The following is a 57671-nucleotide window of genomic DNA, read 5'->3' on the forward strand; positions in this document are numbered from 1 at the left end:
AGACGCGTTCGACTTGCATGTATTAGGCACGCCGCCAGCGTTCGTCCTGAGCCAGGATCAAACTCTCATCTTAAAATACTTTTTAAAATGATAAGCCTGTTGTAGCTCATGATTATATTTATTACTTGTTTTACGAATTGACTTCGCAAATGTTTGGTTCCGAAATGAATCGGAACGTCCTGCACATTTGTTTGTCGAAAATTTTGTTCAGTTTTCAAAGGTCTACAATGTTGTTTTGAAAACTCATATGTCCTTCGCGACAACTATTTAAATATACCACGCTGTCTTTTTTGTGTCAATAACTTTTTTAAACGAAATCGCTTATCATGGATGACACATGTCCGAAACAGCATCTATAAATATACCGAAAAATTGACTACACGTCAAGAGGAAATATAAAAAACACCCGTTAAAAAACGGATGTTCATAATTTAAGCTAAATTATTCAGTTGTTGTGTTGTCTTCCGGCCTCATAGTTGGGAATAAAATGACGTCTCGAATCGAAGGTGCATCGGTAAGCAACATCACCAAACGATCAATCCCAATTCCAAGTCCACCTGTAGGCGGCATACCATACTCCAAGGCTTCTACATAATCCTCGTCAATACCTTCTGCCTCATCATTACCCTCTTGACGCTCTTTAACTTGAGCTTCAAAACGTTGCTTTTGGTCAATTGGATCATTTAATTCAGAAAAGGCATTGGCAAACTCACTACCAACAGCATACAATTCAAATCGGTCCGTAAAGCGAGGGTCGTCGTGATTCTTCTTAGCCAGTGGAGAAATCTCGACTGGGTGACCATAGATGAAAGTTGGTTGCTCCAAAGTATTCTGAACTTTTTCTTCAAAGAAAGCGTTGATAATATGGCCAGTCTTCCACCACTTCTCATAATGGACATGATTTTCATCGGCAAGCTTTTTAGCATCATCATCAGACATTGGCTTCCAAAAATCAATTCCCGTTACATGCTTAATGGCGTCTACCATGTGCTCACGTTTAAAAGTTTGATTCAAATCGATCGTATGGCCTTGGTAAGTAATTACATTGTCATTCGTCACAGCCGCTGCCGCCGCCTTCACAATGCCTTCTGTTTCATCCATAACATCATGAAAATCATAATAGGCAACATATGACTCAAGCATGGTAAATTCAGGATTATGACGGGTATCCATTCCTTCATTTCTGAAAACACGGCCAATTTCATAAACCCGTTCCATGCCACCAACAATAAGCCGCTTCAGATGCAATTCCAAAGCGATTCTCAAATAAAGGTCAATATCGAGCGCATTATGATGCGTGATAAATGGCCGGGCATTCGCACCACCTGCTTGATTATGTAAAACAGGCGTTTCAACCTCTAAATAATCATTAGAATCCAAATAATGGCGGATTGCGGAAATAATTTTAGTCCGCTTTTGGAACCGATCAAAGCTATCCTGATTGGAAATCAGATCAAGATAACGTTGACGATAACGCTGTTCCTTGTCTTTAAGACCATGATACTTATCAGGAAGTGGTCGAAGTGCCTTTGACAAAAATGTCACAGATTCGGCACGAACGGTCAATTCACCCATGTCAGTCTTGATGATTTGACCAGAGATACCTAAGTGATCACCAATATCAGATCGCTTAAAGATGTGGTAAATATCTTCGCCTACAATATCTTTTCGAACGTAGATCTGGATCTTGCCAGTTCGGTCCTTTAAGTCAGCAAAGCCAACTTTACCTTTACCTCGCTTAGCAATCATCCGACCGGCAACAGTCACTTTTTTGTCTTGGACCATCAGGTCGTCTTTATCAAAGCCATCAAATTCATCATGCAGTTGTTCTGCAAGATGAGACCGAACGAATCGGTGGCCGAAAGGATCAATTCCTTCCTCTCTTAATTCATCCATCTTCTGTCGACGAACAATCATTTGATCGTTCATTTCTTTATCTTTCGCCAATGTGAAACCTCCTAGGTGGTATTAAGCTATTAATAATCATAACACAAAATTATTGGGCAATTTGGTGATGGCGGGCATTTCGCTCAGCATTTTTCTCTAAAAATTCGTTAAAAATATCATCCATCGCTTGCTCACCGTCAGCGTTGACAAGGGCAACCTTAGTTCGTGCAGAGTGAGAGATTCCCTTCAAGTAATAGCTGGATTGACCCCTAAATTCATGGGAACCGGCATAATCGCCCTTGAGTTCAACCAATCGATGAAGATGCTCTTTTGCAGTTGCAATTTTTTCAGCAGGAGTTGGTTCAGGCAACATTTCACCAGTTTCCAAATAGTACTTAGTTTGCTTCAAAATCCAGGGATTGCCTTCAACTGCCCGACCCATCATGACAGCGTCAGCACCGACTTCATCCAACATCTTTTTGGCATCCTGAGGGGTCCTCACATCCCCATTGCCCATGAACGGAATCGTCAACTCATTTGCAACTTGCTTGAGAATATCCCAGTTAGCATGGCCCATATACATTTGTTTGCGAGTCCGACCATGCATCGCCAAAGCAGCCGCCCCAGCTTTTTGAGCGGCAAGAGCATTCTCAACTGCAAAAATATGGTCTTCGTCCCAACCAGTTCGCATTTTGACCGTAACCGGCTTCTTAACAGCGTCTGTGACGTAAGAAACCATTTCGTAGACCTTCTTAGGATCCAGCAACCAGCGAGCGCCTGCATCGGTTTTAACCACCTTATTCACTGGGCAGCCCATGTTAATATCAATAATGTCGGCAGCGGTATTCTGATCAACAAATTTGGCAGCTTGAACCAGGGTTTCTTTAGTCCCGCCAAAAATTTGGATACTCATTGGATGTTCCTTAGGATCAACAAACATCATATCCAATGTCTTCTGATTCTTATACATAATTCCACGATCAGAAATCATTTCGCAAACAACCAGTCCAGCACCAAACTCTTTACAAATAATTCTAAATGCAGAATTGGTCACCCCAGCCATTGGGGCAACAACCAAACGATTAGGAATCGTCACATCGCCAATTTTCCATTCCATAATTTCACCTCAAAATTCTAATGTCATTCGTCATAAAATCCGTTTGCTATCTTATCACAAATTGAGTGGGATGAGTAGCTATTCCGATTTTTGGGATCGGGATTTTGCAGCGGCAATTATCGTTGCCAGTTCATCTTCATTGTAGTGATATTTGGATTGACAGAAATTGCAGGTGACATCAGTTCCCTTGTCTTCTTTGAGCATGGTTTCAAGTTGAGGCACCGGGAGCCCCTCAAGATCGCGGCCAAATTTAACTTTTGAACAATTACAATAAAATTCAACTGGCATCTTGTTCAAGAAATGAAGATTCCCCTTACCAAAGATGTGTTCCAAGATAGATTCAGGCAATTCATCTGTCTTTAATATTTCAGAAATTGCTGGTAATGCATTGATCCGATTAACAATCTTTGTGATAGCTTCATCCTTGGCACCCGGAAGTACTTGAATGAGATAACCACCAGCTGTCTCAATTCCACCCTTTTGATCAATCGTCACTGAAACGCCAACTGCAGAGGGGACTTGTTCGGATTGTGCCAGGTAATACGTAAAATCATCACCAATTTCCCCAGAAGTTAACGTTACTGAGCTGGTATAGGGATCTTCACCTTCAGAAGTACGGGTAACTTCCACAAAGCCGTCCGTTCCAACGGCCTCGCCGATAGTCATTGCCTGACCAGCATCATTGGTGACCGGAACCTGTGGATTGTGCATGAAGCCCTTTACATGACCATCGGCATCTGAATCTGCAACAATCTCACCTGTCATTCCCTTACCATTAATCTTTGCGGTGATCGCTTCATCATTTTTGTTGACCGAGGTTGCCAACATGGTTGTGGCAATCAATACCCTCCCTAAGACAACTGAGGAAACCGCAGAGGTATGATGATCCTTTTGGGCCGTTGCGACCGTTTGCTTGGCATTTACAGCATATGCTCTAAAAAGGCCATCCGTTGATGTTGCCTTAACTAAATAATCGTCCAATAAAATACACTCCCGTCATAATAAAAACGAGCTTAGAGATGTCAACCATCCTAAACTCATTTTGATATTTAATTATTCGTTATTGTCATCATGGTGTTGACTATCGCTTTGGCTTGAACTGTCTGGCTGAGAAGCATTACTGGTGTCATTTGGTTGAGTGCCATCAGAAGATGATGATTCACCTTGAGTATGATCCTTTTCCATTTGAGCTTGACGTTCTGCTTCCTTACGTTCCAATTCTCGTTTAGCTTCTTCAAAAGTAGCTGCTCGTTCGCTTGGGAAATCATTGGTCTTAGAACTTTCAGGCATTTTACCAGTGTTCCAGAGAGACAAAATCTGTTTCTCATCCAACGTTTCGTACTTCAAAAGAGCTTCAGCAATAATCTTATGCTTATCACGATGTTCATCAATAATCTTAGTAGCCGTTTCATGGGCTTCATTAGTCAATCGACGAACTTCATCATCAACGGCCGCAGCGGTTGCTTGAGAATAACGAGGGCCATAGGTATCCTGTGCAGGATTTTCCAATTGAACTGGCCCTAATCGTTTACTCATCCCATACTGGGTCACCATTGCCCGAGCAATATTAGTCGCTTGTTCAAAGTCATTAGAAGCACCAGATGATTGTGATTTGAAGATAATTTCTTCAGCAGCACGACCACCCATTAAACCAGCCATCTGTTCCATGGCATCCTTCTTAGACATCAACTGTTGATCTTCTCGAGGCAGCATGATGGCATAACCGCCAGCACGACCACGAGGGACAATTGTTACTTTATGAACAACCCGTGCGTCATTCAAGACTAAGCCAACAACTGTATGACCAGCCTCATGATAAGCAACGGTTTCTCGTTCTTCTTTCGAAATGACTCGATTCCGCTTGGCAGGACCGGCAATGACCCGATCCTCGGCTTCATCGATATCACTGGCATCAATTTGCGACTTATTACGACGAGCGGCAAGCAGCGCAGCTTCGTTCAATAAGTTAGCCAAATCGGCACCAACGAATCCGGGAGTTTGTTTAGCGATCTCATGGAGATCAACATCATTTGCCAAAGGTTTGTTATTAGAATGGACCTTCAAAATAGCTTCACGGCCATTAATATCAGGTCGACCAACCAGAATCTTCCGATCAAAACGACCAGGACGGGTTAAAGCTGGATCCAAAACATCGGCACGGTTGGTAGCGGCAATAACAATAACTCCTTCGTTACCGCTAAAACCATCCATTTCAACCAGTAATTGGTTAAGGGTTTGTTCACGTTCATCGTGACCACCACCCATACCGGCACCACGACGTCGGCCTACGGCATCAATTTCATCAATGAAGATGATGGCTGGAGCAGCTTTCTTGGCTTGATCGAACAAGTCACGAACACGGCTGGCACCAACACCAACAAACATTTCAACGAAATCAGAACCAGAGATTGAGTAGAACGGCACGCCGGCTTCACCAGCAACGGCTTTGGCCAGCAATGTTTTACCAGTACCAGGAGGCCCCTCAAGTAACACACCATGAGGAATGGTAGCTCCCAAAGTTGTGAATTTACGTGGATCTTTTAAGAATTCAACAACTTCGACAAGCTCTTGTTTCTCTTCCTCTTCACCTGCAACATCCGAGAAACGAACCTTGTTTTGCTTACTATCGGCAGGTTTGGCCTTAGACTTGCCAAACTTCATCACACCGTTGTTGCCACCGCCTTGGCCACCTGCTCGGCCCATCATCATGTAGAAGAACCAAACAAACAATAGTAGTGGTAAAACGTAAACTAAAAGATTAACCCAGAAACCGCTGGATTCCTCTGGCTTAGCGTTCATTTTGACATTGTTAGCCTGTGATGCCTTGGTAATTTCAGCAATTGAGGAGTTATTCTCGAGAACTGTTGTGGAAAACTTCGTAACTTCTTTCGATTGACTTTGGTTACCACCAATCAAAAATCCAGTGGCGACCTTTGCCTTTTGGCCTTGTCTATAAGTTCCTGTAATCTTATAGACGCCACCTGAAGGCTGAATTGAAAAGCTTTTTACTTTGTCATCTTTTAAATTCTTAACAAATTGGCTGGATTGAATCTCTTGTGACTGAGTATTGTTGTTATTACTGCCACTAAAGAAGTAAAAGACACCCATTACCAATAAGAATATGACAATGTAAAACAGGCTATTTCGGAAAAGCCCATTTTTATTCGAGTTCATCAACGTCCTCCTCAAAAATATTATTTCATGTTGATAGTCAAGATACTACCACAATTGACCTTTTTTGACCATTAATTGTTTGTATAAATTTCTGGCTTCAAGACACCAATGTATGGAAGGTTACGATACTTCTCATCATAATCCAAACCATAACCCACCACGAATTCATTTGGAACCTCAAAACCAATGTAATCGGCATGGGCGTCAACTGTTCGTCTGGCAGGCTTATCCAACAACGAACAGACCTTAATGGTACTTGCCCCGCGAGCTTTTAGTGTGTCCAAAAGGAACTTAAGTGTCTGCCCTGTATCAACGATATCTTCAACGATCACAACGTCTCGGCCTGAAACATCCGTGTTGATATCCGTAATCAGCTCGACATCCCCAGATGATTCCGTTCCGCCATGATAACTGGATACATCGATAAAATCAATTTGCATGTATGTATCGGCTGCTCGGACTATGTCAGTCATAAAGAACGTGGCACCCTTCAACACGCCAATGACAACTGGAAATTTACCCTGATATTCTTGTTGAATCTGCTTGCCAAGTCGATGACAGGCTTCGCTAATCTGTTCCTGACTGTATAAAACTTTTAAGATATCGTTATCCATTTTTAATTCCTTTTCCCTTTAAAAAGTTAATTTGACCTTTTTCAACTAAGTATAATGTTTGTCCATTTTCGATGGATTGGGTAATTGAAACACTTTTGACGCCAAGGACAGCTAAAGTTTGGTGTTGTGAAGTTTGTAATAACCTGACACGTTCACGCACTTCATTGGGCACCTTGGCATTAATCAAAACTCTGCTCACTTTTTGGCTGCCGCCACCCTTCAGCTGAAGCCTATCACCGGGCCTCGGAGAAGCGATATTCAGTGGTAAATCGATCCGAGACAATCGAAACTCGGTGATTTTTTGTTGCTGATTCTCAGGGCGACTAGAGAAGATGCCAAATTGATAACCGGTTCCAATTGAATACCAACGATCTAATATTACCATAAATCCAGTTTTGTTTTCACAATTTGTCGCTGGATTTAGGCTTTTTTTAGTAATTATTAACTGTTGATACCGCTTGACTGCCCGCCACTGATTTGCGAGATCAATCTCGCCCTGGGGCTTCTTAGGATTATCAATCAACTTCAAAATATTTTGAAGCTGTTTGACCGAAACATCCTCAATCTGAAGTCGGTCCAACAGGATCATTTTGATCACCGAAATTCTAACATTGTCAGAATCGTTTCTCAACTTTTGAAGTGCAATGCTTACTTGTTGATCACCAAATACGCAAACCTGGTCAACTTGTCGGCTCAGTAATTCATTGAGTGACTGAATCGTCGTTTGCAGCTGATTTGAATAATCCAACACGTGCATCAACAATTGTGGATTCTCTTTTTTTAACAGCGGCACAACCTGATGGCGGATCCGATTTCTTTGTACAGTCAACTGACTATTGGTTTTGTCTTCAAACCATTGGATGTGGTGGGCAACAGCAAAATCTCGGATAGTCATTTTGCTAAACGGCAACAGTGGCCGAATAATCATCCCCGTAGCAAAAGGCCGGGTGGAAGAGATACCAATCAGGGATTCCAATTGCCCACCTCGGATCAGCTTCATGATGACTGTTTCGACTAAGTCATCGCCATGATGTGCGGTTAACAAAACGTTGGCGTGGTATTCTTTCAAGACCCGTTTAAAAAAATGATACCGAAACGTTCTGGCTGCGGCCTCAATTCCATTATTTGGGTGCTCAGACATTGGCCATTTAGTGGCGGCCAACGCGATACCATGTGCTTTGCAAAACTGATGAATAAAGGCTGTTTCCCGTTTACTGGCGGGCCGCAGTTGGTGATCAACATAAGCAACAATTATTTTCGGCTGGCCATTCGTTAACCCCGCAATCAAATGAAGTAAAGTCATGGAATCGACACCCGTTGATACGGCAATGACCACCGGTTGCCCCGGCTGCCACCAGTGGTTTTGAGAAACTATTCGACTAAACTTTTCTTGCAGATCCACAAAAACCTCCTGTCAATAACAAAGGAACTGGACCACACTTTCGTCTGGATTCCAGTCCCCTTTGTTATTCAACGATCAATTACTGGTCAATCTTCATCATTCGGGAAATTCGATCATGATTGACCGCTCAACTCTTAAATAACTTAGCTGCGACGGCCACCACGGCCACCACGCTTACCTTCAGTGTTCTTTCGAAGAGTTGACAGACGATCTTCACTTTCCTTAAGGAATCCAGACATCATATCGTCAAAACTTTCTGGATGATTGCTCGAATGGGCATTATGATTTGAATTATTATGTGAATGACCACCACGGCGCTCGTGATTGTCATGGCTTTCATGTGATTCGTGACGTTGATGTTCACCGTGAGATGGCTCTGCATGATGTGATTCAGAAGCTTTACGAATTGAAAGGCTGATCTTATTGCCATCAATTTTAAGGACTTTAACAGTTACCTCATCGCCAACTTTTAATACATCATGAATATCTTTAACAAATCCGTCGGAAACCTCACTAATATGGACTAATCCAGTTCGATGGTCACCTAAATCAATAAATGCACCAAAATTTGTAATTCCTGAAACTTTTCCAGTTACTTTTTCCCCAACTTCAATTGCCATGTAAAAATATGTTCCTCCTACTGTGATAGTGTTTCAAGTATAGCATATTTTGCTTTCAGTCGTGCAAACAATTTAGGCCTGCCTGCTCAAAGCAATTCATCAAAATTACCAAAGACACAACAAACCGGCTGTGATCAAAACAATGGTTTTGTTCAGCCGGTTAAAGGTCATTCTGCATCGTCATCGTTAACATCTTTAGGCGCTTGATTGGGGAAACTGTATACCGTTTCCCCAGGTTTAGTGTAATAATAGCGATCGCGAATAATTTTTTCCACGTAACTCTTATCATTTAACTGAGCGACCTTAGCATGCAACACTTTGCTAATCGCCTTTTGATGTTGATATTTCTTTTCTTGGCGAGTGATTTGAACATTGACATCAGCGTAATTCACTTTGGCACGAACAATTTGCACGGCAAAAACAATTACGAATAAAGAAAAAATTCCAATAATCATCAATGCCCGTTTCTTACGTCGATTGCTCAACATTGTCACGGCCTGATTTTGACTCATTTCAATTTCGCGGCGTTTGGTGAAGTCGTTTTCCAACTTTTTAATTTTGCCATGTTCTGATGTCATACTAAATCCCCCGATTTAATCACACATTCTATGAATAAATTATACCAACAATATACAATTTGTCCATGCAATTCCGGAGGTTTATTAATTTAATTATTCGTTTTTGTAATCGCGTTCATACTTTTCTGAGGTAATCTCATACATTCGTTGAGCATCATCTTTTTTAGTTGTATCAAGTAACTCTTTAACTAAAATCGTTAATGTTTTGTTACCAAACTTAATGGTGACTTCGTCGTTAGACTTCACATCAGAGGATGATTTAGCGACTTTACCGTTGATCAAGATCCGACCCTTGTCAGCAATCTCTTTGGCGACAGAACGGCGCTTGATGATTCTGGAAACTTTCAGAAATTTATCAATTCTCATTAGAATTTGCTCCTTTAATTTTGATGAATCGGCTAACCATTGGGATTGTCAGCCATTCACGTAATGTAAAAACATTCAGCCATTTGCAACCGATGAAAAAGATTCCTATTCCAAGCGGCACACAGATCACCGTAATTACAAACGATTCCAGACGACTATTCTTAACCAGATCCGCCAAATTGACCCCGGTTGCAACCAGCCAAACGCTGGCAGCCATTACAATTAAGATCAGGACCAATTTTCCAAACTGTTGTTCAGAAAATAATTTCCGCAATTCATGACTGGTCATCGTCATCAGAACAACCAACATGATTATCAGGCTCGCGACAGTTGAATAACTCGACCCAATGATGCCAAAGTGGTCCACCGCTAACCGGTTGGTCAGAATCTTGAAGAGAAACCCAATGATAATTGCTACCATGACCGGGGTATAAATATTCTTGCTCTGGAGAATCGTATTGGCAACAAACAACATGCTCGCAAACACAATACTTAGGCAATAGACGCTGATTGTCAAATTAAGTTTCCCACTTGAAAATAGCAGTGTGTTAATTTGGGGCATTAACACAAATAACCCCACACTCATCGCAAGCGATAACGCAAAATTAACGCGAAAACTAGTCGTTGCAATGTGCCCAAAAGTTACATCCTGGGTCTTCTTGTTGGCGACTGCCAAGCTAGGCATTACCGCAGTCACAGAAGCAGTACTGACTACCAGCCCCATTTGAACCAATGTCTGAGAACGATCATAAATCCCTTTCAAATTCTGTGCATGCGCCAGCGAATAGCCAATATCCCGCAACCCTGACACCAGGGTAAACGAATCGACCAATTGGAGCAGTAACATCACGGCCGTGACTAGGCAAATCGTACCGCCTTCCAACAATATTCGATGTAATAAATGAGCTGTCTGATCTGGTTTGATCGGCCTGGGAACATCGATTTTTTTCACCCAGCTCCTCACAATCATCAGGGCAGCCAACCCGGCAATCGGTGCTGAAAGCATTGCAATCGTCCCCATTTTATATGGGTTAACTAAACTTCGGGCGGCCCAAAATGCCACGGCCAAAATGACTGTTACTCGGATGACTTGTTCAACAACTTGAGAATACGCGGTCGGCTTCATATTCAATTTACCCTGGAAATAACCCCGCCAGCTAGAAAGAAATGGAATTAACAGAAACATCCAACTAACCGCCCGAATAACGGGCTGTAATTGATTATCAGCCATGGCATGGGACACAATTCCAGCCCCAAATTGTAGGATACAAAAGATAAATCCACAAATCACCACTAAAACAGTCTGAATACGCTGCACGAGCGCAATTTGATCATTTGGATCGGGGGTATCCGCCACTAATTTAGATATAAAAACCGGCAACCCCGTCAGTGCAAACGTCATCCCAATTCCATAAATCGGGTAAATTTGTTGGTAGACATAAAAACCAATGTTTCCAACCATATTTTGAAAGGGGATTCGATACACGGCACTTAATAACTTGGCGACGAAGGAAGCAACGGTAAGCAGTAGCGTTCCTGCCAATACTTGTTTTCTCTTGGATTTATTTTTCATCCGCTTTTACCTTCGCCGCATAATGTGCATGGCGGGTTTCGGTGAGCTGCTTCACCAGCGAAATCATTTGCGCCAACCAATTCTTCATGTTCGGCTGGACTATCAATTGAATCACATATTGATCATTCTCTGTATTGATCGTTGCTCGGAACTTAGTTTTGGAAATTGCTTCCAGTAATTCCTTACTTTCAAATGCCGCATTCGCCCGTGGAGAAAAGGTGATCGTCACTTTTGGCGCAGCCTGATGAATCTTCTTAACTAAGGCATAATCTGCATACATCTTCAGCTCTGCGATATCTAATAGGTTGCCAACGACTTCGTTGTAGTCACCAAAACGATCCACTAAGTCATCCTTCACTTCGTTCAATTGATCCTGGTTTTCGATTTGGCGAATCCGCTTATAGATTTCAATTTTTTGCTGATTATCTTCAATATAATCACTTGGAAGATAAGCTTCGAGGTCCAGCTCAATTGTGGCATCGGTTTTATATTCAAAATTCTTGCCTCGTTTTTTGGCAACCGCGTCAGACAACATTTGGGTATATAAATCATAACCAACAGAGTCAACGAACCCGTGCTGTTGCTTTCCAAGCAAGTTGCCTGCTCCACGAATGGACAGATCTCGCATCGCAATTTTGAAGCCGGACCCCAACTCAGTGAAGTCCCGAATGGCTTCAAGCCGCTTCTCACCAATCTCTGTTAACACTTTATTGGGCTTGTACATAAAGTATGCATAAGCCCCCCGGCTGCTCCGGCCAATTCTGCCCCGCAGTTGATAAAGCTGAGATAAGCCCATTCGATCGGCGTTTTCCACGAACAAGGTGTTGACATTAGGAATATCGACTCCCGTTTCAATAATTGTTGTCGTAACCAGGACGTCGTACTCATCATTAATGAAGTCATACAAAATATCTTCCATTTGGTTTTCAGACATTTGACCATGAATATAGCCAACCCTGGCTTCAGGCACCAACGCACTGATTTGTTCAACCGTTCGTTCAATATCCTCCACTCGATTGTGAAGGTAAAAGACCTGACCGCCCCGAGACATTTCCCGTTCGATTGCTTCACGAATGGTTCCGGCATTCTGCTCAATGACATATGTTTGAATCGGATAACGGTTAGACGGGGGCGTTTCAATGACCGACAAATCCCGAACGCCCATCATCGACATGTTCAAAGTTCTCGGAATTGGCGTAGCAGTGAGTGTCAAAACGTCAACATCAGAACGCATCTCTTTGATCCGTTCCTTATGTTTAACGCCAAACCGTTGTTCCTCATCAATAATTAATAACCCCAGATCATTAAAATGGACATCCTTAGACAGCAGTCGGTGGGTGCCGACAACCACATCAACGGTACCATTCTTTAAACCAGCCAAAGTTTCTTTCACTTGGGCCGTCGTCTGAAATCGAGACAGCACCCGCACTGTAATCGGATAGTCCCCAAAGCGGTCAAGCATGGTCTCGTAATGTTGCTGAGCCAAAATTGTCGTTGGCACTAAAAAAGCAACTTGTTTGCCGACTTCGATCGCTTTAAAGGCAGCTCGTAATGCCACTTCGGTTTTCCCATAACCAACATCGCCAACTAACAATCGATCCATCGGGTGTTGACGCTCCATATCACGCTTGATTTCAGTTGCACTCCGCAGTTGGTCAGGGGTTTCGGTATACGGAAAGCTTGCCTCAAATTCAGCTTGAAGCGAATCGTCGGGCGGGTAAGCATAACCCTTTTCCGATCCCCGTTTGGCATACAGTTCAATTAGGTCATCAGCGATATCTTCAATTTTTGAAGCAACTTTACGCTTGGTCTTGGCCCATTCACCGCCACCCAACTTATTAATTCGAGGATGCTTGTCCTCAGATGAGACGTATTTTTGAATTAAGTTTAGTTGCGTTACCGGAATAAAGAGTTTTGCGCTGTCCCGATAAGAAATGGTCATGTAATCCTGGTGCTTGCCATCGACCTCCATGGTTTTCATACCCTCATAGCGGCCAATCCCGTGGTTCACATGAACAACATAGTCGCCAGGCTTGAGGTCCGTATAGCTTTTAATTCGTTCGGCATTATTAAACGTCGTTTGCCGCGGCCGCTTTTTGACGACCGTACCGAACATCTCTTTTTCAGTAATAATCACCAGATTTGAAATCGGTAATTCAAACCCGTTATCTAAGTTGCCTGAAATCAATTGAACTTTGTGGGCCAATAAGTGGTCCTGATCGGTTTCGGTGGCTTGGATTTCGAAATCTGAAAGTGTTTGGGCAACTTTTTGCAGCCGCTTTTCTTCTTGAACCATGATAATGACGGTTGTGTCTTGTTTCTGCCAACGTTTAATTTCGGTACGTAACATCGGCATTTGAGAAAAGAACTGTTGCATTGGCCGGACAGTAATATCTTCAATCGTGCTTAACCGCATGTGGCCCAAGCCCTTTTGAAACAATGACAAAATGAGCGTCGCATGTTGGTTCTTTTTGAACACATTTTTAAAATCATTGGTGTAGCTGGTCCCTTTTAGAACCTCAGCGTGTTTAATCTTATCTGCCAACCATTCGTCATCATCACTGCCAAGTTGCGCAACGGCATCTGTAATCCTAGAATAATCATCAAACACGACGATCCCGTTATCATCCAAGTAGTCAATCAATGAATAATTATGATCGTAAATCGTATCCGCAAATAATAATAACCGGGGATCTCTGAGCCCATTTTCCAAATCCACAATCTGCGGCTCCAAATGATCGGCCAGCTTTTTTGCCTGGGCTTCATCTAATTTCTTCTGCTCGGTGGCCAGCCGCTGCCGTAACTGCGTAACGACTTGCTGCCGCTGTTCATTGTCCATCAACAAGTCTGTCGCCGGTAATATCTCAATTCGCTTGATGGTCTTGATACTCCGCTGATTGGACACATCAAAGGTTCTCATCGAGTCAACTTCGGTATCGAAAAAGTCGATTCGAACAGGATCCTGATGGTTAAGTGGGAAGATATCTAAAATTGATCCCCGAATCGAAAAGTCACCCGGAGCGGCAACCAATTTTTGAAAAACATAACCCATTTGATGAAGTTGCAATTTAATCTTTTCAAGGTCATATTCAGAATCCATGTCAATCGTTAAATTAGCTTTCAGAAATTGTGACTTGGATGGCACCAATCTGCGAATTCCAGAGACCGACGTCACGATGATTGCTGGTTCGCCACTTGCCAGTTTATTTAATGCCAGCACGCGTTGTGATTTATATTCAGGAGAACTGGTGGCAAGTTCGGCAGCTCCCATTTCTTCAACCGGGAATTCGAACAATTGATCATCATCAATAATATTTGCTAAATCATTCACCAATTGGTCAGCATGAAAAAGCGTGTCGACGACCACTATGATCGGCCGCTGCGTTGAGTTAATTAAATTGTTCATTAAAATTGTCCGGGCAGATCCGCCAATTCCAGTGACCAGCTGCCGACTCTCCGGTTTTAGGCCCGAGATAATCTCAGCGTACTGGGGAATCTTCGTTAATAATTGATCTAATCGCAAATCAATCGTCCTTTCACTAGTTATAACGATTTTCGAGTTCAGAAATCGAAAGGCCGTCTACCCAGTCGTCTAATGCATTTACTGCATGATCAGCGGCCTGTTTGAATACAGGGACTTGATCCTTATTAAAGCGCCCCAAAACGTAGTTAACAACACTATTGGCTTTGTCAGGATGCCCAGTTCCAACCCGCACGCGAGTAAAATTCTCGGTTCCCAAATTGGCAATGATACTCTTAATTCCGTTATGACCGCCAGCGGACCCCTTATCTTTAACGCGGATCTTTCCAACCGGCAAATCCATATCATCATGCACGATTGCAACGTTCTCGACTGGGATATCAAAATAGTCCATCAACGGTTTCACGGCAATTCCGGAATCATTCATAAAAGTCGTTGGTTCAACGACAATCACCTTTTCACTGTTAATGAAGCCAGATCCGTACTTGGCATTCATTTTCCTGGTTTTAATGTTAATATCATGGCTTTGGGCAAATTGTTCAACCACCATGAATCCTGTATTGTGTCTGGTCCGATCATACTGAGGGCCAATGTTGCCTAAGCCGACGATCATTTTCATTCTTTTTTCCTCACATTTCTTCCAACACAAAAGGCTGAACAAGATCCGTTCAGCTGTTGTTAGATTTAACTTAACGCGACAATTATATCATATTCAGCCTTGCAAATGCTCAAAACCTATTTTCTGAAAAAACATTTCAAAATGTGAAAAAATGTCTGAACGAATAAACTTTTGCATGGTATACTTTTGTAGTATGAAAAAATAAATTTTGGAGATGATTTGTTTGGCTCAGAACCGTCAAAAAGTTGCATTAATTGGTGATGGCGCTGTTGGTTCATCATACGCATTTGCAATGATGCAACAGGGACTTGCCGAAGATTTTGTAATCGTTGATGTTATCAAGAAACGTACTGAAGGCGACGCACTTGATCTTGAAGATGCTCAAGTGTTCACTGCCCCAAAGAATATCTATTCAGGTGATTACAAGGACTGTGCCGATGCCGACTTAGCAGTTATTACTGCCGGTGCCCCACAGAAGCCGGGTGAGACTCGTTTGGATCTTGTTAACAAGAACTTAAAGATCATGCAAGCCATCATCAAGCCATTGGTTGATTCAGGATTTAAGGGAATCATTTTGGTTGCCGCAAACCCAGTTGACATTTTGACTTATGCCGCTCAACAGTTCTCTGGCTTTCCAAAGGACCGCGTATTCGGAAGTGGAACTTCATTGGATACGACCCGTCTTCAAGTTGCGTTGGCTAAAAAGCTCAACCTTAACCCCCAATCAGTTGATGCCTACATTATGGGTGAACATGGTGATTCAGAATTTGCCGCTTATTCTGCAGCCCGAGTTGGTGGCGAACCATTCTTAACTGCTGCCAAGCGTGCTGGATTATCAACCGATGATTTAACGAAGATCGAAGACGATGTTCGTAACAAGGCATACGAAATCATCAACCGCAAAGGTGCTACTTTCTACGGTGTTGCGACTGCTTTGATGCGAATCTCCAAAGCCATCTTACACGACGAAAACACGGTCCTTCCTGTCGGTGCACCTGTTGATGGCGAATATGGCCTTCATGACTTGTATATTGGTTCACCTGCCGTTGTTAACGGTTCAGGCATCGCCAGCGTCGTTGAAGTCCCACTAAACGATGACGAAGAAGCCAAGATGCAAGCATCCGCAAAGACTTTGAAAGAAACCCTTACTAGTGGTATGGCTAACTTGAAAAAGTAACCACCATTGAGATGACTTCAATTCCAAGTCTTCATTAACTTATATTCAAACAAATGACTAGGGTAATTCATTTTGCCTTGGTCATTTTTTATTACTTTTCTCATTATTTTAAATATTGGTGAGAATGATCGTTGGTAAAGGTACTTTTCTAAAAGCGCGTATGTTATTATGAACGTATACAGGTTAAGTTGGAGGAATAAAAATGTTATTAAAAACACTTGTGAAGCCCAAGGAACGATTAGTAACTGTTAAAGAGGACGCAACCTTGGAGGAAGCGCTCAAAACGCTTGAAGATTCTGGTTATCGTTGTGTGCCAATCTTGGATGAAACGGGTACAATCTTCCGTGGCAACATTTATAAAATGCATATTTACCGTCATAAATCACGCGGTGGTGACATGTCACTACCCGTTACAACGTTATTAAAGAATGCAACAAAATTTGTTAACGTTAATTCGGCCTTTTTCCAAGTCTTCTTCTCAATCAAAGATTTACCATACATCGCGGTTTTAGATGATCGAAATAACTTTTACGGTATTTTGACTCATACCCGGCTTCTCGATATGCTTTCTCAATCTTGGAATGTCAATATTGGGAGCTATGTCTTAACCGTCGTTTCCAGTGGTGAACGGGGTGATTTGGAAGAAATTGCCAAAATTATCACTAAATACACCAACATTGCCAGTGTCATTTCATTGGATGCCCAAGAAGGCGAACTCGTTCATCGAATTATGTTCACCCTCCCCGCAGAAGTTGATCAAGATCGACTTAATCGGATTATTGCAGCATTGGAACGGAAAGAATTCCGTGTTCCAGAAGTTGAAAACTTGAAGGAAGAAAATAAATAATTTCCTGATATGACCTGATAATTCATTCAGATCCAAAGACTGAGATAGATGCTTTGAACTTAAGTGAAAAAGCAGTGCATTCTGATTTTGAAATGCACTGCTTTTTGCTTATCTGGTGGATCAACTGTTTGAGCCTTTTTTTAAATGATGAATGTAATTTACACTCACAATTACTGATTGAGAAAAATTATAAGAGCTCTCGTCTAGCATCCAAGATTAGGATCCTAAACGGAAGCTCTTATAGAAACACCATAAATTATTGCGTTTCCTTACGTTTTATTCTATGTATCGATCTCTCACTAATTCTTAATCATTCCGAGACTGATTTTGATTGCTTTATCGACCTTATTCATCTTCGCATTATCGAGGTGTGTTACCTTGTCTCTCAACCGTTGCTTATCAATTGTTCTGATTTGCTCCAGTAAGATAACAGAGTCTCGCTCAATGCCATCGCTCACCGTAATCCCAACATGGGTTGGCATCTTTGGTTTTGAAATTCTGGCAGTAATTGCGGCAACAATGACGGTTGGACTGTAATGATTACCAATGTCATTTTGAATAATCAGGACAGGTCGCATGCCTCCCTGCTCGGAACCAATTACAGGTGAAAGATCTGCGTAGAAAATGTCTCCACGCTTAAATATCGTGTCACTCACCCTTGCACCTCCCATCGTCATCAATCAAACTAATGGAAATTTTGCAATCCTTGACGATACTGAGTCAAATGAACATCAGCGTCTTCTTCACAACAAGAAAAATCATGACTAATTTCCCGGTTCAAACTAGCCATTTCACGATAACCTTTCATTAATCCGTTGATGACTTGCGGGTCGTCAAAAAAGTAATTGATTGCAACCTCAACGACTGCACTCTCGGATAGGCCAACTGTTGAACAAAATTGCTCCAAACGATTTGCAATTCGATCATTGATCATAACTGAAAAATGCCTTTGATTAGTTGCTTTATCCATCGTAATTTCCCCTATATCTCAGATTACTTCACGTTCTAATATACCATGAAACTCATCAGAAAACAGTAACGTTACACATATTTTCTCTTAAGACGGTTACTAAAGCCACAAATCACTTCGTAACTGATCGTCCCAAGATACTTGGCAACATCGTCGACAGTAATTTGCTTGTCGCCGGAATAACCAATGATTGTGACTGGTGTTCCATATTCATAAGACTTTGGTAACTTAATCATAAATTGATCCATGCAAACCCGGCCAACAATTGGGCACCACTGGCCATCAACTAAAACGGAAAAGCCCTGCAGCTTTCTAGGGATACCATCCGCATAACCCACTGGCACTGTGCCAATCCATTCGTCATCTTGTGCAGTATAAGTGGCACCATACCCAATTGACCGGCCCTTTTTGACAAGCTTCACATAAATTAAACCAGCTTGCAATGATAAGGCTGGGTGAATCTGATAAGGAAGTTGAGTAATATCAGTTCCAGATGGGTTCAAGCCATAGGTCGTTATCCCAAACCGGATCATATTCCCGTCACAGGCTTTATGCCACAAACTAGTTGCAGAATTAGCAACATGAACGTACTTGGGACGTTTAGCCACAACGGCCATCAACTTATTGAAATTATCGTACTGATAATTAAAGTAATCGTTATCCAGACTGTCAGCAGTCGCAAAGTGCGTAAAGATCCCTTCAAAATTCATCACATCATGCAAATCCGTTAACACCCGAATGGCTGCTTTTAGTTCGTCAGCGGATTGAAATCCGAGTCGACCCATTCCGGTATCCAACGCCAAGTGAACATTCAGCAGCACTTCACTTGGCACTTGTTCTAAAGTAATTGCTGCTGATTTTAACCACTCCGTAGAACTGACTGTCAACGAAATGTGATAGTCACGAGCAATCGCTGCAAATTCTGGATCCGTAATACCTAATACGAGGATTGGCTCGTTGAAACCGGCATTTCGAAGCGCAAGGGCTTCATCTAGTAAGGCAACACAGAAACCAGCGGCACCGGCTTTTTCTGCGATTCTAGCTACTTGAATTGCGCCATGGCCGTATCCGTTCGCCTTTAGAACAACAAATAGATCCGTTCCCTTGTCCGTATGCTGCCTAGCATTATTAACATTCTCAAATATAGCTTGTTGATTAATCACCAGTTGCGCGTTTCTTAAAGTCCCGACTACCATGACCTCATCACCTATTCTCTAAAATAACTTGGGTTATTACCATACTGTCGGTATGAGATATCGACACAAACGCATTTCCGTCAAATGGATGAGTATAAACGATTGGTTTACCGTCTTGATTGTTGAGAATTGCTAAGTCTTGAAACCGAACTTTTTTGCCCAGACCGGAACCATATGCTTTGGAATATGATTCTTTTGCAGAAAAGCGACCAGCGATATACTCATAACGTCGCTTTTCAGACAACAAATCCAATTGCTGAATTTCAGCCTCCGTCAATACCCGGTTAATGAAATGATGATTTTTCTCAACTGCACCCTTGATTCTATCCATTTCAGTAATATCAATTCCAATTCCAGCAATCATCAAAAATCCCTCACATATCAAGAAAGTTACACTACATAATACCACAAAAAGGGCATGATTAAAACGAGATTCCACCGTGAACAGCCGATTTGATATTAAAAAAAAGCAGCTGGAAAGGTTCTCCAACTGCTTTAGTTCATTCAATTATGAATTTTTAATTGTGAAGCGCCGTTTGCTACCGCCGCTTGAACGTTTACTGCTATTCTTGCTTCCGCCATGATTGCGATCTCGATCACGATTACCGCTACCATTTCTGCTACGGTTACGGCCTGAGTTACGATCATTATTTCGGTGATTGTTACGTGAACCGCCCCAATGACCACCACCGCGATGGCTATTACGGCCATGACCACCATGATGCCGTGATAATGGGCGTTCAGGGGTAATCTTAACTTTCACATTATCCCGTGTCACATCATTTAATAAGGCAGCAACTAAATCACTGGCTTCGTACTCATCAAGAAGCTTGTCAGCCATCTTCTGATACTTATCAGTATTCGTCTTTTGAATCAAATCAGCAATGTCAGATTCTGCTGAATTTAATTGACCAACAAACGCTTCTTGTTCTGTTGGTGGCTTCAAAGGCAACATGCGCACTTTGGTTAACTTTTCGATTTCTCGTAAGTATTCCATTTCATTTGGTGTTGCAAATGTAATTGAAACACCATGCTTCCCGGCACGACCAGTACGGCCAACCCGATGAACATAGCTATCTGGATCCTGCGGAATATCATAGTTGTAAACGTGGGTAACACCAGAAATATCAATTCCACGAGCAGCCACATCAGTCGCAACTAAAATATCAATTTTGCCACGCTTAAATTCTTGCATGATCTGAGAACGGCGAGCTTGAGTTAAGTCACCATGAAGTCCAGCAGCTTTATAGCCACGCGCTTCCAATCCTTTTGATACTTCGTCAACCCGACGCTTTGTCCGACAGAAGACAAGGATAACTTCAGGATCTTGGACGTCAAAGAAACGCGTCATTGTGTCAAACTTTTCGTATTCTTTCAATCGAACATAGTATTGATCAATTAAGTCCGTAGTTAATTCTTTAGCCTTAATCTTAACTTGTTGGGGATCCTTCATAAACTGAACCCCAACCCGCTTAATTTGAGCAGGCATTGTTGCAGAGAACAAAAGTGTTTGTCTCTCTTCAGGGGTTTGTTTGATGATACTTTCAATATCGTCTAAGAATCCCATATCTAACATTTCGTCGGCTTCATCAAGAACCAAAGTCTTAATGTGCTCTAACTTCAATGTATGACGACGGATATGATCAAGGAGTCGTCCAGGAGTTCCCACAATAATCTGTGGATGGTCTTTTAAAGCGTTGATTTGGCGGCGAATATCTGCCCCACCATAAACGACCTGAACGCGAGCCTTTTCGTCTTTACCGAGTCGATAAATTTCTTCTTGGGTCTGAATTGCAAGCTCTCTAGTTGGTGAAATAATTAGAGCTTGGACATTGGGATTGTCAAAATCAATCTTCTGCAAGATTGGTAATCCAAATGCAGCCGTCTTACCCGTTCCAGTTTGTGCCTGACCAATAACATCCTGACCCTTAAGAACCATCGGAATGGTTTCTGCTTGGATGGGAGTTGCTTCTTCAAAACCACTACTGGAAATTGCTGAGAGTAAGCGGTCTGATAATCCTAATTCACTAAACTTCAAATATGTTTCCTCCTAATTATTGAAACAATTAAGGTTCCGCCAATGACTAGAGAAAAATCCGTTTCTCATGTTCGGTCATTAGCCTGACCATAAATCATTTATTACAAAATAACTTTTTTAGTTTACACCGTTTGTAGGGAATACGCAAGGGAAAAGGGCGTGGCGAAAGCGGTTAAACTTAGAACTTCCAACTTCTTTTGCAAAATATTGGGTCGGGGGCTTTGACTAAGCGCACCTGTTTTTCGATGACGATTATATGCACTACTCTTTCTTCACTAACCCATCCACGACATTCTCTAGATGAAGCCCATGACTCGCCTTCAACATAACCTCATCATCGGCGGTTAATTGGGCCGTTAGATCGGCAGTTAACTTATCGAGTTGATCTGCTGAATAATGATGTAAATTTTCCGGTGCAAATACCGGCTTTAATCGATCATATAATGCAGCCATATCATCACCGACTAAATAAACCATCGCAATTTGGCTGGGATCGATACTGCTGGCTAACGATGCATGCATCCGCTTTGACTGACTGCCAAGTTCCAACATATCACCCAGTACCGCAACTCGCCGGCCTTTTGTTGGTGTTTCCTGGAAAGCCGTCAGCACTTCTTTAGCTGCAGTTGGATTGGAATTATAGACATCGCTTAGAATTTTCTCCCCTGCTTTGCCAACCAGCCACTGGGTTCGATTCTTCGTCAGATCAAATTTTGTTAAACTCTTTTGAATCACTGATGGATAAATTTGGAACACCCGACCGACCGCCATTGCTGCCAGCGCGTTATTGACGTTATAATCACCAATCATGGGAATTTCAAACGTCATATCCGGCCATAAATTGACTTTAAAGGATGTGCTGTACTGACTATCTTGAGTTTCTGTCGCGTAAATATCATCATTAGATTCGCGGCCAAACGTATTCTGAGCCGTCGAAACTGCCTTGGCCCGTTCCACCAGCAATGGTTCGTCGCCATCATAAATGAATAAACCGTCTGATTTCAATCCGTGGGTGATTTCCATTTTGGCATCAGCAATCTTAGCGCGGGTCCCAAAGAATTCGATATGGGCCTCGCCAATCATCGTAATGATCGCGACATCCGGCTGCACCAACTTTGATAGGAAATCCAGCTGACCTGGGCGATCCATCCCCATTTCAACCACCAAGAACTCCGTATTGGACTCCATCTGCAAAATTGTGTATGGAACCCCGATTTCATTATTGAAATTATCGTGGGTCTTGGTCACATGAAACGTGCTTGAAAGGATGGCAGCGATCATGTCTTTTGTGGTTGTTTTACCATTGCTGCCGGTAATCGCAATGACCCGTGGGTTGATCTTGGTAAGATAATATCGGCTTAAGGTTTGAAACGCCGTCAATGGATCATTAACCACCAATGCTGGGATTGAAAGCGGCAGCCGGTCGGCTTTGTCAGCAGCCCATAACGTTGCAACTGCGCCGTTATGAATCGCTGAGTCTATGTAGTCGTGGCCATCATGATCGCCGGCCAGTGGGATAAATAATTGGCCGGGTTCAAGCTTGCGGCTATCAAAGCACACACCTTCAACATCTTGTTTTAAGGAACTATCTGGAAAGTTATCGGTCTTGGCATTGATCGCTGAAGCAATTTCGCCAATTGTCATTTTCATTATTTAACGCTCCAATTTTGAATAGTTACTGTCAATTATAACAAAAAATCAACCAGCTAAACACCCGCCGCTTGATCTTGCCATTCTAACTTCCATGTGGAATTTTGTAAATTGTAACTCAAATCACCAACATAATTTGTATTCTCAATAATCGTCTTGGTTCTTAAAATAATTGAGACTTGATCCGGATTTTTCAAAATTCTAATTGGAATATGATACGTGCGATTTCGTTCCCTAATTGAACCAAATAGAATGAACAAGCCATCATTGGCCTTGGTAATCAGCTCAATGAGAATGGAATTATCGATGTCCTTGATTGCCAACGGCCGCAAAAATACCCGCAATGTATTATGGGTTTCGCGAAGATTTCGTTTGACGGCAATTTCCAGTACATGATTGAAATCTGAAAATCGTCGATAGTAGGATCGAATCGTCCGATCATCTTGGGTGAGATAAATATAGTGGTTCAATAACTTGGAAGAAAATGGGCGACCCATCGGGGTTCCAAAGTGCGCAAGATACAAGAGTTCAGCGATCTCGTATGGTGACAAATTATTGACACTATCTTCATCATCGAAATCGATGAACTTCTTCGGCCCACTTGGATTTTTGAGCAGGTATTGCCGGATTTCAGACGAGCCAAATATTAAATTGAACTTAGAGTGAGAATTATACCCATTTGCATCTTCTTCATCATTGTTCAACAAAATAATATTATCTGGCAGTTGGTCCAATCCATTAATAAAATCAGCGGCAGTAATCCCCGATGACAGAATCATGTTGGAAATCGGATTTGTATTGATAAAAATAAAATTGCCCTTCATTGTGTCATTACCCCATATAAAAGTCTAATTTAATTGTACTACCCTTTGACAAAGATGTCTGTAAATACCTTTCAAAAATGAATTTGTTTGCCCTTTTGCTCAATAGTTGGTAACATTATTGTTAATATAAAAATGGTGACGAGGTTAAAGTAATGACTAACGTTTTATTTGTTTGTCTGGGAAATATCTGCCGTTCGCCAATGGCAGAAGCAATTTTTAAGAAAATGGTCAAGGATGCGGGACTTGCTGACAAAATTGCCATTGATTCAGCGGGAATCAGTAGCGAAGAACAGGGAAATCCCCCTCATCCAGGCGCACAAGCCGAACTTGAAATGCATGGTATCGATTGGACCGGAATGACTTCTCGGCCGATTGAGACAAAAGATTTTGAGTGGGCTGACCTGATTATCGGGATGGATAGCCAGAACATTTACTATCTGAAGCAAATGGCTCCTGAAAGTGATAAGGCTAAAATTCATCTGTGCTTGGATATTCTTCCAAATGAAATGGGAAAAGACATTCCAGATCCGTGGTACGACCATAAATTTGGTCGAACCTATGCACAGTTATCCGAGTCGTTGCCGAAATGGCTGGATTACATCAAAGCGAACTTGCTTTAATGATTGGCGGGCCTCAAAAGGGCTCGTTTTAATTTTGGCGTCGCTTGACTCAAAGAGTACTGATTAACGAGCTTACCGCGGATCATTAAGCGCCCCGCTCCCGTTGCATCACACGTAATCAATGTTACAATTGCCTTCTTAGTCTGCTTGACCACATCTACCCGGGTCGCAGCAATGAAAACTCGTCGGTAAACCCGGTAATGGTACACTTTTTTCAAATCAGTCAGATAAATATTGTCGCCAACTTTAGTTTTGAAGTACAGTGGGCCAAATAACACATGGCGATTTACCATATGGTGGCCGGCTAATGGATAGTTACCCTGCCCCATTTTTTGATCCTGACGCATCGTCCCAGCTGCCAGAGCTAATGTCGTATTGGCAACTCCAAGACCAATTGGCAGGTGGATTGAGGACTTGGGCACTAAAATTTCACCGACAACTTCCAATCGGTTGGTGTTCATCCTGGAACGTAAGGCTGTTTCAAAATCAAGCGATTTGACCTTTTTGAAATCATAACTCACATTCTTGGAATGACGCTTGGTTTGCTGTTTTTGCCTGGTTTCAGATTTTTCAACCATTTGGCGGGTCACTTTGGGCTGATACGATTTAATCACTTCATTTTTGATGGGGCGGTTAAAGATCAGTACCAGTGCAATCAGAAACACAAGCACAAAGAACAGGTTAATAATGATTCGTTTGAAACGACTTTTTTTCATGTTTGCCTCCAATGGCGAACTTTATTTTGATAAATAGGAGTGATCAACTCATTGGCTGAAAATAATCTAGCACCGAATTCTTGGCAGCGAAATCTGCGAGTGTTATGGTTTGGCACGTTCATGGCTGGAATTGGTTTCAGTGAAGTCATGCCATTCCTGTCACTTTACGTCGACTCGCTGGGAAAATTTACGCACAATGAACTCAGTTTGTACAGTGGCTTGGCATTTGCAGCCAGCTACTTTGTAACCGCGTTGGCTTCTCCATTCTGGGGGAAGCTGGCTGACCGAACCGGTCGAAAGTTGATGCTGATTAGAGCATCTGCAGGAATGGCCATTGTCTTCATCTTCATGGGCCTCGTGATAAACGTCTGGCAATTAATTGGTCTTCGACTGCTTCAAGGCGTGTTCTCAGGTTATATCAGTAATGCGAATGCCCTAATTGCCACCCAAGTCCCGAAGAGACGTAGTGGCCAAGCGCTAGGCATGTTAGTTACTGGAAATGTTTCCGGCGCACTTTTTGGTCCCCTATTAGGTGGAACCCTTGCTTCCATTTTTAGCACCGGGTCACCTTTTTCATCACGGGATTCTTATTTGTAATGGTATTCCTGGTCACAACCATTTTTGTAAAAGAAGACTTCAAACCAACCGCAAAATCAGAAATGCTTAACACTCGCGGGGTTGTGGGCGAATTATCAAATGCCAAATTAGTGTTTGGCATGTTTGTCACGACCATGATCATTCAGGCTGCAAACAATTCTATTGTACCAATTTTATCATTATATGTTCGGCAAATCATGGATAACAGCTCGGCCACAACCTTTTACAGCGGAATTGTCGCCGCGGTTCCAGGAATTGCGACACTGTTTGCTGCTCCTTTGTTAGGGAGAGTCGGTGACCGGATTGGAACCGATCGAATTCTAATCATCGGATTTGTTTTAGCAATTAGTGTTTATGTCCCAATGGCCTTTGTCACCAATGTTTGGCAGCTGATTGGTCTACGCTTTATCATTGGTGTTGCCAACGCCGCAATGTTACCTGCCGTGCAAGCCATTTTAGCCAAAAACACCCCTCCTCAAGTGACTGGTCGGGTATTCAGTTGGAACCAGTCGTTTCAAGCGATGGGCAACGTTGCCGGTCCAATGATTGGCTCAGTTGTTGCAACGTCTTTTGATTATTTTGGCGTTTTTCTTTCAACTGCAATTCTAGTGGTAATCAATTTAGCACTGGTCTATCATAATACGCGAGAAATGCGGCAAGCTCGCAAAATATAAACAAAATTCCCTAATTTTTGACATTCAAGGGAAAAATGCCCAAACAAAAAGACAGGCCACATAACGTGTCCCGCCTTTTTGTTTGGGTCTAGTTGTTTGTAAGACCGTATTTCTTGTTGAAACGATCCACAGCACCATCTGCTTGGGTAAACTTTTGCTTACCAGTGTAGAATGGGTGAGAGTCGGATGAAATTTCAACCCGGATCAATGGGTATGTTTTGCCATCTTCCCATTCAATGGTTTCGTCAGAAGTCTTAGTTGATCCTGACATAAACTTGAATCCGGTACTTGAATCTTGAAATACAACTTGGTGGTAATCTGGATGAATTCCTTTTTTCATAATATATCGCTCCTTTGCCCTGAATCAATCTGATGACCCAGAGATTATCGATTAGTCAACCTTGTTAGTTTATCATAAAATAATTCGGGTTTCAATAACCTTTCGCCTAAACTTTTTCTTCAACTTCCAGTTTGACATCTGCACCGATTGACGTCAATTTATCGACTATACTCCCATATCCCCGCAAGATGTACTCGGCGTGGGAGATTTCAGTTGTGCCATTTGCCATGAGACCAGCAATAACCAATGATGCACCAGCGCGAATTTCACCAGCATCAACGTGGGCTCCCGTCAAGTGTGGCGAAGGATCCACAACGATTACACCCTCATCAGTATCTTCTGATTTGATATGACCGCCTAATTTGTTAAGTTCGTGAATGTGCTTGATTCGCTTAGGATAAATGGTATCGATGATGATACTCCTGCCACTCGCCTTAAATAATAGTGGGGTCACCGGCTGCTGCAAATCAGTCGCAAATCCCGGAAATGGCATCACTTTAACTTGAATCGGCTTCAGGTCGTGTGAAGGTCCAACATAGATGCTGTCTTCATAAACTGTTAAATCACAACCCATTTCCTCCAATTTTGCCACAAATGCTTCCAAATGTTCTGGAATAATATTCGTAATCAAAACACCATCCCCAACTGCTGCGGCCAAGGAAAGATATGTACCAGCTTCAATTCGATCAGGAATAATTGTGTGGGTGTTACGAGCTTGGAGGGTTGGCACCCCTTCAATTCGAATGACATCGGTACCGGCACCTCTGATATTTGCGCCCATGTTATTTAAAAATGTCGCAATATCAATGATTTCCGGTTCTTTAGCAGCGTTACCAATCACCGTCGTCCCCGGTGCTTTAACAGATGCAAGAATTGTATTAATGGTTGCTCCAACAGAAACCACATCTAAAAAGACCTGCGCACCATGCAGACCATTTGGACCCGTTTGAATGGTCACAGTCCCATCATGATCGCTCACCTCAGCCCCCAGTGCCTTAAAGGCCTTAATATGCTGGTCAATCGGTCGCGGGCCAATATTATCGCCACCAGGAAAGCTGACCGTTGCACGTTGAAAACGCCCCAACAATGCACCCATGAAATAGTAAGAAGCTCGCAAGCTCTTAATCGCCTTACTTGGGAGCGGTGCTTCGACAATATTTGTCGGATCAATTGACAAAACATCGCCCTTAAATTGAGACGATACATTCATTGATTTTAAAATCAACATTAAATTGTGAACATCTAAAATGTCTGGAACCGAATCGAATTTAACTGGTGTGTCGGCTAAAATGGCGGCCGGAATAAGCGCAACTGTGCTGTTCTTAGCACCGCCAATGGACACCTCACCAGAAAGACGATTCCCGCCATTTATTATTAATTTAGTCATCAAACTTTCCTCACTTTTACAATCGAACATTTTTAATGCTATGAAACATCTTAAAGAAAAAGCTTGCAAAATACAATCCCTTTAGTTGAATTATACAATGTGTGACAGGAAACACAATGATAGTGTGTGGTGTTCATGGATTAAATCAAAGAAGCCAAAGCCATTCTCTTTGAACACCCGCACTTTACGAAAAAGGGTCAGGGCATTACGCCCCAACCCCTTGCCCAAAAATGGACTTATTACTTATTTTTCTCAAGATAAACGTCGTTGGCTGCTGCCACAAAGTCCTTGAATAATCCTTCTGGCCGGTTTGGTCGAGAAATGAATTCTGGATGATATTGAGAACCAACGAAGAACTTGTTTGCAGGAATTTCAACAACTTCAACCAAATGATTGTCAGGTGATGTTCCTGAAATCACCATGCCATTTTTCTCCATTGCCTCACGATAAGCATTGTTAAACTCATAACGGTGACGATGGCGTTCTGAAATCACGTCGGCATTATCATAAGCTTTGGCAGCCACTGTACCTGGCTTCAACTTACATGGATAAGCACCCAATCGTTGAGTCCCACCCATATCATGAACGTCCTCTTGGTCGGCCATCAAATCGATCACATTATGTTTGGTTCTCGGATTCATTTCAGTTGAATTGGCATCTTTGTACCCAAGAACATCGCGGGCAAATTCAACGCAAGCCATTTGCATCCCCAAACAGACACCGAGATATGGCACGTCTTTCTCCCGAGCATAGCGAATCGCAGTAATCATGCCTTCAATCCCACGATCACCGAAACCGCCGGGAACAATAATACCATCGGCTGATGAGAGTAATTCTTCAACATTGTCATCGTTAATCTTTTCGGAATCCAACATTTCCAAATCAATGTCTGCATCTACTCGGTAACCAGCATGCTTCAATGCCTCGGCAACGGAAATGTAAGCGTCGTGAAGGCCAACATACTTACCTACCAGGGTAATATGGATCGTTCGCTTCAAATGCTGTACATGCTGCTCTAATTCACGCCAGTCAGACATGTCGGCAGCTGGCTTCTCAATTCCGAAATGTTCCAAAATCTGTTGGTCCATTCCCTGCTTCTGCAAGTTCAGCGGAATCGTGTAGAGAGTTGGCACATCTAAAGATTCAACAACCGCCTGTGGCTTAACGTCACAGAACAAAGAAATCTTCTTACGCATCGAATCAGTAATTGGCTTTTCCGAACGGACAACCAGTAAGTTTGGCTGAATTCCCAGACTGCGCAATTCCTTCACACTATGCTGAGTTGGCTTTGTCTTCATTTCACCAGCTGCCCGCAAGTATGGAATCAAGGTTGTATGAACATAAAAGACGTTTTCGTCACCAACCTCCGTCTTCATTTGACGAATGGCTTCCAAAAATGGCAGCCCTTCAATATCACCAACAGTTCCACCAATTTCAGTGATCACAATTTCTGCATCAGTCACTTTGGCGGCCCGCATAATTTTTTCTTTAATCATTCCCGTGATGTGAGGAATCACTTGAACGGTTGCGCCAAGATAATCTCCATGACGTTCCTTACGTAAAACTTCATCATAAATTTTACCGGTCGTCACGTTTGAATACTTATTGAGGTTATTGTCGATAAATCGTTCATAATGGCCAAGATCAAGATCAGTTTCGGTTCCATCATCGGTAACGAAAACTTCACCATGTTGGTAAGGGTTCATCGTACCAGGGTCGACGTTAATGTATGGATCGAATTTTTGAATTGTGACGTTTAATCCGCGATTTTTTAACAATCGACCTAGTGAAGCTGCAACAATCCCTTTTCCTAAGGAAGAAACAACGCCACCAGTTACAAAAATATATTTGGTCATTATATAATCCTCTCCTCTTACTAGTTCAACGGGGAATCACAAATAAAAAAATCCCTATCCATAAGTGAATAGGGAACAATTAATCATCGTTCAGATGTCCTTGAAAACTCAAGGAGCCCAAAAAATATAATACATACTTTTTGGAAATTAGTCAAGAATTATTGATTATCTTTTGAATTGTAATCATCGTCGTCACCATCATCACCGAACGAATCATCATCATCGTCATCATTCAATTCATTCAGCTGACCCTCGATGCCATCTGGTAAGTCCTCATCACTAGCATCATCGGTACTGTCGTCGATGTCTGCCAGATCCTTATTGTACTTACCGAGATCTTCACTGCTATCGTCATCGTCGGTGCCATCGTCGTCTTCTACGAAATCGTCATCGTCTTGATCTTCTGGGTCGTCGTCATCGTAATCAATGACGTCATCATCGTCAGAAGCATCAGCAAGGAAGGCATTAACCTTCCGACGCTTTTTGCGCTTCGGTCGATCTTCATCCTCTTCAGCGTGGACAGTCGCTTCATCAATTGATTCGTATGGGTACCATGTTCGTAGTCCCCAAAGATTGTCACCAAGTGAAATAAAGCTACCATCAATGTTGAGATCTGTATAAAATTGTGACAAACGATCACGGATCTCTTTGTTACTATCGCCCAAGTATGACTGCACCTCATTAGCTAAATCCACAAATGGCATTGTGTCACCGTGTTTTGCTAAGATTGCGTGAGCTACTTCAATCATCGATAGTTCGTTTTTGTTTTGGCCTTTAAAGACTTCTAATTCCAAACTGGTACACGTCCTTTCAACAGTCTAACAACAGTCTAAAAATTACTATACTCGATTAAATTGTAAATTGCAATCGAATATTGTATTTGCCCAACAGTTCATTACCAGCATATAGTAAATAATCAATTCCAACTTTACCACGCAATGGTTGATCCAGGATTTCTGCATCCAACGCAGATGTTACTGTCTGAACGTCCAAAAGTCCATAGGGTGTCCGATAACGCGCAGCAACCCGTTTACCCTGACTGAATAACAATTGCAAACGGTTAGTGGCCGAACGGGTTAATTTGATGTCACCGTTATCCATGATCTTAATGGTGACTGGTACCGGTCCTTCTTCAGCGTCCTCAGTGTATCTAATGTAGATGCTGGTCCCAACTTGAACAAGTTGACCAGTGACATCAAAGACAAAGTTCGATTCCTCGCCACTTTGCACAATATTCGTCTCTAAATGAATTTGAACTGGAACGCCAGTTGCCAAATTATCCATAATACACCTTCTTTAACTCTACTACTTGCCTAACTAATACATTATATAACCTCAACCCGAATTTAGCACCCATTTTATCTTTAAATGATCAGTTTGGCTGCAAGCCTTTAACGGATCTTATTCAATATTGGTAGCGGATTCTGTTATAATTAATTAAGTTGCTATTTTGAATGGAGGACATGAGATGAAGCTTGCAAACGTTCCAATCACCGTGATTAATCAAACATATTCAAGTGAAGAGAAGTTAACAAGCTTTGCAGACACGAATGCCCTACTTGAAATTTGTGATAAATTTCAGCGGCCCTTTCTTCATTTTTGGACAACCGAACAGCCCACTCTCATCTTGGGCATTAATGATCGTCACTTACCAAAGCTGAGTTTGGGACTCAAATCGTTAAAAAGCAATCATTTTGATTATTTTCTGAGAAATTCCGGTGGCTTGGCTGTGGTCAGTGATCCTGACGTCTTGAATATTTCGTTATTTATCCCGTTGGCCCGAACCACTTATTCGGTTGATGAAGCCTATGAAGAAATCGCTGGATTAATTCAGCTGTGTTGGCCAAGTCTTCCAATCAAAACCTATGAAATTGTTCATTCATACTGTCCCGGGAAATTTGACTTGAGCGTCGACGATCTAAAGTTTGCTGGAATTGCCCAGCGGCGAACGCCGAATGCCTTGGTGTTAATGTTGTATATGAGCGTCAGTGGCAATCAGGATTTCCGAAGCCAAACAGTGGCAGACTTCTACACTCAGAGTGGCGCCTACACCCAGGATCGTTGGCAATTCCCAACCGTCGACAAAACAACGATGACGACTTTAGCGGCACTTGGCTTACCAACCATCACCATCCCGAAAGTCAAACAACAACTCCTGACAACTTTAACCCAGCAAGGTGAGTCGGTTGATTTATCATCCGCTCCTGAATTTCTGCGTTCCAGCCAATTCACTACGGAACAAGCAACCCAACTAAAAAAAATTCAATTGCGAAATGATCAGTTACCAATTGTCTAAGGAGGCAATTTTTTGGATTACGCACATCAACTACTTGAGAGAGAAAAGGTCTTCCGCGACCCGGTTCATAACTATGTCCACGTCAAATATCAAGTCATCCTTGACCTAATTAATACCAGTGAGTTCCAACGATTACGCCGAATTCATCAACTGGGCACGACCTCTTTGATTTTTCATGGCGCAGAACACACCCGCTTTGCCCATTCACTTGGCGTTTACGAAATTGCTCGCCGGATCATCGAATCATTTGAAGAAAACTGGCTGTCTACTCAACCAGGGGATGGCCTCTGGAATGATTCCGAAAAAGTGGTGACCCTATGTGCTGCGCTTCTTCACGATATTGGTCATGGCGCTTATTCCCACACCTTTGAGCATATCTTCGGAACAGACCACGAAAAGATCACCCGAGATATTATCACTTCTCATACGACCGAAATTAATCACGTCCTCGAACGGGTCAGTCCCGACTTCCCGGAGAAGGTTGCCAGTGTCATCGGTAAGACCTATCCAAATCGCCAAGTTGTCGAGATGATTTCCAGTCAACTTGACGCTGATCGAATGGACTACCTACTGCGAGATGCCTATAACACCGGCGTTAAGTATGGGACATTTGACCTTTCAAGGATTTTGGAAGTGATGCGGCCTTACAAAGACGGTATCTGTTTCGAAATGAGCGGCATGCACGCTGTCGAAGATTATATCGTCAGCCGGTTCCAAATGTATCAACAGGTTTATTTCCATCCCGTTTCCAGAGCAATGGAAGTGATCTTAAATCGTTTGTTACAACGGGCCAACGAAATTTTCAGTGAAGAAGGCTTAAAGCATAATCCCCAAACGCCTTACCTTCTGTTGCCATTTTTCCATCACGATTTTAACTTAGATGATTATTTGCAACTAGATGATGGTGTCTTGAATACCTACTTCATCCATTGGAAACGATACCCGGATGACTTACTGAGTAATTTAGCAAGCAGGTTTATTGACCGCAAGCCACTCAAATCGGTTAAGTTTGATGATTCAACCAAGGACCTCTTGCCCCGCCTGAGGGAAATCATTGAGCAGTCTGGGTTTAATCCCAAGTACTATACCGCGACTGACAACAGTTTTGACCTTCCTTACGATGCCTATCGACCTGGCAAAAAACAAATTCAACTGATGCAAAATGACGGCTCGCTGATTGAGCTGTCGTCAATCAGCCCACTGGTACGAGCCATCTCTGATAAGCAAACTGGTGACAACCGCTTCTTCTTCCCCCGAGAAATTCTCCGGCCAGAAGAAAATGTTGACCTGTTCCAACCCGAGTACGATGAATTTAATCATCATATTCGTAACGATCAATTAATTAAATAATAATTTAGAGGAGAGAATTCCCTATGGACATCAAATTAGTCGCTATCGATATCGATGGCACGTTATTAAACGAAAAGCACCAACTCGCTCAAGCCACCATTGACACAATTACCGCCGTCAGGCAAAAAGGAATCAAGGTGGTCCTAGCGAGTGGCCGGCCACTGACTGGCGTTCAACCCTATCTGGACAGTCTAAACATTAATGGTGCCGATGAATTTGCCCTCACTTTTAATGGTGCGATGGCCCAAACCTTGGGCGGTGAGATCCTCGTCCACCACACGTTAAGTTACGATGATTTCTTGGAAACTGAAATGCTGAGTCGAAAATTTGGCGTCCACTTCCAATTAGAAACCGTTGACACAATTTATGCCACTAATCGGGATCTAAGCCCCTATACCATCGGCGAAAGTTATCTGGTCCGGCTACCAGTCAAATACCGGGCACCTGAAGACATTTCACGAGATCTTGTCATTTCAAAAGTGATGATGATTGATGATCCAAAGTTGATTAGCAATGCCTATCAAAATATTCCCGCCGACCTTCAGCAACAACTTTACATCGTCCAAAGCGAGCCATTCTTCATTGAGATTATGAGCAAACAGGCGAACAAAGGTAAAACATTGGGCGAACTTGCTGAGAAGTTGGGCTATACGGCAGATAATGTCATGGCATTGGGTGATCAAGAAAATGATTTGACGATGATTAAGTATGCCGGTTTGGGAGTTGCAATGGGCAACGGAATCGCAGAAGTAAAGGATGCCGCATCGTTTGTGACCAAGCCTAATACCGAAAATGGCGTTGCGTATGCGTTAGAAAAATATTTATTATAAAGCCAAAATGAAGCTGAGACATTAGTCGGTGACCTGTTTATCAATACAATTTGGCTTTCCAAATTTACATTGATAAAACCTGCGACAAACGGCTAACCCTGCCATTTAAGCCAAAAAGAGGCTGGAACCTCTGTTGATTTTCAATCAGTGATCATCATTTGGATCACTACTGATATTCAGATAAAAGCTGCGATAAACGGCTGATCCTAGAATTTAACAAGAAAAACCAGTTATTCCTGATGTTGGAATAACTGGTTTTTCTTGTTAAATTCTAGGGGCCAAAGCACCTTTCGTCCCAATTTAATTCTTTAAATAATCGTGAGTATAATCCCCAAAGCAATTAGCAAACCGCCCGTTGCAATACAAAAACGAGCGTATTTGTTAACCTTAATAGGTTGATTTTTAATCGATGCAACATCTTTTGCTTTAGGATGCTTAGGGTCATTCTCTGATTCCAAATCCGTTTTTTTCTTTTTTGGAATAAACCGCCAGCCAGTGAACAGGTGGCCGGACCCGACAACGAAAATTGACGCCAAAACGGTTAAAAATAACCCCAGTAAAAAGTCTGCGTTACCTAATGCAATTTTGGGGACACCAAACAAAACTAATAGCAAGTTGATCACTAAAATACCAACAACACTAGTCGCTGTTATGTGCGTTTTGAGCTTTTCAACCATTAACCCTTATCACCACGAAATCTATTTCTAAAGAGTGGACTTACCGGCTTGTCTTCATTGATCCGTTTAATGGCATCACCAATTAACGGCCCAACAGAAACTTGTTGGATCTTGTCCAACTGTTTTTCTTTTGGTAACTGAATGGTATCAGTCACAACCAGCTGCTTGATTGGTGACTTTTTAATTCGTTCAATTGCCGGACCTGACAATACTGGATGAGTACAACATGCATAAACTTCAGAGGCTCCTGCATCCATTAGCGCTTGAGCACCAAGCGTAATTGTCCCAGCAGTGTCAATCATATCATCAATCATTAAACAACGTTTACCTGACACATCACCAATGATGTTCATAATTTCAGCAACGTTGGCTTGAGGACGACGTTTGTCAATAATGGCAATGGGTGCCTTTAAAAACTCAGCTAATGCGCGCGCCCGAGAAACTCCACCGTGATCAGGAGAAACTACGACATCATCATTCCCGAAACCTTGCTTGATAAAATGATCGGCTAGTAATGGGGCCCCCATTAGATGATCGACAGGGATATCGAAGAAGCCTTGGATCTGGGCAGCATGAAGATCGAGTGATACGACCCGGTCAACACCATCTTTTTGAAGCATATTTGCAACTAACTTGGCGGTAATTGGTTCACGTGATCGGGCCTTTCGATCCTGACGTGCGTAACCATAGTAAGGAATCACAACATTAATTGTTCCCGCACTGGCTCTTCTTAAGGCATCTACCATGATTAATAGTTCCATTAAATTATCGTTCACAGGAGCTGAAGTTGATTGGATGATGAAGATATTATCACCACGAATACTTTCTTCGATGTTAATCCTGATTTCACCATCACTGAACCGGTCAACGGAGGTCTTGCCAAGCGGTACACCAACTGTTTTGGCGATTTTTTCCGCTAATGGCCGGTTAGAGTTTAACGCGAAAATTTTAAGTTTAGAATCAAAATATTGCTGAGACATATGATCCTCCCATACGTTTTATTAGTTCAATTCGCTTTCCCACATTGATTATACAATGTTTTCGCTAAAAATTTCAGCGTTAATCCTTTTGATATGGTAATTTTTTAAAATAGCCAGGTTTATTGGTCTGCCGACTACGGGCAATCGCCATGTCGTATTGATTAACTTGACGGTTAATCGTTGACCCGGCGGCAATAAATGAATGATCAGCTACTTCAAGCGGCGCAATTAAATTGGAGTTACTTCCAATAAAGGAATCATCGCCAACAGTGGTTTCGTGTTTGTGAGCGCCATCGTAATTGACGAAGATCACCCCACAGCCAACATTGATGTTCTTACCAAGCTTGGCGTTACCAACGTAGGTCAAATGACCGACTTTGGTGCCTTCACCAATCGAGGCCTTCTTAACTTCAACAAAGTTACCAAGATGAACATGCTTGCCAATCATTGCTTGAGGACGCAGATGACTATTAGGACCAATATCTGAGTGGTCCATCATTTCAGACTGCTCAATTAACGAAGAAGTGACAGTGACATGATCGTGAATAATCGAATCACGAATTTCAGAATTAGCACCGATATAACAATCTTCACCAATCACTGTCTGTCCTTTGAGCTGGACGCCTGGTTCAATAATCGTGTCCGAGCCAATCTTGACATCACTATCGATATAGGTCCGCTCAGGATCAATCATCGAAATACCATCTTTCATGTGCTGACGGTTAATTCGACAACGCATGATTTTAGTCGCCGTTGCGAGTGCCAAGCGATCATTGACCCCCATTGTTTCGTCAAAATCAGCCATCTTGTAAGCAGCAATTGTTTCACCTTCTGCCTTCAAGATTTCAATGACGTCGGTTAAATAGTACTCGCCTTGCGCATTGTGATTGTTAATCTTGTGGAGCGCTTCGAACAGGGCCCGGTTGTCAAATACGTAGACACCGGTGTTAATTTCATCGATCGCCTGCTCTTCTTTAGTGGCATCCTTTTGCTCAACAATTTTTTCAACAATTCCCAAATCATTGCGCACGATCCGGCCATAACCAGTCGGATTTGGTGCTTTGGAAGTCAGAATTGTGACTTTGGCCTTTTTATTTTGGTGATAAGTAAATAAATCTTCAAATGTTTTGGTCGTAAACAGCGGGGTATCTCCGCTGACAACCATCGTCATTCCGTCTAAATGACCTAAGAGCTGCTCTGCCTGCAAAACGGCATGACCAGTTCCAAGTTGTTTTTCTTGAACGACATACTGAGTACGATCACCCAAGTTATCGCGAACTGCATCAGCACCGAATCCCACAACGGTCACAATATTGTCCATGTGAGCACCTTCAACAGCAGTCAGCACATGATCAACCATCGTTTTACCGCATAGGCGATGGAGCACCTTATACAGCTTGGATTTCATTCGGGTACCTTTGCCAGCTGCCAATATGATTGTATTCTTTGTTGCCATTATCAATGTCTCCCCAATGCATTCTAATTAAAAATCTTGTCTAGGTAATTTCCTGGTTGTGAAATAACCGTGTTATCTTTGGCGTCAACTCGCATCAATGACGTGTAATTGCCAATTGAGCGACCGTTTGGTGCAGTGCTTTCAGCAACGACTCCCACGCCAATCAAATTCGCGTCAAACTCTTCAACCATCGAAATCATTCCGCCAACCGTGCCGCCACCACGCATATAATCGTCAACGATCAGCACGTTGGAATCCGGTTTGAGGCTTCGTTTGGATAACGACATCTTTTCAATCCTGGTAGAAGAGCCAGATACATAATTCACATTAACTGTTGAGCCTTCGGTGATTTCAGTATCATGTCTCACGATCACAAATGGAACGTTTAAGAAATCAGCAACACTTTGAGCAATTGGCACACCCTTGGTTGCGATGGTCATCACTGCATCCACATCTTGATTAAGATATTGAGTGGCAAAAACCCGCCCAATTTCTCTTAAAGTCGCTGGGTTGCCCAGTAAATCAGACATATAAACGTAGCCACCGGGCAAATACCTGGTGTTGGAAGACATCTGTTCAATCAGGTGATTAACGACTTGGACAGCCTCTTCCTTTAAAATATAAGGCAAGAACCGGGTTCCCCCGGCAGCACCAGGAATGGTTTCAAGCAAGCCAGTCCCCCTGGCTTGAAAAGTTCGTTTCAAAATTGTTAGGTCTTCACTAATTGAAGATTTGGCAGACCCATACCGTTCAGCAAAAAACGTCAACGGGATCAACGTATGGGGCCGTTCAAGCAAGTATCTGGTCATGTCAATCAACCGATCGCTTCTTCGTACTTTCAAAAATTCCACCTCTACTTTATGTAACATATACTAAAATCTTATCATAAATGTTCGTCTTTAGGGGAATATATAGAAAAATATAATAAATTTAGACTGTTTTATTTGCTTTTGCTCCGAATAAAGTTGTAAAACAATGAAATGCCATAAATTGCTGCTTCAATTGAAGAAATGAAGAAAGTAACCGGCCAATTTGTGAGATATCCCAAATATAGGCCAACCCAAACACCGAATAACGCAAAACCGACTGCTAAAGCCATCATATGAAGAACCGTGTGCGCAAAGTATTTAGCACTAGAGGCTGGCAACGTCAGTAGAACAAAAATCAATAAGGAGCCAACAATTTGGGCTGCCACACTGACATTAAAGGCCAACATAATCAAGAAAATGATTGAAATGATGTTGCGATAAATGTGGTTTGTTTGGGCGCCAACCGGATCAAACGAATCATCTTTTAGGTTTCTGAAAATTAATAATAAGACCACCAACACTAAAATCGATAATGCCGCCATTTGGATAACATCTTGGCGACTAATTCCAATCACACTTCCAAACAAAATATTGGTTGCATAACTGGAATTCTTTTGAGACAACGACAAAAACAAAATTCCCAAGCCAATAAACAGTCCTGAAATAGCACTAATAACTGATTCCCGCCTTGATTCCACCGCTCCGCTTAACTCACCGACCATGATTGAACTGACGGTCGAAAACACCAGCATCCCATTTAATGGTGTCCAGCCGATGAAAATCCCAAACGCAGCTCCGGCAAAACCAATTTCCGACAAAGTATGGGTCATGAATGGCATATTTCTTGCAATCACAAACACACCCATCATCCCACTTACGATCGCAATCAAGGTTCCCGCTAAGTAGGCATTTTGCATAAAGTCAAAACTAAACATATTGTCCCTCCTTGTTCTCATTGTGCAGATCTTCGATTGGCCCTGATTCGTATTGTCCTTTTTTCAACCACAAATAGTGATCCGGGTATTCGTGAATCATCTGCATATCATGGGAAACAAATAGGATTGTTAAGCCACTTGTTTTGTTTAATCGGTAAACAACATCGAGTAATTCCTTTTTGGTATTAGGATCCAAGCTGGCAGTGGATTCATCCAAGATTAACAGATCAGGATGATTGATCAATGCCTGAGCGAGATACGCCTTCTGCTTTTCACCGCCTGAAGCCAAGCCAAGTGGCCGATCAGCAATATGTTCAAGCCCAACTTGGTGAATCACTTGATGAACCCGAGTCCGTTCTTTCTTTGATAGCCAAGGCAGCTTGAGCCCCGTAAAATTCAAGGCAACGAAGTCCTTAATCGCAAGTGGATATTCAACATCGATATTTCGAAACTGGGGAACGTACCCAATTCGAACCCCATTTTTGATGACCACTTTGCCTGCAGACGGATGTAATTGACCTAAAATCACCCGCACCAAGGTTGTCTTGCCAATCCCATTTTCGCCGATCACGCCAAGAAAATCCCCCCGGTTAACCTGAAAGCTGAGCCCAGATAACACTGGGTGATTGGGAAAACTTAACGATAAGTCTTCAACTGAAATTAATGTGTCACTCAAATGAATACCTCCAACAATTATTGTAAAAAGTAATAATTACTATTTTAGTTTAGAGTAAATCACAATTTTGTCAATCCGCAAATGCATAATTAAAGGGTTGCTTAACCAAAACGACCCATTCTGCTTTGGTGCAACCCTATTTTTTACTCAACACGTTGGCTGAGCAACATAAACTTCATGGCAAAATCCTGAAATACTATTATAAATCCGTCGAGCACGGGACTCACTGTGGCAAACTCCAAAAACTGTCGGCCCACTGCCGCTCATCTGAGAACCATCCGCGCCATATTTTAACAAGCGGTCCTTGATCACTTGAATCTGAGGATGACTCGAGGCAGTAATCGGTTCCAATGTGTTCCCTAAATTAGCAACAATTTGCGCGTAATCTGATTGCTCAATGCCTTCAAGCAGGCCTTCAATGTTGGGATGATCAACTTGAGTGTAGCGCAACCGGCGTAAAATTCGCGGCGTTGACACACTGACATTGGGTTTGGCAAGCACGAACCACATTTTGGGTAGCGGCCGCAATGGGGTCACAATTTCTCCTCGACCACTCACCAACGCCGTTCTTCCATACACACAATATGGCACATCAGAATCGATGGCAAGCCCCCACTTTGCCATTTTCTCTAATGAGAGTTGGGTATCAAACATTTCATTCAATCCCCGCAAAACGGCAGCAGCATCTGAGGAACCGCCACCTAATCCGGCAGCGACCGGAATGTTCTTTTCGATTGTAATGCTGAGGCCACTGGTGACGCCAGTCTGCTTCAAAAACAAATGGGCTGCTTGATAAGCAAGGTTTCGCTTATCATTGGGTAAAAAGCCGCTATCAGAAATAATTTGAATTTTTGAGGAGGTGGTCGTTTCAATCTGCACGTGGTCGCTGAGGCCGATGGAAGTCATAACCATCCGCCACTCAATCGCGCCGTCAGAGTGGGCAAACGGCGTGTCAAGGCCCAAGTTCAGCTTTGCCGGAGCCCGAACCATCATTTTCATCTGCGCCACCCCCTTACAATTTACTTATTATTATCAAAATTATACTAAATAATGGTCTAGTTGTCAGTGGCTATCCCCGAAAAAAGGCAAAATAAAAAGGCCATCCGGCCCCCAAAAGATTGATACAAACTCTTAGCTTACTTGAGCGGCATCAAAATCTACCTCAATATTCTTGGTCAAAATATCGGTATAGCTATAAGAAACGCGTTCAAAGCTAGATTTCCCTGGATCTAACTCCACAACAAACACAGCTGGAAAAGTTTCTTTCAAAATCCCATGACGTTTTGTTGTTTTCCTTCGACCTATTTGCGAAGTCACCAAAACGTGTTGACCGATATGGTCGTCCATCTTATGCTTAATCACTGACAGCGTAACTGGCATCCAAATCACCTCACGATAAGTCATTATACCACGTGAGTTATGAAACCGCAAATTTTACCACAAACAACTTCCACTTTCAACTACAAAAGTTTAAAGATTAGTTTAAGATACCATTGTCATGAAAGGCATTTGCTAACTGGACAAACTGATCAATTGTTAGCTGTTCTGAACGGGCACCGGGATCAATTTGAACCTCTGTTAACACTTTAGTAATGGCGCCCTTGGCTTCGTCAGTCTTGCCAAAAAAGCCTAACAGATTATTCCAGAGTGTTTTTCGTTGGTGCATAAAGCATCCCCGGACGAATCCTGCAAATCTTTTTTCATCAAAAGGAACGGTTTCCTTGGCTGTTTTTTGGGTGAGCTTAACGATTGCGGAATCAACGTTTGGCTGAGGAATGAACGCCGTTCTGGGAACAATAAATGAAATTTCAACGTTATTCATTTCTTGAACAATCACTGACAGGGAACCGTAGGGCTTGGTACTTGGGACAGCAGTGAGTCTTTCCGCAACTTCTTTTTGCATCATGACCACAATGGCATCAAATTCAAGCTCCCCTGCCAAGAGATTCATCACGATTGGCGTCGTAATATAATATGGCAGATTGGCAACCACTTTCAGTGGATGATGCCCTGTAAACCGTTCTTTAACCACTTGAGGTAAATTTGCTTTCAGAATATCCTCGTTAATAATTTCAATATTGTCATAGGGTGCCAAAGTCTCTTGCAATACGGGCAGAAGATTTTCATCGATTTCAAAACCAAGGACTTTATGGGCAGCCTTAGCTAACTGCTCCGTTAACCCACCGATTCCTGGGCCAATTTCAATCACGTCGTCATCACTGGTAATTTCAGCAGCTTCAACAATGTTACCCAAAATGTTAAGATCAACCAAGAAATTCTGGCCAAGGCTTTTTTTAGCAGACAGCCGGTAACGGTTCAAAATTGCCTGGGTCCGTGCAGGACTGGCAATTGCAGGATATTCAGTCATTTTTATTATCTCCATCAATTTGTCTAAGGGCAGCCAGAAATTGGTCATGCGTGATACCAAACATTCGCAGGCGATGCTGCAGCTGTTTGCCATTGACATAGCCAATTCCTAAAATTTCACCCAACTTCTCTCGTCGTCGTTTGGCATCTGGATTGCCCATCAAACCGTCTTGAATCAATTCGGCTCGTGAAATGAGTTCAGCAGCCGAATCATCCTCCGTATAGACCCGGCTAAGGGCCTGGCGTATTGATTCAACGCTGGCGTGCTCAACTCCCAAGGAACCCACAGAACGGTTCGGAACGCCCTGCTTCTTGGTAATAAACGCATGCTTCACATTTGGGACTTCTGCTGCGATTGTTTTACGAATCTTTTCTCCCGAAAAATCGGGATCAGTAAACACAATCACGCCACGAGTTTTGGCCAGCTCGGAAATCAGATCCAGGGTTTCTTGGGGAATGGCCGATCCACGGGTTTCAATTGTGTCGGCGTCAACTGCTTGACGAATTCTTTTGGTGTCATCCTTGCCTTCAACGACGATGACTTCTTTAATCTTTTTCATTTGTCCTCAATTCCAAATAATTTCAAGGTATTTTCGTAAGTGTGGGCTGCGATCGCTTCTGGATTGACATCACAAAAGCGGGCAATTGCCTCCACGGTATAAAGGGTATAGGCGGGCTCGTTTTGTTTGCCCCGCAACGGTTCCGGTGCAAGATAAGGGGCATCGGTCTCGACCAACATACTATCAAAGGGGGTCTGACGAACCGCCTCGTGGATTTCTTTGGTTTTCTTAAAACTGGCAACCCCACTATAAGAGACCAGCATCCCCAAGTCGAGGAACTTTTTCAGCCATTCCGAGTCACCATTAAAACTGTGCATGACCCCTCGAATGTCGGAAACGTCCATTTCTTTTAGAATGTCATAAGTATCCTCAAAGGCGTCTCGGTTGTGGACAGAAATTGGTAAATGCAACTGTTTGGCAATGTCAATCTGGTGTTTGAAGACCTCTTTTTGAATGTGCCGGGGTGAAGTCGTTTGATGATAGTCCAAACCAATTTCACCGAGCGCAACAACCTTAGGGCTTTGAAGCTGTTCAATCAGCAACTTTTCCTGTTCTTCATGGTAATAGATTGAATCTTCAGGGTGCCAGCCAATGATTGAATACATATCTGGATAGTGAGCAGCCAGCTCTAAGGAGCGGTCATTCAGTGCCTGATTAGAGCCGACGTTTGCCAGTTTAACAACCCCTAAGTTCTGAGCATGCTTGAAATACTTGGCCGCTTCCGGATAGAGTGTTTCATCGTTTAAATGCGTATGGGAATCAAAAATTTTCATTTAACTACCTCAAAATTGTTAATAACAAAAACAGACCGTCTCCAAAACATCTGAAAACCGGCCCATTTGATTTCTATTCCAATGTCATTCCGTTTTCAAAGTGTGGGTTGATCGTGACCAATTCAACATTGCCATCTTTATCCTCAACAGATAACAACATTCCTTGACTGACTTGACCGCGCATCTTTCTCGGCTTCAAGTTAGAAACGATGATGACTTTTTTGCCCACTAAGGACTTGAAATCAGGGTACCATTGAGCAATCCCTGACAGGATTTGACGGTCACCATCATCGCCGGCATCCAATCGGAATTGGAGCAGCTTATCAGCACCTTCCACCTTGTTGACATCCTTAACTTCAGCGACTTTCAACTCAATCTTTTCGAAAGCCTCAAACCGAACTTCTTTTTTAGTTAGGTTAAGATTAGTTTCTTCAGGATCAAAATGACTTTCTGCAGCGGCTTTCATTGCAGATCTTCCCTTAGCCTTGTCAGTTTTGGTCATCTGTTCCTTGATGAAATTAACTTCGTCGTCGACTTCAACCCGAGGGAAAATCGGTGTCCCCTTTGCAACTGTCTGACCACCGGCTGGAAGTGCCATGAAATCAAGATTCTTCAAATCGATTTCTTCAGTCAATCCGAGTTGGGTAAATATCTCTTGGGGTGCATGGGTCATGATCGGACTTACTAATTCAGCGATCACTCGCAGGCTAGCAGCCAAATGAGCCATGACTGAGTCCAATTGCGCTTTATCATCGGGATTTTTGGCTAAATTCCAAGGCTCTGTCTGATCAATATACTTATTCGACTGAGCAACTAATTTCCAGACTTCACTTAATGCATCTGAAAAATGAAGGTCGTCCATCAGTTCCTTGTAATTAGCAATAACAGTAACGGCAGTATCTTCAAGATCGCTGTCAAAATCGGTAACCCCTGCTTTGACTTGAGGGAGAACGCCACCTTCATACTTGTTAATCATTGAAACGGTTCGGTTAAGTAAATTACCCAGATCATTGGCCAAATCGTAATTCAAACGATCGACAAAATCTTCAGGCGTAAAGAGGCCATCATTGGCGTACGGCATTGCCCGCAGCAAATAATAACGAAGCGCATCTAATCCATAACGATCAACTAACGTTTCAGGATAGATCACATTGCCTTTTGACTTGGACATTTTGCCGTTCTTCATTAACAACCAACCGTGACCAAAGACCTTCTTAGGCAATGGTAATCCCAGCGCATGTAAAATAATTGGCCAGTAAATTGTGTGGAATCGGACAATTTCTTTTCCAACCATTTGAACATTGGCAGGCCAATATTTCTTGAAGTTGCTGTCATCTTTTCCGTCATAACCAAGCGCAGTGATATAGTTGGTTAGCGCATCAATCCAAACATAGACAACGTGCTTTGGATCCGATTTGACAGGCACACCCCAGCTGAAAGTTGTCCGTGAAACTGCCAAGTCTTCCAACCCAGGCTCAATAAAGTTCTTGATCATTTCGTTCATCCGGGCTGCTGGCTGAATGAAATCAGGGTGATCTTTATAGTATTGGAGTAGCCAATCTGCGTACTTACTCATTTTGAAGAAGTAAGACTGTTCGTGAACTAATTGGACTTCGTGACCACTCGGCGCCTTTCCGCCAATCACTTTACCATTATCATCACGATAGACTTCGGCGAGTTGGCTTTCAGTAAAGTACTCTTCGTCAGAAACAGAATACCAACCTGTGTATTCACCTAAATAAATGTCACCTTTATCGAGTAATTCCTGAAAAATGTCAGCAACTGCTTTTTCATGGTAATCATCGGTTGTCCGAATAAATTTGGTATTTGAAATTTCAAGCTTTTTCCACAATTGCTTAATTGTGGCAGCCATTTTATCAACATAATCTTGAGGAGACATCCCCAGTTGTTCAGCTTTTTGTTCAATTTTTAGACCGTGTTCATCGGTCCCAGTCAAGAAGAACACATCATAGCCCATGGCGCGTTTATAACGGGCTTCAGCGTCACAAGCAATGGTGGTATAAGAATTTCCAATATGTAATCTTCCTGATGGATAATAAATTGGTGTCGTAATATAAAATGTTGGCTTACTTTCTGTCATGAAAGTACCTCTTTTCCAAACTGATAATCTTAATAATTACAATCAAGTATAGCAAACAACAGCGTGCGAAAACAAGCAGTTTTGCAACGAACATCAGCTCGTCTGGATGACGGTTTGTTTTGACCCACTTTCACAATCTGTGGACATGCAAACATAATCTGGATTCTTTAGTCCGTGAAAAATCCAATCCTCCAAGACATCAAGCTAAGTGTAACCGACTTGTATGCAATTTTCAGCGTGAAAGCTTCATTTATTCCAACTGATACCCACTTGTGGATTTGCATTTTAAAACAAATCCATTTGCAACGGTGACAGCCCATTAAACGAAATGCCCAGCATTTTCTGCAATTCCAGCGCATTGTCGGCCGCATCACCACCGGAATTATTATTGAAGATCACACAAACCTCTTTGGTCTGTTGTGCCAACTTTTGAACCGTGTTGGCAAAAACTTGAAGTTCGTCGGTTGAATACCGATATAATGTTCGCTGACTGCGCCAATCTTTTGATCGTTCAGACCAGCCCTTCACGTTGCGGCCATGGAGGCGTAAAATACACAATTCGTCGCTGGTGACAATCGGTTCAAAGGGCACCCCCATGTTGGTCGTGTGCGGTTCGTCTACAGCCACTAAGCTCATCCCAAGTTCTTTGAGATAACCAGCCACATCTCGGGTGATTTCAGGTCCATACCAGCTTGGATTACGAAATTCCACTGAGATGGGATACCCCGCCATGAAAGTATGGATCCGCCGCAAATACTCGATGGCGGCAACCCCTCTTGAAAAATAGGGCGGAAATTGAAACAACACACTTTTGAGTTGATGAGCTGCCATCAATGGGGCCACCGCCCGTTTATAATCATTAAAAACAACTAATCGCTGCTGATTATCAATGGGATCTTCGCTACCCTGATCATGCAACGTCATCACTTGGTTAGCTTTCAAAACAAATTGAAAGTTATCAGACACTTGCTGTTGCCAATGTTGAATGACCTCAATTTTAGGAACAGCGTAAAAAGGGGTATCCAACTCAACCACCGGAAAGTGGGCACTATATTCAGTTAGGCGAAGCTTTCGATTCTCATGAATCAGAGATGGATGCTCCGAAAAAGTTGTCAATCCAATTGTGATCAAGATTTACACCCCTTCTCGGCCCTAAGCGTTCACTTTCAGATCCCTGAATAAATCAACCGCATTTTCTTTAATCATGGTAAATGGAAATGAGAAGCTCAGTTGTTCTTCATTGATGGCTAAGACAGTTGCGTTAGCAGAACGATAATCGATTAACCCTGCAAACGGATAAACCCGCATGGAGGTACCAACGATGACAATCAAATCAGCATTAGACACAGCACTGACACTCTGAGAAATCGCACTTGGATTTAAGCCTTCACCGTATAACACAATGTCTGGCCGCAAGATACCACCACAATTTCGATGATACATGCTAGCTAGATATTCCTTATAATCAACCTTCTCGCGACATTTCTGGCAATAAACGTTATACAGATTCCCATGAAATTCAATGAGATTTTGGGTGCCGGCTTTTCGATAAAGGCTGTCAATGTTTTGGGTAACAACAGTGGCGTCTTTCTGTTGAGTGAAGGCTGCCTGCTTCTCATGAATCACATTTGGTTTGGCATCCGGGTAATACATATTTTTCTTTTCATACTGGTAAAAGACCTTGGGTTCATCCCTTAAACAGTCTGAACTCAAATAATATTCGGCTGGCCGATTAGATTTATCATTGGTGTACAACCCACCTTTTGAGCGATAATCGGGAATTCCAGAAGCGGTGGAAACCCCTGCACCAGTTAGAAACACAATCTTTTTAGCATCGTCAAATTCTTGTTGAATTTTCTTATCAATCATTGTATTCCTCCTATTTTTTTTAATTACCGTCTAATAATATAAGGCATTTTGAGCTCGTCAAACAACTCTTTGACAGTTTTATCATAGACATCTTTGAAGAATTCTGGATTGTCTTGATCACCCTTTGGATTGGCAATGACAAAGGAATTTTGGTCATCAACCCGGTTAAAGCCAACATAAGCCTTGGTGTTACTGTTAACTTCGATCAATTCAGAATGATAGACTTCAAACAATTGTTTGACTTTCAACCCTAATTGGCGCTCCGACAACACACTCGTCAATGTCGTAAACTCCGTATTATGAAGTGCTGGCAATTCCCAGTCTTTCAATTGCTCATCGAAGGCCTTGAATAACTTCACGACATTTCGTCTTAACCCAAACGGGGAGTCCGTTGGTTTGTCGGTGATTAATGCGTATAACTTTTCGGCAGCCGCATACGAAACCGGGAAATCTTTTTTCAGTTTATCCGCCACCGTTGATAACTTGTCACCATAAAAGACCATGGCATCCAGCAACGTTGTCAGGCGTAGCATCATTTCATCATCCAAAGGATCTGGCTCAGGCTTGATGGTGGCATAAATGCCTTTCATGTACATTTCTTCAATATCGTCGTTGATCAACCCATGCTTACGCTGCTCAGACACAACCACAAAGTGGGAAACGATGTCATAAAGTTCAGTCCCCATCATTTTTAACTGCTCATCTAACTTGTCTTGCCCAGTCGTCAATGAGTAAAAGACTTGTGGGAAGCCGCGCAACACCATTAATAAGTGGAGCAATTCGTGTGATGCCGTGTAGTTTGGAGCACTTAAATCCGCAATTTGGATAATGACATTTTTGCCATCTTGAACTGCTTGAGCCTGATCATGTCGGACATAACCGGATTGTAATTTACCAATAAAAGTCACGGTAATTGTACCGGGGAAAAGACTATTCACGGCGTTGATCAAGTCTTGGACCTGGTCATTTAATTCGATATTAATACTGTTGTCCATAATTATCTCCTTAACTGTCTTAAAATTTGTTTCACATCGGTTGAATCTGGCTGCTTCATTTTTCTAAGTCGATCGATCACTAATGGGAGTTCTTCCGTAGTTGCACCATTGGCCATCGCTAAAGAGTTAAGTTGAAGATTCATGTGCCCCTTTTGGATCCCGTCAGTAACCAACGCTTTTAAAGCCGCTAAATTCTGGGCGAGCCCGACTGCAGCAATCACTTTCATTTCTTCATGCACATTAAGAACTTGGGCAATCTGCTGGTTGATTTTAGCCAGTGGCAATACCTTTGTTGCCCCACCAACGTAACCGATTGGCATTGGAATCGTCAAGTGGCCCACCAGGCCGGTGGCTGAAATCGACCATTGGCTGAGGCCGCGATAATGACCATCTTTGGCGGCATATGAATGCGCGGCACTCTCAACGGCCCGCCAATCATTGCCAAACGCAATCACGGCGGCGTCAATTCCGTTCATGATGCCTTTATTGTGAGTCGCAGCTCGGTAATGATCAATCTGAGCAATCCGACTGGCATCTGCGATTCGTTTAGCCACGGTTTCACCTGACATTGATTGGGTGGCTAATGCAGAAAAAGGAACGTTTCCATTCACTTGAACGATCCGCTCAGCCTCAAAATTTGTCAGAATGGCCATTGTGACGGTCACCGCCAACTTTTGCTGCAGCCAAGCGGCAACTGCTTCCAACATGGTATTAATCGTGTTGGCACCCATTGCCTCACCAGGATCGACAGCTAAATCTACAGAAGTAAAGTGCTCGTCCAGCTTTCTAATGCCAACCTTTTGAGCGCCGCCCCCATACTGCAGAATGTGGGGGTGACTACCGTTTGCAACGGCAAATAGTTCAAATCGATGTTCATCAACGAATTGTGTCAGTTCAGCAAGTGGAAAATCTTTGATGACGATTTGGCCGCCAATGAGATGACTGACAACTTCTGCTTTAATGCCAGCCCCGCTTGCCAATAACTTGCTGCCATTGCTAGCAGCCGCAATCACTGACGGTTCCTCCGTTACCATTGGCACTAAATGTTCCTGGCCGTTGACCTTCAAATTAGTCACAACGCCTTCTGGAAGTGGATAATCCGTGAGAAAGTTTTCAATCAGATTTTGGGGAACTGTTGAATCGTTGACCAGCCTGCTTAGTCGACTGGCTGATAACCCCACTTCCTCAGCAATTAAATCAAGTCGTTGCTGATATGTTTTCTTGTAAAAATGATCCCATTTTGTCTTCATCATATCACCATAGATTCTCAAAAGGCATAAAAAGCTGGTCAAGAAAACTCTCGACGCCAGCCTTTTATTTATCCAATTGGACATTATAATTTTTTTCGACGTACTCAGTAATAATGCCCTCGCGAACACCACTTTCAGAAAATAATACTTTTTTGGCATCCACGCGATCCATTAGCACAATGAGTGGCAATAAACCGCCGACAATGATATCAGCACGGTCATTTTCCAAGCCTTGGATTTGCCTACGTTGATTCACATTTCCGCGCAATAAGTTCAGATAAGTCCGGTTAACCTGTTCCGCCGTCAGATGGTAGCCATGAATCGCATCAATTCGCGTCATGTGTTGCCGTTTGCGATTAATTCGTGCCAGGGTGCGGTTCGCTCCGCCAAGCAACACTAACGGTTGATGGTAGGAACGGCTTAACCATTTAATTTTGGAATAGAGCTTGCGAATATTAAATTGCGCATTAAATAAATTTGCGCCTGAAATCGCATCTTCAAGATGATAACGTTCTGTGAGGTTAACGGCGCCAATCGGGATACTCGTCAGGTTTTTACTTTGACCATGACTGACACGGATCAGTTCACAGCTGGCCCCGCCAATGTCTAAAATAAGACAATTTTGGGCACCCAATCGGTTAATCACCCCGAGGTAATCGTAGTAGGCTTCCTCCGTACCAGACAGAACTTGGAGCTCAATGCCGATCCGTTGTTGGACAGCCTTTAAAAAGACATCCTGATTCTTGGCTTGTCGAACAGCGGCTGTCGCAATCCCAATGACCTTTTTTGCATTATACTTAAGATAAATCCGTTTAAAATCAGTCAATGATTTAATTGTGCGATCCATTGCGTCCTTCTGAAGAATTTTACCTTTACCCATCCCTTCAGATAGCCGGCTGTCACTTTTAATCCGTTTAATTTCACGGTAGGAACCGTCATTAGAAATTTGGTTAATCGCCATTCTTACGGAATTGGAACCAATATCCAAAATTACCAGGTTTTCCATTTCGGCCACCCTTTCTGGATATTTTAATCAAAATAATTGATTCCAATAGCGTCACGAACCTCTTTTAGTGTTTGGTTAGCGACCTCATTTGCATGCTCGCTGCCTTTTTTAAGAATGTCATAAACGCCCGCTTCATCTTTGGCATACTGATTACGACGTTCTCTGATTGGCTTCAATTCTGCTTGGAGCACTTCATTGAGATAGCGTTTGATTTTGACATCACCCAAGCCACCGTGACTATACTGTTCCTTTAATTCGGCAACCTTTTTCTTATCTGGATCAAAAATGTCCAAGTAAGTAAAGACCGTATTGCCTTCCACTTGGCCGGGATCTTCTACGTGAATATGGTTGGGATCCGTGTACATTGACATAATTTTCTTCTGAATCGTATCTTCGTCATCTGATAAATAGATGGCATTGCCAAGTGACTTACTCATCTTAGCGTTCCCATCCAATCCAGGAATCCGACCCATGCCTTTTGGTGGGAAGTAACCCTCTGGTTCAACTAAAATGTCTTCTTTATAAATCGAATTAAATGAGCGAACAATTTCACGGGTTTGTTCCAACATAGGCTCTTGGTCGTCACCCACTGGAACAGTTGTTGCTTTAAAGGCCGTAATGTCGGCAGCTTGGCTGATTGGATACATTGCAAAGCCAACTGGGACACTTTGACCAAAGTTCTTCTGTTTGATTTCATTCTTAACGGTTGGATTTCGGTTTAATCTGGAAACTGTCACCAAATTAGAATAGTGTTGGGTTAATTCTGGTAAAGCCGGAATCTGAGACTGAACTAAAATCGTTGACTTTTTAGGGTCAATGCCGACGGCCAAATAATCCAATGCCACTTGAATCAAGCTGTGACGAATCTTTTCTGGATCACGGGCATTATCAGTTAATGCCTGCATGTCAGCAATCATGATGAATGTTTCATAATCACCAGAGTTTTGTAATTCCACTCGGTTCTTCAATGAGCCAACGTAATGACCAATATGTAATTTGCCAGTTGGCCGATCACCTGTTAAAATAATTTTCTTTGCCAAATTTCTCATCCTTTCAAAAAACGCCCTATTGAATTAACAATAGGACGCTTAAACGTGGTACCACCTAAATTGCAGCCACTGTCTAGCCACCTCTTTAGACGATACGGGGGTCACCCTTTTAATTTCCAATTCGATTCATCATAGCCGCTCTCAGCATCTGCAGCCTCTCTGTTTGAGATAAATCTACTGACTTGTTCATAACAGGTTAATTTTACTGATAAATCGGCGAAAAGTAAAGGCTTGTTAAATAGATAATTATCTCCATTAATTCTTTAAGCCACTTGGATTGACAGGACGCCAAAATCAATCTAAAATTGTGCAAGCATTTAGTTAAAGATGAATCAGGTAACGGACAAATGGAGGCCTCTCTTGGAAAACGACGAACAAGCAAAAGAACAGCAACGAGTGGATCAAGTCGTTTCAAAAATTCAGCAAAAGATTTTAACGACCAAACAAGAGTACGACCGCGCCCACTCAGAAACAAAACGGGTCCAACGGGACTATTCCGATAACACTTCGGTTAACTACTTTGAAGTTGATGATCGAATCGAAACCAGCGCTGAATTACAACAACAACGGGGCCTGGTTTCCCGATTGACAGAAAATGAAAGTATCCTCAAAACCCAATTATCGACTCTCCATGACTTGAAAAAATCACCCTACTTTGGTCGAATTGATATTCAAGATGATGACGAACCGGATGAAGAACAACTTTATATTGGGATCGCCTCATTTGAAAACGCCGATGGTGAATTTCTCGTGTATGATTGGCGGGCACCCATTTCCAGTATTTACTATAATGGTACTTTAGGTAGAGTCGCTTACGAAACGCCAATGGGCGAACAGGAAACGACGTTGAAGAAAAAGCGCCAATTTCAGATTGTCAATGGCAACATCCGCAACATGTTTGATACCAACGAGACTGTTGGCGATGAGATGCTCCAATCGGCATTAGGGGCTCAAAATGACGACTACATGCAGAATATTGTTGCCACCATTCAGCATGAACAAAACGACATCATCCGAGACACCAAGAGCAACTTACTGGTTGTCCAAGGGGTTGCCGGATCGGGTAAGACCTCTGCAATTCTTCAACGAATTGCGTTTTTACTCTATCACAGCCGCGACACTTTAGAAGCTGATCAAATTATTTTATTCTCACCAAATAAGCTGTTCAGTCACTATATCTCGGAAGTCCTTCCCAGTTTGGGAGAACGGAATATGCGCCAAGTCACCTTTGACGAATTTATTGATAATCGATTAAAAGGCTTAAATGTTCAAAGTCTGTTTGAACGTTATGAAACTGATGGTCAACTAACCACCCAACAGCGAAATATTCGCAACTTTAAGGAGTCCGCAAAGTTCATGGATGAAGCTAAAGAATATTGCGATCATTTATCCGCTAGTCACATTTACTTCAGTGACATTATTTTTAACGAAGCGGTCTTCTTCAGTAAGCGAGAAATCCGCTCAATTTTTGATAGTTTTCCAAAAGCAGCCAAAGTTTCTGAGCGCTATTTACAAACTAAGAACGAATTAATCAAGCGGCTTAAACGCAGGATTAACAAAGAAACTCAGGAAGACTGGGTCAATGATGAAATTGATCAACTCAGTGACGAAAAATATCACGATTTACTGGCAGGAAAATCCCTGGGTGAATTCCAAAACGAAGATGACGAACGGTTCTTCATTGCTCAAAAGATTGTCACTGACCGATTAAGGGTTGTTTACGATGCCATCTTCAACGATAACTTTTTAGATGCATATCTGCAGTATGCCGATTTCCTTGCGACGGTTGCCTTACCGCAGAATATCCAGCAGCCCAAATGGCAACAAGCTATCGATGAATTTAATGATGCCATTGAATTCCATTCAATCAAGTTGGACGATTGCGCCCCATTGTTGTACATGCGCGATTACATTTGCAACAGCGGCCAGAATAATACCATGAAATATTTATTTGTTGATGAAATGCAAGACTACTCCATTGCCCAGTTAAAGTATCTCCGTTACGCATTTCCCCAAACAAAGTGGACTTTGTTGGGTGACAGTGAACAAGCCCTGTTTAAAGACGTCGAACAGCCAGAGGAAATCCTGCAGAATTTGAGTGCCGCATTTAAGGTGCGCAATTCGCGATTAATCAGTTTGATGCGGTCATACAGATCGACATTTCCGATTACCACGTTTGCTAAATCAATTTTGCCAAATGGTGCCGACATCGAGGCGTTTAATCGAGATGGCGATATTCCTGAATTGATACTTGCAGCGGACTTCAAGGATGCTGTCAGCCAGGTCATCAAGACTGTTAACAATCAACGAGAAAAATACGGAACGGTCGCTATTTTGACAAAGAATATGCGGGAAGCCAAACAACTTTACGATCAAATTCACAGTGAAACCAATGCCACCCTTTTAAAGGACGCTGACCGAACTTTGCCCAAAGGTGTGCTCGTGCTGCCAATTTATCTTGCAAAGGGGTTGGAATTTGATTCGGTGATTGCCTGGGATACTTCTGAGAAAAATTATCCTGATAACTCTTTATTAGGCACCCTTTACACAATTATCACTAGAGCAATGCACCATTTAACCCTGATCAGTATCGACAATGTAACGCCACTAATTTCGGACGAAACCTTGCATAATAGTCAAATTAAGATTGAGCGAACGATCGGGTGAAGACTCTAAATTATCCCACTAATTAATTTTACGCCTATCTATCAAAAATCAAAAACACCTCCAAAGTCATGTGATAGCTTGACTTTGGAGGTGTTTTTGATTGGCCAAATCGTCCGTTAAATGATACAAGCCTGGTGGATGTTGCTGAATATAGAGTGATGATATTTCATAATCACGGCCAAGATTAATAATAAATTAACCGCTGTACAAATGAACGTTCCTTCAATTCCAAAACCTAGATGCTTGGTGCGCAACTACACTAAGTAGGTCACATCACTTGCCAACGATGGATAAGCCAAGATTTCCTTATTAAAATCATCAATCTTCATGCGCTGATCAATCATGAGCGTAAAAATATTAATTAAATCGTCTGCATGATTGCTTAATACCGTTGCACCAACCACCGTACCATTTTCTCGGTCCACAACCACTTTAGCTTTAGCCAAGGGTTCATTCAACCGATGATAGCTATACCAACCAGTCATATCGTTGCTTATCAACAAATAGTGATCGTCACCAGTTGCAATGCTCGAAGGCAGGCCGACCCGGGCGAGTGATGGTTGTCCAAACACCAGCGTTGGAATTGATTTAAAAGCAATCTTATCTCGACTTTTAGCAAAGTAATTTGCAAGATAACCAGCCTCATAACCTGCAACCGGAGTTAACTTAGGCCGCTTGGTGCTAACAACATCCCCCATTGCAAAAATCTTGTCATTAGTCGTTTGCAAATAGTCATTTACTTTAACACCGTGACCATCATAATCAACGCCGACTTGGTCTAAACCAATTGTATCAATGTTTGGAATCCGCCCCGCCGTACAAAATACCATATCGGTTGGGAGCTTGAAGTTATCCTCACCTGAAAGGACATATTGCTCACCTATCTTGGCAATTTGCGTAACGGTCTGATTCAGTTGAACATCAATTCCTTCATCTTCAAGGTGCGTGATGGCTTGTTTCACCAACTGAGAATCAAACTGCTTTAAGGGATGATCATTATGGTGGATTAAATGGACCTTGGCACCGGCAGCGTGAGCAATTCCGGCTAATTCAAAACCAATATAGCCACCGCCAATGAACGTCACGTCTTTTGGCATTTCGTTTAAGTTGAGGAAATCGGTACTCGTCTTAAAGTATTCTTTGCCCGGAATATCCAACCGTCGTGGTCGCTGCCCGGTTGCAATCACATAGTTATCGGCTGCGAGTAAATGGTCACCAGCTTGCAACTGACCTTCTTGGTTGAATTGTCCCGATTCATGAAACGTGTCAATGCCATCGGCTGCTAACGAGTGCTGAGTCGCGTGCGAAATGGGATCGGTATATTGCCGCTTATGCCGCATCAGGTCCGGCCAGTTCACTTCGACGTGGCCAGAAATCCCATTACCCTGCATATCGGCAACCGTCTGGGTGACTTCTAAACCTGCAAGTAAAATTTTCTTGGGATCACACCCCCGATTTGGGCAAGTCCCGCCAAACAGATTGTTCTCCACAACTGCAACCGTCTTTTTTTGGCGCCGTAATGCATGGGCCAGCGAACCGCCGGCAACCCCACCGCCTAGGATCACAACATCATATTTTTCAACCATCAGAATCTCTCCTCTCAAATTGTACTCAAGAAACGAATGATACTCTCATTATCAAAATATCCCACGGTTTTGCCGCTCCCATCGATAATCCGAACTAAGGGTGCGGAAGCTAATAATCTCAATACTTCTTTTAAATTTGACATTTGCTCAATGCTTGGAGCCGATCGAGCCTGGTCATCACTCCGTCGAGCAACCATAAAGCCTGCCTCTATCACTTGATTGACAAGGATTTTATTCAAATCAGAGTATCGATTATGACTGAAAAAGTCCGCCACAAACTTGTTTGCAGGATTATTAGTAATATCTTTGGGCGTATCAACCTGTAGCAAGCGACCATTCTTCATAATTCCAATCCGATCACCGAGCTTTAGCGCTTCATCCATGTCATGAGTGACAAAGACGATGGTGTTTTGATATTTGGTATGTAACTTCAAAATTAATTTCTGCAGTGATTCTCTGGCCAATGGGTCCAATGCGCTGAATGGTTCATCCATCAAAATAATGGGTGGTTTACCCGCTAGTGCCCGAATAATACCAACTCGTTGCTGCTGACCGCCAGAAAGTTCACCGGGCATTCGATTCCGAAAGCCTTTATCCAAACCAACCTCGGTTAAGAGATTATCGACCATTGCATGGACCTGGCGACTTGCCACGTGCTGCATGTCCGGTACCACAGAAACGTTTTTGGCAACCGTCATAGTAGGAAACAGGGCGATTTGTTGCAAGACATAACCGATTTTCCAACGTAAGTCAGTCAATGAATAATCATCAACTGGCCTGCCGGCGACCGTGATTGTGCCAGAACTTTTCTCCAGAAGACGATTAATCATTTTCAAAGTGGTCGTCTTACCGGAACCCGAGCTGCCAACCAGCACAAATAATTCTCCTGGCATAATCCTCAAGTTTAGATCTTTGATGACAGGTTTGCCGTCAAATTTTTTAAAAACGTTTTTAAATTCAATCAGAGGTTCAACCATCAAATCACTCCTTTATCAAATGATGCTGGACCAAATAATGACGGGCCACGCTTGCAGGAGATTGATCTAACACATTCACTTCATAGTTCATCTGCTGAATCTGTCTCTCAGAAATTTTGCCAGCCAACTTATTCAAGCT

General features: G+C 42.6%; 53 protein-coding genes, 1 rRNA gene and 1 pseudogene (1 of these 55 running past the window's edge). 8 read left to right on the forward strand and 47 right to left on the reverse strand.

What is annotated here, in order from left to right; genetic code table 11:
• The 13 genes from QUF07_RS01570 to pth form a co-directional block, all read right to left on the reverse strand.
• Positions 1-73: ribosomal RNA gene (locus QUF07_RS01570) — 16S ribosomal RNA — on the reverse strand; the annotation flags it as partial.
• A 368-nt stretch (positions 74-441) separates the two neighbouring features.
• Positions 442-1947 carry a lysine--tRNA ligase gene (lysS, locus tag QUF07_RS01575; protein ID WP_289426653.1) on the reverse strand — a complete coding sequence of 502 codons (1506 nt, stop codon included), beginning with the start codon at positions 1945-1947 and terminating at the stop codon, positions 442-444.
• A 49-nt stretch (positions 1948-1996) separates the two neighbouring features.
• Positions 1997-3004, reverse strand: a complete 1008-nt coding sequence (gene dusB, locus QUF07_RS01580; RefSeq protein WP_217164353.1) for a tRNA dihydrouridine synthase DusB — start codon at positions 3002-3004, stop codon at positions 1997-1999.
• 78 nt (positions 3005-3082) lie between these two features.
• Positions 3083-3985, reverse strand: a complete 903-nt coding sequence (gene hslO / locus QUF07_RS01585) for an Hsp33 family molecular chaperone HslO (protein WP_289426654.1) — start codon at positions 3983-3985, stop codon at positions 3083-3085.
• Between the two features lie 72 nt (positions 3986-4057).
• Positions 4058-6178, reverse strand: a complete 2121-nt coding sequence (ftsH, locus tag QUF07_RS01590; protein ID WP_217164359.1) for an ATP-dependent zinc metalloprotease FtsH — start codon at positions 6176-6178, stop codon at positions 4058-4060.
• A 71-nt stretch (positions 6179-6249) separates the two neighbouring features.
• On the reverse strand, positions 6250-6792 hold the full coding sequence (gene hpt, locus QUF07_RS01595) for a hypoxanthine phosphoribosyltransferase (RefSeq protein WP_056981653.1): 543 nt from the start codon (positions 6790-6792) through the stop codon (positions 6250-6252).
• Positions 6785-8194 (reverse strand): tRNA lysidine(34) synthetase TilS, encoded by a 1410-nt coding sequence (gene tilS, locus QUF07_RS01600; RefSeq protein WP_217164362.1) that lies wholly within the window; start codon positions 8192-8194, stop codon positions 6785-6787. Before tilS ends, hpt begins: the two co-directional genes overlap by 8 nt.
• A gap of 143 nt (positions 8195-8337) precedes the next feature.
• On the reverse strand, positions 8338-8814 hold the full coding sequence (locus tag QUF07_RS01605) for a S1 domain-containing RNA-binding protein (RefSeq protein WP_217164365.1): 477 nt from the start codon (positions 8812-8814) through the stop codon (positions 8338-8340).
• Positions 8815-8981: 167 nt separating this feature from the next.
• Complete coding sequence (locus tag QUF07_RS01610; protein WP_217164368.1) at positions 8982-9392, reverse strand: FtsB family cell division protein; 411 nt, start codon at positions 9390-9392, stop codon at positions 8982-8984.
• Between the two features lie 93 nt (positions 9393-9485).
• Positions 9486-9758, reverse strand: a complete 273-nt coding sequence (locus QUF07_RS01615) for an RNA-binding S4 domain-containing protein (RefSeq protein WP_217164372.1) — start codon at positions 9756-9758, stop codon at positions 9486-9488.
• The gene (locus QUF07_RS01620) at positions 9748-11331 is read right to left on the reverse strand and encodes a putative polysaccharide biosynthesis protein (RefSeq protein WP_289426655.1); all 1584 of its coding nucleotides are present in this window, start codon (positions 11329-11331) and stop codon (positions 9748-9750) included. Before QUF07_RS01620 ends, QUF07_RS01615 begins: the two co-directional genes overlap by 11 nt.
• Positions 11321-14854: a transcription-repair coupling factor gene (mfd, locus tag QUF07_RS01625; RefSeq protein WP_289426656.1), complete on the reverse strand. Its 3534-nt coding sequence runs from the start codon at positions 14852-14854 to the stop codon at positions 11321-11323. The genes QUF07_RS01620 and mfd overlap by 11 nt, the downstream gene beginning before the upstream one ends.
• Positions 14855-14870: 16 nt before the next feature.
• Entirely contained in the window at positions 14871-15431 is a 561-nt protein-coding gene (gene pth / locus QUF07_RS01630; RefSeq protein ID WP_217164379.1) for an aminoacyl-tRNA hydrolase, read from the reverse strand.
• 214 nt (positions 15432-15645) lie between these two features.
• Between pth and QUF07_RS01635 the strand changes: the two genes are divergently transcribed.
• Both QUF07_RS01635 and cbpA read left to right on the forward strand, forming a co-directional pair.
• Entirely contained in the window at positions 15646-16608 is a 963-nt protein-coding gene (locus QUF07_RS01635) for an L-lactate dehydrogenase (RefSeq protein WP_056981660.1), read from the forward strand.
• A gap of 202 nt (positions 16609-16810) precedes the next feature.
• Positions 16811-17455, forward strand: coding sequence for a cyclic di-AMP binding protein CbpA (gene cbpA, locus QUF07_RS01640; protein WP_056981641.1), 645 nt, complete (start codon positions 16811-16813; stop codon positions 17453-17455).
• A 299-nt stretch (positions 17456-17754) separates the two neighbouring features.
• Here the strand turns inward: cbpA and QUF07_RS01645 are convergent, their stop codons facing one another.
• The 7 genes from QUF07_RS01645 to QUF07_RS01675 form a co-directional block, all read right to left on the reverse strand.
• Positions 17755-18132 (reverse strand): type II toxin-antitoxin system PemK/MazF family toxin, encoded by a 378-nt coding sequence (locus tag QUF07_RS01645; RefSeq protein WP_054747235.1) that lies wholly within the window; start codon positions 18130-18132, stop codon positions 17755-17757.
• An 8-nt stretch (positions 18133-18140) separates the two neighbouring features.
• Positions 18141-18425 (reverse strand): antitoxin, encoded by a 285-nt coding sequence (locus QUF07_RS01650; RefSeq protein WP_217164382.1) that lies wholly within the window; start codon positions 18423-18425, stop codon positions 18141-18143.
• 71 nt (positions 18426-18496) lie between these two features.
• Complete coding sequence (alr, locus tag QUF07_RS01655) at positions 18497-19621, reverse strand: alanine racemase (RefSeq protein WP_217164384.1); 1125 nt, start codon at positions 19619-19621, stop codon at positions 18497-18499.
• A 7-nt stretch (positions 19622-19628) separates the two neighbouring features.
• Entirely contained in the window at positions 19629-19985 is a 357-nt protein-coding gene (gene acpS, locus QUF07_RS01660) for a holo-ACP synthase (RefSeq protein WP_217164386.1), read from the reverse strand.
• Positions 19986-20129: 144 nt separating this feature from the next.
• Positions 20130-21659, reverse strand: a complete 1530-nt coding sequence (cshA, locus tag QUF07_RS01665; protein WP_217341570.1) for a degradosome RNA helicase CshA — start codon at positions 21657-21659, stop codon at positions 20130-20132.
• Positions 21660-21920: 261 nt separating this feature from the next.
• Positions 21921-23309 (reverse strand): UDP-N-acetylmuramoyl-tripeptide--D-alanyl-D-alanine ligase, encoded by a 1389-nt coding sequence (locus QUF07_RS01670; protein ID WP_289426657.1) that lies wholly within the window; start codon positions 23307-23309, stop codon positions 21921-21923.
• 56 nt (positions 23310-23365) lie between these two features.
• On the reverse strand, positions 23366-24133 hold the full coding sequence (locus tag QUF07_RS01675; RefSeq protein WP_217341569.1) for a hypothetical protein: 768 nt from the start codon (positions 24131-24133) through the stop codon (positions 23366-23368).
• A 152-nt stretch (positions 24134-24285) separates the two neighbouring features.
• Here QUF07_RS01675 and QUF07_RS01680 point away from each other — a divergent pair, with 152 nt between their 5' ends.
• Positions 24286-24753, forward strand: a complete 468-nt coding sequence (locus QUF07_RS01680; RefSeq protein ID WP_217162344.1) for a low molecular weight protein-tyrosine-phosphatase — start codon at positions 24286-24288, stop codon at positions 24751-24753.
• Here the strand turns inward: QUF07_RS01680 and QUF07_RS01685 are convergent.
• Positions 24750-25469, reverse strand: a complete 720-nt coding sequence (locus QUF07_RS01685) for a class A sortase (protein WP_217162346.1) — start codon at positions 25467-25469, stop codon at positions 24750-24752. The two genes, QUF07_RS01680 and QUF07_RS01685, sit on opposite strands and share 4 nt — an antisense overlap.
• 39 nt (positions 25470-25508) lie before the next feature.
• Between QUF07_RS01685 and QUF07_RS01690 the strand changes: the two are divergent.
• A pseudogene (locus QUF07_RS01690) lies at positions 25509-26740 on the forward strand (multidrug efflux MFS transporter).
• Positions 26741-26828: 88 nt separating this feature from the next.
• Here QUF07_RS01690 and QUF07_RS01695 read toward each other — a convergent pair.
• From QUF07_RS01695 to QUF07_RS01715, 5 genes are all read right to left on the reverse strand, one after another.
• Positions 26829-27080 (reverse strand): type B 50S ribosomal protein L31, encoded by a 252-nt coding sequence (locus QUF07_RS01695; RefSeq protein ID WP_056981631.1) that lies wholly within the window; start codon positions 27078-27080, stop codon positions 26829-26831.
• 106 nt (positions 27081-27186) lie between these two features.
• Positions 27187-28467, reverse strand: a complete 1281-nt coding sequence (gene murA, locus QUF07_RS01700) for a UDP-N-acetylglucosamine 1-carboxyvinyltransferase (protein WP_289426658.1) — start codon at positions 28465-28467, stop codon at positions 27187-27189.
• A gap of 239 nt (positions 28468-28706) precedes the next feature.
• Positions 28707-30323, reverse strand: a complete 1617-nt coding sequence (gene pyrG, locus QUF07_RS01705; protein ID WP_217162348.1) for a CTP synthase — start codon at positions 30321-30323, stop codon at positions 28707-28709.
• A 158-nt stretch (positions 30324-30481) separates the two neighbouring features.
• On the reverse strand, positions 30482-31117 hold the full coding sequence (rpoE, locus tag QUF07_RS01710; protein WP_217162349.1) for a DNA-directed RNA polymerase subunit delta: 636 nt from the start codon (positions 31115-31117) through the stop codon (positions 30482-30484).
• Positions 31118-31172: 55 nt separating this feature from the next.
• On the reverse strand, positions 31173-31607 hold the full coding sequence (locus QUF07_RS01715) for a YwiB family protein (protein WP_217162350.1): 435 nt from the start codon (positions 31605-31607) through the stop codon (positions 31173-31175).
• Between the two features lie 184 nt (positions 31608-31791).
• Here QUF07_RS01715 and QUF07_RS01720 point away from each other — a divergent pair, with 184 nt between their 5' ends.
• Genes QUF07_RS01720 through yidA form a run of 3 tightly spaced genes read left to right on the forward strand, consistent with a single transcriptional unit; the run spans position 31792 to position 34799 of the window.
• A complete protein-coding gene (locus tag QUF07_RS01720; protein WP_217162351.1) occupies positions 31792-32619 on the forward strand; it encodes a lipoyl protein ligase domain-containing protein in 828 nt (275 codons plus the stop codon).
• A 12-nt stretch (positions 32620-32631) separates the two neighbouring features.
• Entirely contained in the window at positions 32632-33969 is a 1338-nt protein-coding gene (locus QUF07_RS01725) for an HD domain-containing protein (protein ID WP_217341565.1), read from the forward strand.
• A 23-nt stretch (positions 33970-33992) separates the two neighbouring features.
• Complete coding sequence (yidA, locus tag QUF07_RS01730; RefSeq protein ID WP_217162422.1) at positions 33993-34799, forward strand: sugar-phosphatase; 807 nt, start codon at positions 33993-33995, stop codon at positions 34797-34799.
• A gap of 308 nt (positions 34800-35107) precedes the next feature.
• Here the strand turns inward: yidA and QUF07_RS01735 are convergent, their stop codons facing one another.
• The 18 genes from QUF07_RS01735 to trpS form a co-directional block, all read right to left on the reverse strand.
• Entirely contained in the window at positions 35108-35476 is a 369-nt protein-coding gene (locus tag QUF07_RS01735) for a DUF3899 domain-containing protein (RefSeq protein WP_217162356.1), read from the reverse strand.
• A complete protein-coding gene (locus QUF07_RS01740; protein ID WP_217162358.1) occupies positions 35476-36456 on the reverse strand; it encodes a ribose-phosphate diphosphokinase in 981 nt (326 codons plus the stop codon). Before QUF07_RS01740 ends, QUF07_RS01735 begins: the two co-directional genes overlap by 1 nt.
• 79 nt (positions 36457-36535) lie before the next feature.
• The gene (gene glmU / locus QUF07_RS01745; RefSeq protein WP_056981621.1) at positions 36536-37912 is read right to left on the reverse strand and encodes a bifunctional UDP-N-acetylglucosamine diphosphorylase/glucosamine-1-phosphate N-acetyltransferase GlmU; all 1377 of its coding nucleotides are present in this window, start codon (positions 37910-37912) and stop codon (positions 36536-36538) included.
• 23 nt (positions 37913-37935) lie between these two features.
• Positions 37936-38754 carry a pur operon repressor gene (gene purR, locus QUF07_RS01750; protein WP_186825936.1) on the reverse strand — a complete coding sequence of 273 codons (819 nt, stop codon included), beginning with the start codon at positions 38752-38754 and terminating at the stop codon, positions 37936-37938.
• A gap of 98 nt (positions 38755-38852) precedes the next feature.
• Positions 38853-39656 (reverse strand): metal ABC transporter permease, encoded by an 804-nt coding sequence (locus QUF07_RS01755; RefSeq protein WP_289426659.1) that lies wholly within the window; start codon positions 39654-39656, stop codon positions 38853-38855.
• Entirely contained in the window at positions 39649-40332 is a 684-nt protein-coding gene (locus tag QUF07_RS01760) for a metal ABC transporter ATP-binding protein (RefSeq protein WP_217162362.1), read from the reverse strand. Before QUF07_RS01760 ends, QUF07_RS01755 begins: the two co-directional genes overlap by 8 nt.
• Positions 40333-40479: 147 nt before the next feature.
• Complete coding sequence (ispE, locus tag QUF07_RS01765; protein ID WP_217162364.1) at positions 40480-41331, reverse strand: 4-(cytidine 5'-diphospho)-2-C-methyl-D-erythritol kinase; 852 nt, start codon at positions 41329-41331, stop codon at positions 40480-40482.
• Between the two features lie 132 nt (positions 41332-41463).
• Entirely contained in the window at positions 41464-41712 is a 249-nt protein-coding gene (locus tag QUF07_RS01770; protein WP_054747263.1) for a Veg family protein, read from the reverse strand.
• A gap of 97 nt (positions 41713-41809) precedes the next feature.
• A complete protein-coding gene (gene rsmA / locus QUF07_RS01775) occupies positions 41810-42700 on the reverse strand; it encodes a 16S rRNA (adenine(1518)-N(6)/adenine(1519)-N(6))-dimethyltransferase RsmA (protein WP_289426660.1) in 891 nt (296 codons plus the stop codon).
• Positions 42693-43259 carry a ribonuclease M5 gene (gene rnmV, locus QUF07_RS01780; RefSeq protein ID WP_054747265.1) on the reverse strand — a complete coding sequence of 189 codons (567 nt, stop codon included), beginning with the start codon at positions 43257-43259 and terminating at the stop codon, positions 42693-42695. The genes rsmA and rnmV overlap by 8 nt, the downstream gene beginning before the upstream one ends.
• The gene (locus QUF07_RS01785; RefSeq protein ID WP_217341561.1) at positions 43256-44032 is read right to left on the reverse strand and encodes a TatD family hydrolase; all 777 of its coding nucleotides are present in this window, start codon (positions 44030-44032) and stop codon (positions 43256-43258) included. The genes rnmV and QUF07_RS01785 overlap by 4 nt, the downstream gene beginning before the upstream one ends.
• Positions 44033-44105: 73 nt before the next feature.
• Complete coding sequence (metG, locus tag QUF07_RS01790) at positions 44106-46133, reverse strand: methionine--tRNA ligase (protein ID WP_217162371.1); 2028 nt, start codon at positions 46131-46133, stop codon at positions 44106-44108.
• A gap of 285 nt (positions 46134-46418) precedes the next feature.
• The gene (locus QUF07_RS01795; protein ID WP_217162373.1) at positions 46419-47264 is read right to left on the reverse strand and encodes a DUF72 domain-containing protein; all 846 of its coding nucleotides are present in this window, start codon (positions 47262-47264) and stop codon (positions 46419-46421) included.
• 21 nt (positions 47265-47285) lie between these two features.
• On the reverse strand, positions 47286-48002 hold the full coding sequence (locus QUF07_RS01800; protein WP_289426661.1) for an NAD-dependent protein deacylase: 717 nt from the start codon (positions 48000-48002) through the stop codon (positions 47286-47288).
• A 23-nt stretch (positions 48003-48025) separates the two neighbouring features.
• The gene (locus QUF07_RS01805; RefSeq protein WP_217162377.1) at positions 48026-48997 is read right to left on the reverse strand and encodes an IpaB/EvcA family protein; all 972 of its coding nucleotides are present in this window, start codon (positions 48995-48997) and stop codon (positions 48026-48028) included.
• A 2-nt stretch (positions 48998-48999) separates the two neighbouring features.
• Positions 49000-50247, reverse strand: a complete 1248-nt coding sequence (locus QUF07_RS01810) for a hydroxymethylglutaryl-CoA reductase, degradative (protein WP_289426662.1) — start codon at positions 50245-50247, stop codon at positions 49000-49002.
• 64 nt (positions 50248-50311) lie between these two features.
• Positions 50312-51253 carry a Ppx/GppA family phosphatase gene (locus QUF07_RS01815; protein ID WP_217162381.1) on the reverse strand — a complete coding sequence of 314 codons (942 nt, stop codon included), beginning with the start codon at positions 51251-51253 and terminating at the stop codon, positions 50312-50314.
• 23 nt (positions 51254-51276) lie between these two features.
• Positions 51277-52293: a tryptophan--tRNA ligase gene (gene trpS, locus QUF07_RS01820; RefSeq protein WP_056981606.1), complete on the reverse strand. Its 1017-nt coding sequence runs from the start codon at positions 52291-52293 to the stop codon at positions 51277-51279.
• 369 nt (positions 52294-52662) lie between these two features.
• On the opposite strand from trpS, the gene helD reads away from it, so the two are divergent.
• Positions 52663-54969 carry an RNA polymerase recycling motor HelD gene (gene helD / locus QUF07_RS01825; RefSeq protein ID WP_217162384.1) on the forward strand — a complete coding sequence of 769 codons (2307 nt, stop codon included), beginning with the start codon at positions 52663-52665 and terminating at the stop codon, positions 54967-54969.
• Between the two features lie 254 nt (positions 54970-55223).
• Here helD and QUF07_RS01830 read toward each other — a convergent pair whose 3' ends face one another.
• The 3 genes in view from QUF07_RS01830 to QUF07_RS01840 are tightly spaced (at most 14 nt apart) and all read right to left on the reverse strand, a layout consistent with a single transcriptional unit that may run on beyond the window.
• The gene (locus QUF07_RS01830) at positions 55224-56555 is read right to left on the reverse strand and encodes a dihydrolipoyl dehydrogenase family protein (RefSeq protein ID WP_217162386.1); all 1332 of its coding nucleotides are present in this window, start codon (positions 56553-56555) and stop codon (positions 55224-55226) included.
• Positions 56556-56569: 14 nt separating this feature from the next.
• Positions 56570-57532, reverse strand: coding sequence for an ABC transporter ATP-binding protein (locus tag QUF07_RS01835; protein ID WP_217341557.1), 963 nt, complete (start codon positions 57530-57532; stop codon positions 56570-56572).
• 4 nt (positions 57533-57536) lie between these two features.
• A protein-coding gene (locus QUF07_RS01840; protein WP_289426663.1) for an ABC transporter permease/substrate-binding protein crosses the window boundary here: on the reverse strand, positions 57537-57671 show its final stretch. 1383 nt of this gene lie beyond the right edge of the window; the window shows 135 of its 1518 coding nt (coding positions 1384-1518); its start codon lies beyond the right edge, outside the window; it ends in the stop codon at positions 57537-57539.

Origin of the sequence: Lentilactobacillus sp. TOM.63 (genome assembly GCF_030361045.1) — a bacterium.
Classification (GTDB): domain Bacteria; phylum Bacillota; class Bacilli; order Lactobacillales; family Lactobacillaceae; genus Lentilactobacillus; species Lentilactobacillus dabitei.

Coding starts and splice junctions, on each gene's coding strand:
- dusB (WP_217164353.1), bottom strand. CDS start 3,004: ATGGAATGGAAAATTGGCGATGTGACGATTCCTAATCGTTTGGTTGTT.
- ftsH (WP_217164359.1), bottom strand. CDS start 6,178: ATGAACTCGAATAAAAATGGGCTTTTCCGAAATAGCCTGTTTTACATT.
- hpt (WP_056981653.1), bottom strand. CDS start 6,792: ATGGATAACGATATCTTAAAAGTTTTATACAGTCAGGAACAGATTAGC.
- QUF07_RS01605 (WP_217164365.1), bottom strand. CDS start 8,814: ATGGCAATTGAAGTTGGGGAAAAAGTAACTGGAAAAGTTTCAGGAATT.
- QUF07_RS01610 (WP_217164368.1), bottom strand. CDS start 9,392: ATGACATCAGAACATGGCAAAATTAAAAAGTTGGAAAACGACTTCACC.
- QUF07_RS01615 (WP_217164372.1), bottom strand. CDS start 9,758: ATGAGAATTGATAAATTTCTGAAAGTTTCCAGAATCATCAAGCGCCGT.
- QUF07_RS01620 (WP_289426655.1), bottom strand. CDS start 11,331: ATGAAAAATAAATCCAAGAGAAAACAAGTATTGGCAGGAACGCTACTG.
- pth (WP_217164379.1), bottom strand. CDS start 15,431: ATGAAAATGATCGTCGGCTTAGGCAACATTGGCCCTCAGTATGATCGG.
- QUF07_RS01635 (WP_056981660.1), top strand. CDS start 15,646: ATGATTTGTTTGGCTCAGAACCGTCAAAAAGTTGCATTAATTGGTGAT.
- cbpA (WP_056981641.1), top strand. CDS start 16,811: ATGTTATTAAAAACACTTGTGAAGCCCAAGGAACGATTAGTAACTGTT.
- QUF07_RS01645 (WP_054747235.1), bottom strand. CDS start 18,132: ATGACGATGGGAGGTGCAAGGGTGAGTGACACGATATTTAAGCGTGGA.
- QUF07_RS01650 (WP_217164382.1), bottom strand. CDS start 18,425: ATGGATAAAGCAACTAATCAAAGGCATTTTTCAGTTATGATCAATGAT.
- alr (WP_217164384.1), bottom strand. CDS start 19,621: ATGGTAGTCGGGACTTTAAGAAACGCGCAACTGGTGATTAATCAACAA.
- acpS (WP_217164386.1), bottom strand. CDS start 19,985: ATGATTGCTGGAATTGGAATTGATATTACTGAAATGGATAGAATCAAG.
- QUF07_RS01670 (WP_289426657.1), bottom strand. CDS start 23,309: ATGAAAATGACAATTGGCGAAATTGCTTCAGCGATCAATGCCAAGACC.
- QUF07_RS01675 (WP_217341569.1), bottom strand. CDS start 24,133: ATGAAGGGCAATTTTATTTTTATCAATACAAATCCGATTTCCAACATG.
- QUF07_RS01680 (WP_217162344.1), top strand. CDS start 24,286: ATGACTAACGTTTTATTTGTTTGTCTGGGAAATATCTGCCGTTCGCCA.
- QUF07_RS01685 (WP_217162346.1), bottom strand. CDS start 25,469: ATGAAAAAAAGTCGTTTCAAACGAATCATTATTAACCTGTTCTTTGTG.
- QUF07_RS01695 (WP_056981631.1), bottom strand. CDS start 27,080: ATGAAAAAAGGAATTCATCCAGATTACCACCAAGTTGTATTTCAAGAT.
- murA (WP_289426658.1), bottom strand. CDS start 28,467: ATGACTAAATTAATAATAAATGGCGGGAATCGTCTTTCTGGTGAGGTG.
- pyrG (WP_217162348.1), bottom strand. CDS start 30,323: ATGACCAAATATATTTTTGTAACTGGTGGCGTTGTTTCTTCCTTAGGA.
- QUF07_RS01715 (WP_217162350.1), bottom strand. CDS start 31,607: ATGGATAATTTGGCAACTGGCGTTCCAGTTCAAATTCATTTAGAGACG.
- QUF07_RS01720 (WP_217162351.1), top strand. CDS start 31,792: ATGAAGCTTGCAAACGTTCCAATCACCGTGATTAATCAAACATATTCA.
- yidA (WP_217162422.1), top strand. CDS start 33,993: ATGGACATCAAATTAGTCGCTATCGATATCGATGGCACGTTATTAAAC.
- QUF07_RS01735 (WP_217162356.1), bottom strand. CDS start 35,476: ATGGTTGAAAAGCTCAAAACGCACATAACAGCGACTAGTGTTGTTGGT.
- QUF07_RS01740 (WP_217162358.1), bottom strand. CDS start 36,456: ATGTCTCAGCAATATTTTGATTCTAAACTTAAAATTTTCGCGTTAAAC.
- glmU (WP_056981621.1), bottom strand. CDS start 37,912: ATGGCAACAAAGAATACAATCATATTGGCAGCTGGCAAAGGTACCCGA.
- QUF07_RS01755 (WP_289426659.1), bottom strand. CDS start 39,656: ATGTTTAGTTTTGACTTTATGCAAAATGCCTACTTAGCGGGAACCTTG.
- ispE (WP_217162364.1), bottom strand. CDS start 41,331: ATGAAAATGATGGTTCGGGCTCCGGCAAAGCTGAACTTGGGCCTTGAC.
- QUF07_RS01770 (WP_054747263.1), bottom strand. CDS start 41,712: ATGCCAGTTACGCTGTCAGTGATTAAGCATAAGATGGACGACCATATC.
- rsmA (WP_289426660.1), bottom strand. CDS start 42,700: ATGACTGAATATCCTGCAATTGCCAGTCCTGCACGGACCCAGGCAATT.
- rnmV (WP_054747265.1), bottom strand. CDS start 43,259: ATGAAAAAGATTAAAGAAGTCATCGTCGTTGAAGGCAAGGATGACACC.
- QUF07_RS01785 (WP_217341561.1), bottom strand. CDS start 44,032: ATGAAAATTTTTGATTCCCATACGCATTTAAACGATGAAACACTCTAT.
- metG (WP_217162371.1), bottom strand. CDS start 46,133: ATGACAGAAAGTAAGCCAACATTTTATATTACGACACCAATTTATTAT.
- QUF07_RS01800 (WP_289426661.1), bottom strand. CDS start 48,002: ATGATTGATAAGAAAATTCAACAAGAATTTGACGATGCTAAAAAGATT.
- QUF07_RS01805 (WP_217162377.1), bottom strand. CDS start 48,997: ATGGACAACAGTATTAATATCGAATTAAATGACCAGGTCCAAGACTTG.
- QUF07_RS01810 (WP_289426662.1), bottom strand. CDS start 50,247: ATGAAGACAAAATGGGATCATTTTTACAAGAAAACATATCAGCAACGA.
- QUF07_RS01815 (WP_217162381.1), bottom strand. CDS start 51,253: ATGGAAAACCTGGTAATTTTGGATATTGGTTCCAATTCCGTAAGAATG.
- QUF07_RS01830 (WP_217162386.1), bottom strand. CDS start 56,555: ATGGTTGAAAAATATGATGTTGTGATCCTAGGCGGTGGGGTTGCCGGC.
- QUF07_RS01835 (WP_217341557.1), bottom strand. CDS start 57,532: ATGGTTGAACCTCTGATTGAATTTAAAAACGTTTTTAAAAAATTTGAC.